63 protein-coding genes and 1 tRNA gene (1 of these 64 only partly in view) are annotated in these 54318 nt (G+C 70.2%); 15 read left to right on the top strand and 49 right to left on the bottom strand.

Annotation, left to right across the window (positions count from 1 at the left end; genetic code table 11):
* From rplQ to rpsL, 35 genes are all read right to left on the bottom strand, one after another.
* Positions 1-674 carry the 5' portion of a 50S ribosomal protein L17, sunset domain variant gene (rplQ, locus tag HMPREF2863_RS02015; RefSeq protein WP_067188392.1) on the bottom strand. Its footprint begins 64 nt before the window's first position, so 674 of the gene's 738 nt are visible here — the first part of the coding sequence; its start codon is at positions 672-674; its stop codon lies off the left edge, out of view.
* A gap of 68 nt (positions 675-742) precedes the next feature.
* Positions 743-1741: a DNA-directed RNA polymerase subunit alpha gene (locus HMPREF2863_RS02010; protein WP_070637778.1), complete on the bottom strand. Its 999-nt coding sequence runs from the start codon at positions 1739-1741 to the stop codon at positions 743-745.
* Positions 1742-1870: 129 nt separating this feature from the next.
* Complete coding sequence (gene rpsK / locus HMPREF2863_RS02005) at positions 1871-2272, bottom strand: 30S ribosomal protein S11 (RefSeq protein WP_067188395.1); 402 nt, start codon at positions 2270-2272, stop codon at positions 1871-1873.
* An 84-nt stretch (positions 2273-2356) separates the two neighbouring features.
* Positions 2357-2725 (bottom strand): 30S ribosomal protein S13, encoded by a 369-nt coding sequence (rpsM, locus tag HMPREF2863_RS02000; RefSeq protein WP_067188400.1) that lies wholly within the window; start codon positions 2723-2725, stop codon positions 2357-2359.
* Positions 2726-3010: 285 nt separating this feature from the next.
* Positions 3011-3124 (bottom strand): 50S ribosomal protein L36, encoded by a 114-nt coding sequence (gene rpmJ / locus HMPREF2863_RS11365; RefSeq protein ID WP_082739490.1) that lies wholly within the window; start codon positions 3122-3124, stop codon positions 3011-3013.
* A gap of 33 nt (positions 3125-3157) precedes the next feature.
* Entirely contained in the window at positions 3158-3379 is a 222-nt protein-coding gene (gene infA / locus HMPREF2863_RS01995; RefSeq protein ID WP_067188402.1) for a translation initiation factor IF-1, read from the bottom strand.
* Positions 3380-3676: 297 nt separating this feature from the next.
* A complete protein-coding gene (gene map / locus HMPREF2863_RS01990; RefSeq protein ID WP_102212885.1) occupies positions 3677-4519 on the bottom strand; it encodes a type I methionyl aminopeptidase in 843 nt (280 codons plus the stop codon).
* 4 nt (positions 4520-4523) lie between these two features.
* A complete protein-coding gene (locus HMPREF2863_RS01985) occupies positions 4524-5144 on the bottom strand; it encodes an adenylate kinase (protein ID WP_067188405.1) in 621 nt (206 codons plus the stop codon).
* A gap of 48 nt (positions 5145-5192) precedes the next feature.
* Entirely contained in the window at positions 5193-6500 is a 1308-nt protein-coding gene (gene secY / locus HMPREF2863_RS01980; RefSeq protein ID WP_067188407.1) for a preprotein translocase subunit SecY, read from the bottom strand.
* A 161-nt stretch (positions 6501-6661) separates the two neighbouring features.
* Positions 6662-7114, bottom strand: coding sequence for a 50S ribosomal protein L15 (gene rplO / locus HMPREF2863_RS01975; RefSeq protein ID WP_067188409.1), 453 nt, complete (start codon positions 7112-7114; stop codon positions 6662-6664).
* A complete protein-coding gene (gene rpmD, locus HMPREF2863_RS01970; RefSeq protein WP_067188411.1) occupies positions 7107-7331 on the bottom strand; it encodes a 50S ribosomal protein L30 in 225 nt (74 codons plus the stop codon). Before rpmD ends, rplO begins: the two co-directional genes overlap by 8 nt.
* Positions 7332-7334: 3 nt before the next feature.
* Positions 7335-8081, bottom strand: coding sequence for a 30S ribosomal protein S5 (gene rpsE / locus HMPREF2863_RS01965; protein WP_082739492.1), 747 nt, complete (start codon positions 8079-8081; stop codon positions 7335-7337).
* Complete coding sequence (rplR, locus tag HMPREF2863_RS01960) at positions 8078-8452, bottom strand: 50S ribosomal protein L18 (protein WP_067188413.1); 375 nt, start codon at positions 8450-8452, stop codon at positions 8078-8080. Before rplR ends, rpsE begins: the two co-directional genes overlap by 4 nt.
* The gene (gene rplF, locus HMPREF2863_RS01955) at positions 8452-8985 is read right to left on the bottom strand and encodes a 50S ribosomal protein L6 (RefSeq protein WP_070637561.1); all 534 of its coding nucleotides are present in this window, start codon (positions 8983-8985) and stop codon (positions 8452-8454) included. The genes rplR and rplF overlap by 1 nt, the downstream gene beginning before the upstream one ends.
* A gap of 30 nt (positions 8986-9015) precedes the next feature.
* Positions 9016-9414 (bottom strand): 30S ribosomal protein S8, encoded by a 399-nt coding sequence (rpsH, locus tag HMPREF2863_RS01950; RefSeq protein WP_067188419.1) that lies wholly within the window; start codon positions 9412-9414, stop codon positions 9016-9018.
* A 73-nt stretch (positions 9415-9487) separates the two neighbouring features.
* Positions 9488-10063 carry a 50S ribosomal protein L5 gene (rplE, locus tag HMPREF2863_RS01945; protein ID WP_070637559.1) on the bottom strand — a complete coding sequence of 192 codons (576 nt, stop codon included), beginning with the start codon at positions 10061-10063 and terminating at the stop codon, positions 9488-9490.
* Positions 10063-10404, bottom strand: coding sequence for a 50S ribosomal protein L24 (gene rplX, locus HMPREF2863_RS01940; RefSeq protein WP_067188427.1), 342 nt, complete (start codon positions 10402-10404; stop codon positions 10063-10065). Before rplX ends, rplE begins: the two co-directional genes overlap by 1 nt.
* Positions 10405-10407: 3 nt before the next feature.
* Positions 10408-10776: a 50S ribosomal protein L14 gene (gene rplN, locus HMPREF2863_RS01935; protein ID WP_067188429.1), complete on the bottom strand. Its 369-nt coding sequence runs from the start codon at positions 10774-10776 to the stop codon at positions 10408-10410.
* A gap of 337 nt (positions 10777-11113) precedes the next feature.
* Positions 11114-11395 carry a 30S ribosomal protein S17 gene (gene rpsQ / locus HMPREF2863_RS01930; RefSeq protein WP_067188431.1) on the bottom strand — a complete coding sequence of 94 codons (282 nt, stop codon included), beginning with the start codon at positions 11393-11395 and terminating at the stop codon, positions 11114-11116.
* The gene (gene rpmC, locus HMPREF2863_RS01925) at positions 11392-11664 is read right to left on the bottom strand and encodes a 50S ribosomal protein L29 (protein ID WP_067188433.1); all 273 of its coding nucleotides are present in this window, start codon (positions 11662-11664) and stop codon (positions 11392-11394) included. Before rpmC ends, rpsQ begins: the two co-directional genes overlap by 4 nt.
* Positions 11665-11668: 4 nt before the next feature.
* Positions 11669-12085 (bottom strand): 50S ribosomal protein L16, encoded by a 417-nt coding sequence (rplP, locus tag HMPREF2863_RS01920; protein WP_067188434.1) that lies wholly within the window; start codon positions 12083-12085, stop codon positions 11669-11671.
* Positions 12085-12882: a 30S ribosomal protein S3 gene (gene rpsC, locus HMPREF2863_RS01915; RefSeq protein ID WP_070637557.1), complete on the bottom strand. Its 798-nt coding sequence runs from the start codon at positions 12880-12882 to the stop codon at positions 12085-12087. The genes rplP and rpsC overlap by 1 nt, the downstream gene beginning before the upstream one ends.
* Positions 12883-12886: 4 nt before the next feature.
* Entirely contained in the window at positions 12887-13252 is a 366-nt protein-coding gene (gene rplV / locus HMPREF2863_RS01910; RefSeq protein WP_067188438.1) for a 50S ribosomal protein L22, read from the bottom strand.
* Between the two features lie 51 nt (positions 13253-13303).
* Positions 13304-13585: a 30S ribosomal protein S19 gene (gene rpsS, locus HMPREF2863_RS01905; RefSeq protein ID WP_067188440.1), complete on the bottom strand. Its 282-nt coding sequence runs from the start codon at positions 13583-13585 to the stop codon at positions 13304-13306.
* Between the two features lie 15 nt (positions 13586-13600).
* On the bottom strand, positions 13601-14440 hold the full coding sequence (rplB, locus tag HMPREF2863_RS01900) for a 50S ribosomal protein L2 (protein ID WP_067188442.1): 840 nt from the start codon (positions 14438-14440) through the stop codon (positions 13601-13603).
* A 36-nt stretch (positions 14441-14476) separates the two neighbouring features.
* Positions 14477-14785, bottom strand: a complete 309-nt coding sequence (rplW, locus tag HMPREF2863_RS01895; RefSeq protein ID WP_067188443.1) for a 50S ribosomal protein L23 — start codon at positions 14783-14785, stop codon at positions 14477-14479.
* Complete coding sequence (gene rplD, locus HMPREF2863_RS01890) at positions 14782-15414, bottom strand: 50S ribosomal protein L4 (RefSeq protein WP_067188445.1); 633 nt, start codon at positions 15412-15414, stop codon at positions 14782-14784. Before rplD ends, rplW begins: the two co-directional genes overlap by 4 nt.
* A gap of 5 nt (positions 15415-15419) precedes the next feature.
* Positions 15420-16070: a 50S ribosomal protein L3 gene (gene rplC, locus HMPREF2863_RS01885; RefSeq protein WP_067188447.1), complete on the bottom strand. Its 651-nt coding sequence runs from the start codon at positions 16068-16070 to the stop codon at positions 15420-15422.
* A 20-nt stretch (positions 16071-16090) separates the two neighbouring features.
* Complete coding sequence (gene rpsJ, locus HMPREF2863_RS01880; protein WP_002857463.1) at positions 16091-16399, bottom strand: 30S ribosomal protein S10; 309 nt, start codon at positions 16397-16399, stop codon at positions 16091-16093.
* 361 nt (positions 16400-16760) lie between these two features.
* On the bottom strand, positions 16761-17225 hold the full coding sequence (locus HMPREF2863_RS01875; protein ID WP_067188449.1) for a DUF3817 domain-containing protein: 465 nt from the start codon (positions 17223-17225) through the stop codon (positions 16761-16763).
* Positions 17222-17359: a hypothetical protein gene (locus HMPREF2863_RS11985; RefSeq protein WP_167635501.1), complete on the bottom strand. Its 138-nt coding sequence runs from the start codon at positions 17357-17359 to the stop codon at positions 17222-17224. The genes HMPREF2863_RS01875 and HMPREF2863_RS11985 overlap by 4 nt, the downstream gene beginning before the upstream one ends.
* A gap of 124 nt (positions 17360-17483) precedes the next feature.
* Positions 17484-18674 (bottom strand): elongation factor Tu, encoded by a 1191-nt coding sequence (tuf, locus tag HMPREF2863_RS01870; RefSeq protein WP_067188451.1) that lies wholly within the window; start codon positions 18672-18674, stop codon positions 17484-17486.
* Between the two features lie 290 nt (positions 18675-18964).
* Positions 18965-21079 carry an elongation factor G gene (gene fusA / locus HMPREF2863_RS01865; RefSeq protein ID WP_067188455.1) on the bottom strand — a complete coding sequence of 705 codons (2115 nt, stop codon included), beginning with the start codon at positions 21077-21079 and terminating at the stop codon, positions 18965-18967.
* A gap of 127 nt (positions 21080-21206) precedes the next feature.
* Positions 21207-21677: a 30S ribosomal protein S7 gene (rpsG, locus tag HMPREF2863_RS01860; RefSeq protein WP_067188458.1), complete on the bottom strand. Its 471-nt coding sequence runs from the start codon at positions 21675-21677 to the stop codon at positions 21207-21209.
* Positions 21677-22051, bottom strand: a complete 375-nt coding sequence (gene rpsL / locus HMPREF2863_RS01855) for a 30S ribosomal protein S12 (protein WP_067188459.1) — start codon at positions 22049-22051, stop codon at positions 21677-21679. Before rpsL ends, rpsG begins: the two co-directional genes overlap by 1 nt.
* Positions 22052-22372: 321 nt before the next feature.
* On the opposite strand from rpsL, the gene HMPREF2863_RS01850 reads away from it, so the two are divergent.
* Positions 22373-23548 (top strand): lipid II:glycine glycyltransferase FemX, encoded by a 1176-nt coding sequence (locus HMPREF2863_RS01850; RefSeq protein WP_245232123.1) that lies wholly within the window; start codon positions 22373-22375, stop codon positions 23546-23548.
* A 224-nt stretch (positions 23549-23772) separates the two neighbouring features.
* Here the strand turns inward: HMPREF2863_RS01850 and HMPREF2863_RS01845 are convergent, their stop codons facing one another.
* The 9 genes from HMPREF2863_RS01845 to HMPREF2863_RS01805 form a co-directional block, all read right to left on the bottom strand.
* Positions 23773-27663, bottom strand: a complete 3891-nt coding sequence (locus tag HMPREF2863_RS01845) for a DNA-directed RNA polymerase subunit beta' (RefSeq protein WP_067188463.1) — start codon at positions 27661-27663, stop codon at positions 23773-23775.
* Positions 27664-27743: 80 nt separating this feature from the next.
* The gene (gene rpoB / locus HMPREF2863_RS01840; RefSeq protein WP_070637555.1) at positions 27744-31250 is read right to left on the bottom strand and encodes a DNA-directed RNA polymerase subunit beta; all 3507 of its coding nucleotides are present in this window, start codon (positions 31248-31250) and stop codon (positions 27744-27746) included.
* Between the two features lie 391 nt (positions 31251-31641).
* A complete protein-coding gene (gene rplL, locus HMPREF2863_RS01835; protein WP_067188467.1) occupies positions 31642-32031 on the bottom strand; it encodes a 50S ribosomal protein L7/L12 in 390 nt (129 codons plus the stop codon).
* Positions 32032-32107: 76 nt separating this feature from the next.
* The gene (gene rplJ / locus HMPREF2863_RS01830; RefSeq protein WP_067188469.1) at positions 32108-32623 is read right to left on the bottom strand and encodes a 50S ribosomal protein L10; all 516 of its coding nucleotides are present in this window, start codon (positions 32621-32623) and stop codon (positions 32108-32110) included.
* 527 nt (positions 32624-33150) lie between these two features.
* Complete coding sequence (gene rplA / locus HMPREF2863_RS01825; protein ID WP_067188471.1) at positions 33151-33855, bottom strand: 50S ribosomal protein L1; 705 nt, start codon at positions 33853-33855, stop codon at positions 33151-33153.
* 100 nt (positions 33856-33955) lie between these two features.
* Positions 33956-34387, bottom strand: a complete 432-nt coding sequence (gene rplK / locus HMPREF2863_RS01820) for a 50S ribosomal protein L11 (protein ID WP_067188473.1) — start codon at positions 34385-34387, stop codon at positions 33956-33958.
* A gap of 138 nt (positions 34388-34525) precedes the next feature.
* Entirely contained in the window at positions 34526-35359 is an 834-nt protein-coding gene (nusG, locus tag HMPREF2863_RS01815) for a transcription termination/antitermination protein NusG (protein ID WP_067188475.1), read from the bottom strand.
* Positions 35360-35445: 86 nt separating this feature from the next.
* Positions 35446-35700 (bottom strand): preprotein translocase subunit SecE, encoded by a 255-nt coding sequence (gene secE / locus HMPREF2863_RS01810; protein ID WP_067188476.1) that lies wholly within the window; start codon positions 35698-35700, stop codon positions 35446-35448.
* A 74-nt stretch (positions 35701-35774) separates the two neighbouring features.
* Positions 35775-35847: transfer RNA gene (locus tag HMPREF2863_RS01805), tRNA-Trp, on the bottom strand.
* A gap of 185 nt (positions 35848-36032) precedes the next feature.
* Here HMPREF2863_RS01805 and HMPREF2863_RS01800 point away from each other — a divergent pair.
* Positions 36033-37241: a pyridoxal phosphate-dependent aminotransferase gene (locus tag HMPREF2863_RS01800; RefSeq protein ID WP_070637553.1), complete on the top strand. Its 1209-nt coding sequence runs from the start codon at positions 36033-36035 to the stop codon at positions 37239-37241.
* Positions 37242-37360: 119 nt separating this feature from the next.
* Here HMPREF2863_RS01800 and HMPREF2863_RS01795 read toward each other — a convergent pair whose 3' ends face one another.
* Complete coding sequence (locus HMPREF2863_RS01795; protein WP_070637551.1) at positions 37361-38077, bottom strand: response regulator; 717 nt, start codon at positions 38075-38077, stop codon at positions 37361-37363.
* A complete protein-coding gene (locus tag HMPREF2863_RS01790; protein WP_070637549.1) occupies positions 38074-39363 on the bottom strand; it encodes an ATP-binding protein in 1290 nt (429 codons plus the stop codon). Before HMPREF2863_RS01790 ends, HMPREF2863_RS01795 begins: the two co-directional genes overlap by 4 nt.
* Positions 39364-39460: 97 nt before the next feature.
* Between HMPREF2863_RS01790 and HMPREF2863_RS01785 the strand changes: the two genes are divergently transcribed.
* The 3 genes from HMPREF2863_RS01785 (at position 39461) to HMPREF2863_RS01775 (ending at position 42658) form a co-directional block, all read left to right on the top strand.
* Complete coding sequence (locus HMPREF2863_RS01785) at positions 39461-40591, top strand: PspC domain-containing protein (RefSeq protein WP_070637547.1); 1131 nt, start codon at positions 39461-39463, stop codon at positions 40589-40591.
* Between the two features lie 181 nt (positions 40592-40772).
* Complete coding sequence (locus tag HMPREF2863_RS01780; RefSeq protein ID WP_067188480.1) at positions 40773-41804, top strand: 6-phosphofructokinase; 1032 nt, start codon at positions 40773-40775, stop codon at positions 41802-41804.
* A gap of 8 nt (positions 41805-41812) precedes the next feature.
* Entirely contained in the window at positions 41813-42658 is an 846-nt protein-coding gene (locus HMPREF2863_RS01775) for a hypothetical protein (RefSeq protein WP_070637545.1), read from the top strand.
* A 68-nt stretch (positions 42659-42726) separates the two neighbouring features.
* Here the strand turns inward: HMPREF2863_RS01775 and HMPREF2863_RS01770 are convergent, their stop codons facing one another.
* The 3 genes from HMPREF2863_RS01770 to HMPREF2863_RS01760 all read right to left on the bottom strand — a co-directional run bounded on the left by HMPREF2863_RS01770 (position 42727) and on the right by HMPREF2863_RS01760 (position 45564).
* On the bottom strand, positions 42727-43896 hold the full coding sequence (locus HMPREF2863_RS01770; protein WP_083315156.1) for a CAF17-like 4Fe-4S cluster assembly/insertion protein YgfZ: 1170 nt from the start codon (positions 43894-43896) through the stop codon (positions 42727-42729).
* Entirely contained in the window at positions 43896-44543 is a 648-nt protein-coding gene (locus HMPREF2863_RS01765) for a nitrobindin family protein (protein ID WP_067188484.1), read from the bottom strand. Before HMPREF2863_RS01765 ends, HMPREF2863_RS01770 begins: the two co-directional genes overlap by 1 nt.
* Before the next feature lie 208 nt (positions 44544-44751).
* Entirely contained in the window at positions 44752-45564 is an 813-nt protein-coding gene (locus tag HMPREF2863_RS01760; RefSeq protein WP_246828799.1) for a hypothetical protein, read from the bottom strand.
* Positions 45565-45718: 154 nt separating this feature from the next.
* On the opposite strand from HMPREF2863_RS01760, the gene HMPREF2863_RS12410 reads away from it, so the two are divergent.
* The 10 genes from HMPREF2863_RS12410 to asd all read left to right on the top strand — a co-directional run bounded on the left by HMPREF2863_RS12410 (position 45719) and on the right by asd (position 54255).
* Entirely contained in the window at positions 45719-46393 is a 675-nt protein-coding gene (locus tag HMPREF2863_RS12410; RefSeq protein ID WP_070637541.1) for a winged helix-turn-helix transcriptional regulator, read from the top strand.
* Between the two features lie 21 nt (positions 46394-46414).
* Positions 46415-47332, top strand: a complete 918-nt coding sequence (gene mshD / locus HMPREF2863_RS01750; RefSeq protein ID WP_070637539.1) for a mycothiol synthase — start codon at positions 46415-46417, stop codon at positions 47330-47332.
* Between the two features lie 95 nt (positions 47333-47427).
* On the top strand, positions 47428-48438 hold the full coding sequence (locus HMPREF2863_RS01745) for an NUDIX hydrolase (protein WP_070637537.1): 1011 nt from the start codon (positions 47428-47430) through the stop codon (positions 48436-48438).
* A 135-nt stretch (positions 48439-48573) separates the two neighbouring features.
* Complete coding sequence (locus HMPREF2863_RS01740; protein WP_067188497.1) at positions 48574-48930, top strand: GNAT family N-acetyltransferase; 357 nt, start codon at positions 48574-48576, stop codon at positions 48928-48930.
* 180 nt (positions 48931-49110) lie between these two features.
* Entirely contained in the window at positions 49111-50859 is a 1749-nt protein-coding gene (locus tag HMPREF2863_RS01735; RefSeq protein ID WP_070637535.1) for a hypothetical protein, read from the top strand.
* Complete coding sequence (locus HMPREF2863_RS01730; protein WP_067188501.1) at positions 50856-51251, top strand: GntR family transcriptional regulator; 396 nt, start codon at positions 50856-50858, stop codon at positions 51249-51251. Before HMPREF2863_RS01735 ends, HMPREF2863_RS01730 begins: the two co-directional genes overlap by 4 nt.
* Positions 51252-51315: 64 nt before the next feature.
* Complete coding sequence (locus HMPREF2863_RS01725) at positions 51316-52137, top strand: thymidylate synthase (RefSeq protein ID WP_082739494.1); 822 nt, start codon at positions 51316-51318, stop codon at positions 52135-52137.
* 104 nt (positions 52138-52241) lie between these two features.
* Positions 52242-52766 carry a dihydrofolate reductase gene (locus HMPREF2863_RS01720; protein WP_083315176.1) on the top strand — a complete coding sequence of 175 codons (525 nt, stop codon included), beginning with the start codon at positions 52242-52244 and terminating at the stop codon, positions 52764-52766.
* 60 nt (positions 52767-52826) lie between these two features.
* On the top strand, positions 52827-53063 hold the full coding sequence (locus tag HMPREF2863_RS01715; RefSeq protein WP_067188506.1) for an NF038396 family protein: 237 nt from the start codon (positions 52827-52829) through the stop codon (positions 53061-53063).
* A 16-nt stretch (positions 53064-53079) separates the two neighbouring features.
* Positions 53080-54255: an aspartate-semialdehyde dehydrogenase gene (asd, locus tag HMPREF2863_RS01710; RefSeq protein WP_070637533.1), complete on the top strand. Its 1176-nt coding sequence runs from the start codon at positions 53080-53082 to the stop codon at positions 54253-54255.
* Positions 54256-54318 lie beyond the last annotated feature (63 nt).

Here is a 54318-nt window from a genome sequence, read left to right as displayed (position 1 = left end):
TCGACGGAGGCGAACCAGACCTCGGCGGTGGTCTGGTCGTACCAGCGAGAGCCGGGCACGTGGTACTTCATGGAGCCCGCATTGCCCTTGATGTCGGCACCCTCCGGCGCCGAGCCGTCCTCGTTGGCCGGGATCGGGCCGTTGCCGGTCGCGGCGGCCTCCTCGGCCGGGGCGGTCTCCTCGGCCGGGGCCTCGGCGGCGGCCTGGGCCTCGTCCACCTGCGGCTCCGCCGGGGCGGCATCCGCCGGGGCGGCGGCGGTGGCCTGCTCGGCCTCCTTCACGACGGCCTGCTTGGCGGACACCGGGTCCATGACCAGCTCGATGACGGCCATCGGGGCGTTGTCGCCGTTGCGGTTGCCGATCTTGGTGATGCGGGTGTAGCCGCCGTCGCGCTCGGCCATGGCCGGGGCGATCACGGTGAACAGCTCGTGCACCACGGTCTTGTTCGTACGGTTCTTCGCGGCGATGATGCCCTGGACCTTGCGACGGGCCGGCAGGTCACCCTTCTTGGCGAAGGTGATGAGGCGCTCGGCGAACGGGCGCAGACGCTTGGCGCGGGTGAGCGTCGTGGTGATCGACTTGTGCTCGAACAGCTGGGCCGACATGTTGGCCAGCATGATGCGCTCGTGGGCCGGGCTGCCGCCCAGGCGCGGACCCTTGGTGGGGGTAGGCATGGTGTTTCTCCTCAGGTGATCCCCGACCCCTCACGGGATCGGCGGACAGGTTTGGTGGTGCGTCGAGCTCAGTACTCGGAGAACGGATCGTCGTCCATCTGCTCGGCGTGGGCCTGCGGGTCGTAGCCGGCGGGCGAGTCCTTGAGGGACAGGCCGAGCTCGTAGAGCTTCTCCTTGACCTCGTCGATGGACTTCGCGCCGAAGTTCCGGATGTCCATCAGGTCGGCCTCGGAGCGGGCCACGAGCTCACCCACGGAGTGGATGCCCTCGCGCTTGAGGCAGTTGTAGGAGCGCACGGTGAGCTCCAGCTCCTCGATCGGCTGTGCCAGGTCCGCGGAGACGGCGGCGTCGGCCGGGGCCTCGCCCAGGTCGATGCCCTCGGCCTCGACGTTGAGCTCGTGGGCCAGGCCGAACAGCTCGACCAGCGTGGAGCCTGCGGAGGCCACGGCGTCACGCGGAAGCATGGACTCCTTGGTCTCCACGTCCAGGATCAGACGGTCGAAGTCCGTGCGCTGCTCCACACGGGTGGCCTCCACCTTGAAGGTGACCTTCAGCACCGGCGAGTAGATCGAGTCGATCGGCATGCGACCGATCTCGGAGTCGGCCAGCTTGTTCTGGGCCGCGGTCACGTAGCCGCGACCGCGCTCGATGGTCAGCTCCATCTCGAACTTGCCCTTCGCGTTCAGCGTCGCGATGTGCAGGGACGGGTTGTGGATCTCCACGCCGGCCGGCGCGGTGATGTCAGCGGCGGTGACGACGCCCGCACCCTGCTTGCGCAGGTAGGCGACGACCGGCTCGTCGTTCTCCGAGGAGACCGAGAGCTTCTTGATGTTGAGGATGACCTCGGTGACATCCTCCTTGGCACCGCTGATGGTGCTGAACTCGTGCAGCACACCGTCCACGCGGATGCTGGTCACGGCAGCACCGGGGATGGAGGACAGCAGAGTGCGGCGCAGGGAGTTGCCGAGGGTGTAGCCGAAGCCGGGCTCCAGCGGCTCGATGACGAACCGGGAACGACGATCGGAGACAACCTCTTCGGTCAGCGTGGGGCGCTGTGCAATGAGCACGGACATTTCCTTTCGGCGGGCGTCCGCCATATGACGCACGCAGGGGGTGGAAACGAGTTCTATGGGTGGGCAGGTCCGAGGACCTGTCCCCGCGCCCCTCAGGCGAGGGCCACGGGGACTCGACAGGTGTCAGACGCGACGGCGCTTGGCCGGGCGGGCGCCGTTGTGCGCCATCGGGGTGACGTCCTGGATGGAGCCCACCTCGAGGCCTGCGGCCTGCAGGGAGCGGATCGCGGTCTCACGACCGGAGCCCGGTCCCTTCACGAACACATCGACCTTGCGCATGCCGTGCTCCTGCGCACGCTTGGCGGCCTGCTCGGCGGCCATCTGCGCGGCGTAGGGGGTGGACTTGCGGGAGCCCTTGAAGCCGACCTCGCCGGAGGAGGCCCAGGCGATCACGGCGCCGGTGGTGTCGGTGATGGACACGATGGTGTTGTTGAACGTGCTCTTGATGTGGGCCTGGCCCACAGTGATGTTCTTGTTTGCCTTGCGACGCGGCTTGCGAACCGCTGCGCGAGTCTTCGGGGGCATGGATATCTCCTACGGGAAAGCTGGGGTGGATCTACCTGCAGCGCCTCGGCCCGTCCTGTGCGGCGGGGACCGTGGCGCCGGGGATCACTTCTTCTTGCCGGCGACCGTCTTCTTCGGACCCTTGCGGGTACGGGCGTTGGTCTTGGTGCGCTGGCCGCGCACGGGCAGGCCGCGACGGTGACGCAGGCCCTCGTAGGAGCCGATCTCGACCTTGCGGCGGATGTCGGCGGCGACCTCGCGGCGGAGGTCGCCCTCGACCTTGTAGGTGCCCTCGATGTGGTCGCGCAGCTTCACCAGCTGCTCGTCCGAGAGGTCCTTCACGCGGATGTTCGGGTCGACGCCCGTTGCCGCCAGGGTCTCCTCGGCGCGGGTCCTGCCCACACCGTAGATGTACGTGAGTGCGATGATCACGCGCTTCTCGCGCGGGATGTCAACGCCTGCAAGACGAGCCATATGGCCGCCCTCCTGTTCCTTCTGCAGCAGGGGTCTGCACCAGTGACGTCCCGCCCACGTGGCCTGGCGGCCTGCGCGGCCCGGTGCACGGCACCGGGGAAGTGTTCCGGTGTGGGTCCGTGCCGGCGGCCCCGCCGCGAGCGGTCTCCGGCCCCTGCGACCGGAGGTTGCGTCCGTGCCCCGCCCGCAGGCGGTGGACGCTGTCCTGATGTCTCGGCCCTGATGGCCGATGTGAATATGGGTGATGTGCACTCAGGCGGCGCCGCCCCGGACCGGGGCGGACGCTCAGCCCTGGCGCTGCTTGTGGCGCGGGTTCGAGCAGATCACCAGCACGCGGCCCTTACGGCGCACGACCTGGCAGTTGTCGCAAATCCGCTTCACGCTCGGCTGAACCTTCACGGTTCCTCCTCTTGCGCTCGCTTGTCGGACGGTTTACTTGTAGCGGTACACGATGCGACCCCGGTTGAGGTCGTACGGGCTAAGCTCGACCACGACCCGGTCCTCGGGGAGGATGCGGATGTAGTGCTGACGCATCTTGCCGGAGATCGTCGCGAGCACGATGTGCTCGTTCTGCAGGCGGACCCGGAACATTGCATTCGGCAATGCCTCGGTCACCGTGCCCTCGACCTCGATGACACCTTCCTTCTTAGCCATGTCCTCCACAATCGTTGGGCCCCGCCTCGCCAGGGCACAGGCCCTCGCGCGATGGGACAGGAATGGGTTCGACCCACCTCCACCTGGACAGGCAGAGGCACAGTCAGCGCCCCAGCTTACCCCATCTCCGGATTGATTCCAACCGCCGACGGCGTCGCGGAGCAATGCGCAGGTCGCCTCGTGCGCTCCCCGGTGAACCGGTGACGACGGTCGCTCGCCGGCCGAAGGCGCGGGGCCGTCGTCGGGGTCTGGATCAGGACCTCCCCGCAGGCCGAGCGCCGGCCGCGGGCGCCGGGATCACTCCCCCGGCGGCACCGGGGTGACGCCGAAGCGCGCGAGCTCGGAGGCACCACCGTCCGGCGCGGTGAGCACCCACACTCCCCCGCGATGCCGGCAGACGCTGTGCTCCCACTGGCTGGCCCGCCCGCCGTCCGTGGTGACGACCGTCCAGTCGTCCTCCAGAGTGACGGTCTCGATGCCGCCGCGCACGAGCATCGGCTCGATCGCCAAGGCCATGCCCGGCTGCACCTTGGGGCCGCGGTGCCCGGTGCGGTAGTTGAAGACGTCCGGCGGCATGTGCATCTTCGAGCCGATGCCGTGGCCGACGTAGTCCTCGAGGATGCCCAGCGGGGGCCCCGGCTGCCGGGTGACGAAGTCGTCGATCGCGTCGCCGACCTCGCCCACGTTGCTCGCCGTCGCCAGGGCGGCGATGCCCACCCACAGGGCCTCACGGGTGATCTCGGACAGCCGCTCGTCCTCCGGATCCGCCGTGCCGGCCTCCGAGGAGCCGAGGATCACCGTGCGCGCGGAGTCGGCGTGCCAGCCGTCCACGATCGCGCCGCCGTCGATCTTCACCACGTCGCCGGACTGCAGCACGCGCTCGCCCGGGATCCCGTGGACGACCTCCTCGTTCACCGACGTGCAGATCGTCGCCGGGAACCCGTGGTAGCCGAGGAAGTTGGACGTGGCGCCGTGCTCGTCCAGCACGGCACGGAACACCTGGTCCAGCTCTGCGGTGGTCACCCCGGGGGCCGCCGCGCCGACGGCGGCGTCGAGGGCGCGCGAGAGGACCACCCCCGCGCGCTGCATGGTCTGCAGCTCGGAGGTGGTCTTCAGCTCGAGGGAACGACGGGCGAACACCCGATCAGGCCTCCTCGGAGCCCTGGTCCACCACCGGCAGGGTGCCGGTGGCCGCACGCACGGAGTAGACGGCCTGCAGCAGGCGCTCGGTGACGTCGTCCACCTGGCCGGTGCCGTCCACGCGGGTGACGATGCCGCGGTCCTGGTAGCTCTCGATGACCGCCGCGGTCTCCTGGTGGTACAGGTCGAGACGGTGGGTGATGACGTCCTCGGTGTCGTCGGCGCGGCCCTCGATCTCAGCGCGCTTGAGCAGGCGAGCGACGAGCTCCTCGTCCGGGACGGTCAGCTCGACCACGACGGAGAGGGCGTGGCCCGAGTCCTTGAGCATGGAGTCCAGCGCCTCCACCTGCCCGGCGGTGCGCGGGTAGCCGTCCAGCAGGAAGCCGGAGGACGCGTCCGGCTGCGCGATGCGGTCGGCGACCATGCGGTTGGTCACCTCGTCCGGGACGAAGTCGCCGTTGTCGATGTACCGCTTGGCCTCCACGCCGAGCGGGGTCATCTCCTTCACGTTGTGGCGGAAGATGTCACCCGTGGAGATCGCCACGATCCCCAGCTTGTCGGCAATCCGGGCGGCCTGGGTGCCCTTGCCGGAGCCGGGAGGGCCCATGATCAGCATGCGAGTCATTTCTTGTTCCTCACTGTCGGGATCGGTGGAGGGGGTCGTGGGTCCGGTTCAGCGCAGCAGGCCCTCGTAGTGACGCTGCTCCATCTGGGCGTTGATCTGCTTCACGGTCTGCAGGCCGACGCCCACCATGATCAGGATCGAGGTGCCGCCGAACGGGAAGTTCTGGTTGGCGTTGATCAGCACGAAGGCGATCAGCGGGATCATCGCGACCACGCCCAGGTACAGGGCTCCCGGGAAGGTGATGCGGCTGATCACGTACTCAAGGTACCGCTCCGTGGGGCGGCCCGCACGGACGCCCGGGATGAAGCCGCCATAGCGCTTCATGTTGTCCGAGATCTCCTTCGGGTTGAAGGTGATGGACACGTAGAAGTACGTGAAGCCCACGATCATCAGCAGGTACAGGGCCATGTAGACCGGGTGGTCGCCACCGGTGAAGTACTCGGCCAGGAACGTGACCCAGGCCGGCGGGTTCGAGCCGTCCTGCGGGGTGTTGAACTGGACCAGGATGCCTGGGAGCGTCAGCACGGAGGACGCGAAGATCACGGGGATCACTCCGGCCATGTTCACCTTGATCGGGATGAACGTCGAGTGGCCGGAGAGGGTGCGGGAGCCGATCTGCCGCTTGGCGTACTGGACCGGGACGCGACGCTGGGACTCCTCCACGAAGACGACCGCGAGCATGGTCAGCAGACCGATGACCATGACGATCAGGAACGTGCGGACGCCCTGGGTCTGCCACACCTGGCCGATGCCGGACGGGAAGCCGGCGGCGATGGAGGCGAAGATCAGCAGGGACATGCCGTTGCCGACGCCGCGCTCCGTGATCTGCTCGCCCATCCACATCACCAGGACGGTGCCCGTGGTGAGGACCAGCACGACCATGAGGACCGTGACGATGGAGTCGTCCACGAGCAGCGGCAGCTGGCAGCTCAGCAGCGCGCCGGTGCGGGCCAGCGACGCCATGGTGGTCGACTGCAACAGGGCCAGCGCCAGGGTCAGGTAGCGCGTGTACTGGGTCAGCTTCGCCTGGCCCTGCGGGCCTTCCTGGTGGAGCTGCTCGAAGCGCGGGATCACCACGCGCAGCAGCTGCACGATGATCGACGCGGTGATGTAGGGCATGATGCCCAGCGCGAAGATGGAGACCTGCAGCAGCGCGCCGCCGGAGAACATGTTCACGAACGAGTACAGGCCACCGGAGGCGTTGCCCGCTGCCAGACACATCTGCACGTTGCCGTAGTCCACACCCGGCGACGGGATGAAGGCACCCAGTCGGTAGATGGCGATGATGCCGAGCGTGAACCAGATCTTGCGCTGCAGGTCTGGCGTCCGGAAGATCCGGCCGATGGCCTTGAACACGCGTCCTCCTGTGTGCGGTCGGTGTGGTGGTCCCCGCCTCTCGACGCGACGGGCTGTGGCACCGCCCACGCGGACCACCAGGGCAGTCTACACGGCGATGCAAGAGGCCCCCGGCCCCCAGGCGGACCTGGGGATCGGGGGCCTCTGTGCGACCGCGGGGGTCAGAGGGTCTCGGTGGACCCGCCCGCGGCAGCGATCTTCTCCACGGCCGAGGCGGAGAAGGCGTGGGCCTTCACCTGCACGGCGACGGAGATCTCACCGGAGCCGAGCACCTTGACGGGCTGGTTCTTGCGGACCAGACCCTTCTCGACGAGGGCCTCGACCGAGACCTCGCCGCCCTCCGGGAAGGCGGTGTTCAGCTTGTCCAGGTTCACGACCTGGTACTCGGTGCGGAACGGGTTCTTGAAGCCGCGCAGCTTCGGCAGACGCATCTGCAGCGGAAGCTGGCCGCCCTCGAAGCCCGGACGCACCTGGTAACGGGCCTTGGTGCCCTTGGTGCCACGGCCGGCGGTCTTGCCCTTGGAGGCCTCACCGCGGCCCACGCGGGTCTTCGCGGTCTTGGCGCCCGGGGCCGGACGCAGGTCGTGGATCCGGATGGCGTCGTTCTCAGCCATTGCTGACCTCCTCCACGGACACCAGGTGCGGCACGGTGTTCACCATGCCGACGGTCGCCGCGTCGGCCTTGCGGGTGACCTGGTGGCCGATCCGCTTCAGGCCCAGCGAGCGCAGGGTGTCGCGCTGGTTCTGCTTCACGCCCGAGACGCCGCGGGTCTGGGTGATGACCAGGGTGGCGTCCGAGGGCTGGATGTTCTTACGAGTGGGCTCAAACATGGCTCAGGCACCTGCCTTCTCGGTGCTCTTCTGGGCGCGGTCGGCCTCCATGGTGCGCAGCATGGCGTGGGGGGCGATCTCGTCCAGGGCCTTGCCGCGGCGGGCGGCCACGGCCTGGGGCTCCTCGAGCTTCTTGAGGGCGTCCACGGTGCCGCGAACGATGTTGATGACGTTCACGGAGCCCATGGACTTGGACAGCACGTCATGGATGCCGGCGCACTCCAGCACGGCGCGCACCGGGCCGCCGGCGATCACGCCGGTACCCGGGGAGGCCGGACGGAGCAGCACGACGCCGGCGGCGTCCTCACCCTGCACGAGGTGCGGGATGGTGGAGCCGACGCGCGGGACACGGAAGAACGACTTCTTGGCCTCCTCCACGCCCTTCTGGATCGCGGCGGGGACCTCCTTCGCCTTGCCGTAGCCCACACCGACCATGCCGTTGCCGTCGCCGACGACGACCAGGGCGGTGAAGCTGAAGCGACGGCCGCCCTTGACGACCTTCGCCACGCGGTTGATGGCGACGACGCGCTCGAGGAACGCGTCCTTGTCCTCGTCCTGGGCGCCACGACGGTTGCGGTCGTCGCGACGGCCGCCGCGGCGATCGTCACGGCCGCCGCGGCCGTTGTCACGACCACCACGACCGCCGGAACGCTCGGTGGACTGGCTGGCCGAGCCGGCAGCGGTCTCGGCGACAGCGGTCTCGGTGTTCTCGGTCACCTGGGTGTCCTTCTGGTTGTTGGTCTCGGTCACAGCTGCAGCCCACCCTCTCGGGCACCGTCGGCGACGGCGGCCACACGGCCGTGGTACTTGTTGCCACCGCGGTCGAACACGACGGTCTCGATCCCCGCAGCCTTCGCACGCTCGGCGACGAGCTCGCCCACGCGCTTGGCCTTGGCGGTCTTGTCGCCCTCGAATGCACGCAGGTCCGCCTCCATGGTGGAGGCCGAGGCCAGAGTGCGGCTCTGGGTGTCGTCGACGACCTGCACGAACATGTGGCGTGCAGAGCGGTTCACGACCAGGCGCGGACGGGCGGTGGTGCCGGAGATCCGCTTGCGGACACGGAGGTGGCGGCGGGTACGGGCGTTGAACTTGCCCTTGCCCTTCACCTTCAGAGTAGACATCACTTACCTGCCTTTCCGGCCTTGCGGCGGATCTGCTCGCCCGCGTAGCGGACGCCCTTGCCCTTGTACGGGTCCGGGCGGCGCAGCTTGCGGATGTTGGCGGCGGTCTCGCCGACCTTCTGCTTGTCGATACCGGAGACGGTGACCTTGTTGCCCTCGACGGCGAAGGAGATGCCCTCCGGGCACTTCACCGGAACCGGGTGGGAGTAGCCCAGGGCGAACTCCAGGTCCTGGCCCTTGGCCAGCACGCGGTAGCCGGTGCCGATGACCTCGAGCTGCTTGGAGAAGCCCTCCGTCACGCCCAGGATCATGTTGTTGATCAGGGTGCGGCAGAGGCCGTGCAGGGAACGGGACTCACGCTCGTCGTCCGGACGGGCCACGGTGACCTGTCCGTCCTCGAGGGTGGCCGTGATCGGGGAGGGCAGGGTGTGCTCCAGCTGGCCCTTCGGGCCCTTCACGGTGACGCGGGCGCCGTCGATGGTCACATCGACGCCGCTGGGAACGGTGATCGGCAGACGTCCGATTCGCGACATGTCAATACAGCCTTTCTTCGGTCTCGTCCGTCACCAGACGTAGGCGACGACTTCGCCGCCGACGCCCTTCTTGGCGGCCTGCCGGTCGGTCAGCAGACCGGAGGAGGTGGACAGGATGGCGATGCCCAGACCACCCAGCACGTGCGGGAGGTTGGTGGACTTCGCGTACACGCGCAGACCCGGCTTGGAGATGCGGCGCAGGCCGGCGATGGCACGCTCGCGCTGCGGTCCGAACTTCAGGTCGATGATCAGCTTCTTGCCGACCTCGGCCTCCTCCTCGCGCCAGTCGGCGATGTAGCCCTCGGCCTTGAGGATGTCGGCCACGCGGGTCTTCAGCTTGGACGACGGCATGGACACGGTGTCGTGGTAGGCCGAGTTCGCATTGCGCAGACGCGTCAGCATGTCTGCGACGGGATCGGTCATGGTCATGTGGGCTTCACGCCCTTTCTCGCCGCGGTTTCCCGCTCCGGTTCACCGGCACGGGACCTGTGGCGTAGAGGTCTTACTTTTCGGTCTTGAACGGGAAGCCCAGCGCCTTCAGCAGCGCGCGGCCCTCGTCGTCGGTCTTGGCAGAGGTCACCACGGTGATGTCCATGCCGCGCACGCGGTCGATCTTGTCCTGATCGATCTCGTGGAACACGGTCTGCTCGGACAGGCCGAAGGTGTAGTTGCCGTTGCCGTCGAACTGGCGGTCGGACAGGCCCCGGAAGTCACGGATGCGCGGGAGCGCGAAGGTGACGAGGCGGTCCAGGAACTCCCACATGCGGTCGCCACGGAGAGTGGCGTGCGTGCCGATCGGCATGCCCTCACGCAGCTTGAACTGCGCGATGGACTTGCGGGCCTTGGTGATCATCGGCTTCTGACCGGTGATCAGGGTCAGGTCGGCCACGGCGCCGTCGATGATCTTCGAGTCCTTGGCGGCCTCACCGACACCCATGTTGACGACGACCTTGACGACGCCCGGCACCTGCATGACGTTGCCGTAGGAGAACTCCTCCTGCAGGGCGGCGCGGATCTGATCGCGGTACTTGGTCTTCAGACGCGGGGTGACCTTGGTGGTCTGCTGAACCTCGGTCATCACAGCTCCTTCCCCGAGGCCTTGGCGAAGCGGACCTTCACGGTCGTGCTCACGCCGTCCTTCTCGACGGTCTCGAAGCGGTAGCCCACGCGGGTCGGCTTCTTGGTCTCCGGGTCCACCACGGCCACGTTCGAGATGTGGATCGGGGCCTCGACGACCTGCAGGCCGCCCTCGGTGGAGCCGTTGTTGTTCTGGCCGGCACGCAGGTGCTTGGTCACGCGGTTGACGCCCTCGACCAGCACGCGGTCGGTGGACGGGAACACGCGCAGGACCTTGCCCTGCATGCCCTTGTCCTTGCCGGCGATGACCTGGACCAGGTCATCCTTCTTGATCTTCGCCATGGGTCAGATCACCTCCGGAGCGAGCGACACGATCTTCATGAAGCGCTTGTCGCGCAGCTCACGGCCCACGGGGCCGAAGATACGAGTGCCGCGCGGCTCGTTCTCGTTCTTGAGGATGACGGCCGCGTTCTCGTCGAAGCGGATGTACGAGCCGTCCGGACGGCGAGACTGCTTGCGAGCCCGCACGACCACAGCCTTGACGACATCGCCCTTCTTGACGTTGCCGCCGGGGATGGCGTCCTTCACGGTGGCGACAATGGTGTCGCCGATGCCTGCGTAGCGGCGTCCCGAGCCACCGAGAACACGGATGGTCAGGATCTCCTTCGCACCGGTGTTGTCGGCGACCTTCAGCCGCGACTCCTGCTGAATCACTTATCTCTCCTAGCGTCGCGCCGGTTCTCACCCCCGGTGGGTGAGCCTTGCGGAACGGTCAAGCGGTGATCCCGGCGTGCTTACCCCTGCCCCTCTCGCGTTCGGGCCCACACCTCTCCCCCACCGCATCTTCAGACAGCGGCGCGGTTCGGGGCAGGCTGCGGAACGCAGGGCAAGGCCGAGGCGGTTCCGGGATCGGCGTGCGACTCCCTCGGCACGCAGGATGGATGGTCCTGCCAACAAAGGGCGCACGAACATGGAAGTCTACAGCAAAGGCCCGCCCCTGCCAACGGCAGCGGACGGGCCTTCGCCTGTCATTCGGCTCACGCCGAACGCGTCACTTGGCGCGCTCGACGATCTCCGCGAGACGGAAATGCTTCGACGCCGACAGCGGTCGGGTCTCGGCGAGGCGAACGCGGTCGCCGACACCGGCGGCGTTCTCCTCATCGTGCGCCTTCACACGCTTGGTGGTGCGCATGACCTTGCCGTACAGCGCGTGCTTCTTGCGGTCCTCGACCTCGACCACGATGGTCTTGTCCATCTTGTCCGAGACGACGATGCCGCGGACGGACTTGCGGTAGCCGCGCTCCTCGGAGGCGGCGGCGGTCTGCTCGCTCACTTGGCAGCCTCCTCGTTCTTCTCGTCAGCCTTGCCCGGCGCGACGACGTCCTCGCGGATGCCGAGCTCGCGCTCACGCAGGATGGTGTAGATGCGGGCGATGTCACGCTTGACGGCCTTCAGTCGGCTGGAGTTGTCCAGCTGACCGGTGGCGGCCTGGAAGCGCAGGTTGAACAGCTCCTCCTTGGAGGACTTCAGGGCCTCCTGGAGACGGCCGTTGTCCATGCCGTCCAGGGACTCGACGTTCAGATCCTTGGTTCCGATGGCCATGGGATCACTCACCACCCTCTCGACGGATGATTCGGGCCTTCAGCGGCAGCTTGTGGATCGCGAGGCGCAGCGCCTCACGGGCGACGTCCTCGGACACACCGGACAGCTCGAACAGCACGCGGCCCGGCTTCACGTTGGCCACCCACCACTCGGGCGAGCCCTTGCCGGAGCCCATACGGGTCTCGGCGGGCTTCTTGGTCAGCGGACGGTCCGGGTAGATGTTGATCCACACCTTGCCGCCACGCTTGATGTAACGGGTCATGGCGATACGCGCGGCCTCGATCTGACGGTTCGTCACATAGGCCGGCGTGAGCGCCTGGATGCCCCACTCACCGAAGGTCACGGCGGTGCCGCCCTTGGCGGTGCCGGTGCGCTTGGGGTGGTGCTGCTTGCGGTGCTTGACGCGACGGGGAATCAGCATCAGGCGTTTCCTCCTTCAGCGGGAGCGGCGGCCGGCGCGGTGTTCTCGCGGCGCGGAGCACGCTCAGCACGATCGTTGCGACGGCGACGCTCGCCACCGCGACGGTCGCCGCGGCCACGGCCGGACGGCTGAGCGGCCTCCTTGGCGGCCAGCTCCTTCGCGGTGAGATCGCCCTTGTAGATCCAGACCTTCACGCCGATGCGACCGAAGGTGGTCCGGGCCTCGAACTTGCCGTAGTCCACGTTCGCGCGGAGGGTGTGCAGCGGCACGCGGCCCTCGCGGTAGAACTCGGAACGGCTCATCTCGGCGCCGCCGAGGCGGCCGGAGCACTGGATCTTGATGCCCTTGGCGCCGGCACGCATGGCCGACTGGATGGCCTTCTTCATCGCGCGGCGGAAGGCCACGCGGGAAGACAGCTGCTCCGCCACGCCCTGGGCGACCAGCTGGGCATCGGTCTCGGGGTTCTTGACCTCGAGGATGTTCAGCTGGATCTGCTTGCCGGTGAGCTTCTCGAGCTCCCCGCGGATGCGGTCGGCCTCAGCGCCGCGACGACCGATCACGATGCCCGGACGAGCGGTGTGGATGTCCACCCGCACGCGGTCACGCGTGCGCTCGATCTCCACCTTGGAGATGCCGGCGCGCTCCATGCCGTTGGTCATCAGCTCGCGGATCTTGACGTCCTCCTTGAGGAAGTCCCTGTAGCGCTGACCGTCCTTGTGGGAGTCAGCGAACCAGTGCGAGACGTGGTCGGTGGTGACGCCGAGACGGAAACCGTTCGGGTTGATCTTGTTGCCCATTTACTCAGTTCCCACCCTTCTCGTCCTTGGTGGCGACCACCACGGTCACGTGGCTGGTGCGCTTGTCGATGCGGTAGGCGCGGCCCTGGGCACGCGGCTGGAACCGCTTCATGGTCGGGCCCTCGTCCACGTAGGCCTCGCTGATGTACAGCGAGTCCTCGTCGAACGCGAGGCCCTCACGGTCGGCCTTCACGCGGGCGTTGGCCACGGCGGAGGCGACGATCTTGTAGACCGGCTCCGAAGCGCCCTGACGGGCGAACTTCAGGATGGCCAGGGCCTCCACGGTGTCCTTGCCACGGACCAGGTCGACGACGCGCCGGGCCTTCATCGGCGTCACGCGCAGGTGGCGCGCCATTGCCTTGGCTTCCATTGCTTCTCTCTTTCGAATCTCTCGAAGGTCAAGCTCCACGAACCGTCAGGCTCAGCGGCGCTTGCCCTTCTTGTCGTCCTTCACGTGACCGCGGAACGTCCGCGTGGGGGCGAACTCTCCGAGCTTGTGACCCACCATGGACTCGGTGACGAACACCGGGATGTGCTTGCGGCCGTCGTGCACCGCGATGGTGTGGCCGAGCATGTCCGGGATGATCATCGACCGGCGAGACCAGGTCTTGATGACGTTCTTGGTGCCCTTCTCGTTCTCCGCCAGAACCTTCAGGTAGAGGTGCTGATCGACGAAGGGGCCCTTCTTCAGGCTGCGAGGCATGTCTTCTCAGCTCCCTTATCGCTTGTTCTTGCCGGAACGGCGACGACGCACGATGTACTTGTCGCTTTCCTTGTTGGGACGGCGGGTGCGGCCCTCGGGCTTGCCGTTCGGGTTGACCGGGTGACGGCCGCCGGAGGTCTTGCCCTCGCCACCGCCGTGCGGGTGGTCGACCGGGTTCATCACGACACCGCGGACGGTCGGGCGAACGCCCTTCCAGCGCATGCGGCCGGCCTTGCCCCAGTTGATGTTGGACTGCTCGGCGTTGCCCACCTCGCCGACGGTGGCGCGGCAGCGCACGTCGACGTTGCGGATCTCACCGGAGGGCAGGCGCAGCTGGGCGTACTTGCCCTCACGGGCGACCAGCTGGATCGCGGCGCCGGCCGAGCGGGCCAGCTTCGCGCCGCCGCCCGGACGCAGCTCCACGGCGTGGATCATGGTGCCCAGCGGGATGTTGCGCAGCGGGAGGTTGTTGCCCGCCTTGATGTCGGCGTTCGGGCCGGCCTCGACCACGGCGCCCTGACGCAGGTTGGCCGGGGCCAGGATGTAGCGCTTGGTGCCGTCGGCGTAGTGCAGCAGCGCGATGCGCGCGGTGCGGTTCGGGTCGTACTCGATGTGAGCGACCTTCGCCGGCACACCGTCCTTGTCGTGACGACGGAAGTCGATCAGACGGTACTGCCGCTTGTGGCCACCGCCCTTGTGACGGGTGGTGATGCGGCCGGTGTTGTTGCGTCCACCGGTCTTATGCAGCGGACGGAGAAGGGACTTCTCCGGCGTGGACCGGGTGATCTCTGCGAAGTCGGCCACCGACGAGCCACGCTGGCCCGGGGTGGTCGGCTTGTACTTACGGATAGCCATGTACCTGTTCCTCGATTAAGTGGTCTCCGCAACGCCTCAGGAGGCGAGCGGACCTCCGAAGATGTCGATCGTTCCGTCCTTCAGCGTGACGATGGCACGCTTGGTGGACTTGCGCTGGCCCCAGCCGAAGCGGGTCCGACGGCGCTTGCCCGGACGGTTCAGGGTGTTCACCGAGGCGACGGACACGTCGAAGATGCGCTCGACGGCCTGCTTGATCTCGGTCTTGTTGGAGCGCGGGTCCACGAGGAAGGTGTACTTGCCCTCGTCGATCAGACCGTAGCTCTTCTCCGACACGACGGGAGCGATGATCACGTCGCGGGGATCCTTGTTGATGGAGCCGCTCACTGGGCATCCTCCTTCTTGGCACCGGTGGCGCGCGCCACGAACGCCTCGTAGGCGGCCTGCGTGAACACGACGTCGTCGGAGACGAGCACGTCGTAGGTGTTCAGCTGGTCGGCGTACAGGGTGTGCACGGCGGGCAGGTTGCGGACGGACAGGGCGGCGACGTCGTCGGCGCGGTCGATGACGACCAGCATGTTCTTGCGGCCGGTGTTCAGCGACTCCAGGCCGGCCTTCGCCGCCTTGGTGGACGGGGTCTCGCCGGTGACGAGGGCCTCGATCACATGGATGCGACCGTGGCGGGCCCGGTCGGACAGGGCGCCGCGCAGAGCGGCGGCCTTCATCTTCTTCGGGGTCCGCTGCGAGTAGTCACGCGGGGTCGGGCCGTGGACGATGCCACCGCCGGTCATGTGCGGAGCGCGGATGGAGCCCTGGCGTGCACGGCCGGTGCCCTTCTGCTTGAACGGCTTGCGACCGGCGCCCGACACCTCACCGCGGTCCTTCGCCTTGTGGGTGCCCTGGCGGGCGGCGGCGAGCTGGGCCACGACGACCTGGTGCATCAGCGGGACGTTCGCCTGCACGTCGAAGATCTCGGCGGGCAGGTCGACCTTGACGGTCTTCACAGAGTTGGCCATGGGTCTCAGGCTCCCTTCGCGGCGCTGCGCACGAGCACGACCTGGCCCTTGGGGCCGGGGACAGCGCCCTTGATCAGCAGCAGGTTGTTGTCCACGTCGATGCCGTGGAGCGTGAGGTTGTGGGTGGTCTGGCGGACAGCGCCCAGGCGGCCCGGCATGCGCATGCCCTTGAAGACACGGCCCGGGGTGGCGGCGCCGCCGACGGAGCCCGGCTTGCGGTGGTTCTTGTGCTGACCGTGGGAGGCGCCCACACCGGCGAAGCCGTGGCGCTTCATGGCGCCGGCGAAGCCCTTGCCCTTGGTGGTGCCCACGACGTCCACCTTCTGGCCGGCCTCGAAGACCTCGACGGACAGGTCCTGGCCGAGCTCGTACTCGGCGGCGTCGGCGGTGCGCAGCTCCACCAGGTGGCGGCGCGGAGTCACGCCTGCCTTCTCGAAGTGACCGGCCAGCGGCTTGGTCACGCGGCGGGGGTCGATCTGGCCGTAGGCGATCTGGACGGCGGTGTAGCCGTCGGTCTCCTCGTTGCGCAGCTGGGTGACCACGTTGGACTCGGACTGGACCACGGTGACGGGGATGAGCTTGCCGTTCTCGTCCCAGACCTGGGTCATGCCGAGCTTCGTGCCCAGCAGGCCCTTGACGTTACGGGTGTTGGTCATAGTCTCTCAGCACCTCCCTCTCAGAGCTTGATCTCGATGTTGACGTCCGCGGGCAGGTCCAGTCGCATGAGCGAGTCGACGGCCTTCGGAGTCGGGTCGATGATGTCGATCAGCCGCTTGTGGGTGCGCATCTCGAAGTGCTCACGGCTGTCCTTGTACTTGTGCGGAGAACGGATAACGCAGTACACGTTCTTCTCCGTCGGCAGCGGCACGGGGCCGACCACCGTTGCGCCTGCGCGCGTGACCGTGTCAACGATCTTGCGGGCCGAGACGTCGATGACCTCGTGGTCGTACGACTTCAGCCGGATGCGGATCTTCTGTCCCGCCATGGCGTCACGCCTCTCTCGTCGAGTAGCTGTTCCTGTCCCTGTGCGCAGGACACGTCCGTCCTGCATCTTGTCCTCGACCCGTCCGGGGTGAATCCGGCTGAGCCGGGTTCCTCGCCCTCGTCGGGCTCCGGTCCACGCGGTCGGGCGTGTCGCTCTCTCCGGGAGAGCAGACGCGCCGGCGTCGGACTGGAGGGATTGTGCATCTGGGCTCCGCAGCCGGCCACGAGACACATGGGCGGCGGCGCCTGGAGCGCTTGAGCAACTTATCCAGTATGACAGAGAACGGCACCGTCCGCCAACCGGCGCATCGGTGCCGTCCTGTGATCCTGGACGCGCCGGCCCAGAACGCCGGTGCGGGCAGTCAGTTCCCCCATTCGGTGGGCGGGCCCGCCATCAGCAGCGCCACGAACACCACCGCCACCACGACGAGGGCGATCAGCACGCTCACGACCGGCCTGGCGAGCACCGCGCGCAGCAGCCGGTCCGCAGCGGAGTCCCGCCCGGGCTCGTCGAGCACACGCCAGCGGTCCGCCGGCTCGCCCCGCCGTCCCATCGCGCGTTCGAAAGGCACGGTCATGAAGGGAATGACCGCCGATCCCAGCGCCACCAGTCCTCGCCCGGCAGACCAGCGCGAATCGATCCAGACGGCGACCACCACCACCACATAGCAGAGGAAGACGAAGCCGTGGACACCGCCGCCCACAGGCATGAGCGCCTCGGTGACGCCGGTGTACTTGAGGGCCATCGCCAGGATCAGCAGCGCCCAGGTGACCATCTCCGCCGCGGCGGTGATCCCGAACAGTCGACGTGGAGCGGCGGCGGTCACCGCTCGATCTCCCCTCCGCGGTTCGCACGACGGATGCGCCGGGCGCGCTCGATCTCCGGCTTGAAGTGTCGGTAGAGGCCGAGGCCGACGGCCACGACCGCCGCGAGGACCAGCAGGGTGATGAGGAGTTCCATGCCCACCAGCGTACCGGTGCCCGTCGCCGCCCCGAGCACACGAGAAGGCCCCCCGCCTCCGAAGAGGCGAGGGGCCGTCGTCGCTGTGATCGGCTCAGGGAGCCGACCGGCTGCGATCAGACGATCACTTGGTGATCTTGGTCACGCGGCCGGAGCCCACGGTGCGGCCACCCTCACGGATGGCGAAGCCGAGGCCCTCCTCCATGGCGATCGGCTGGATGAGCTCGACCGACATCTCGGTGGTGTCGCCCGGCATGACCATCTCGGTGCCCTCCGGCAGGGTGATGACGCCGGTGACATCGGTGGTGCGGAAGTAGAACTGCGGGCGGTAGTTCGAGTAGAACGGGTTGTGGCGGCCGCCCTCATCCTTGGACAGGATGTAGACGTTGGCCTCGAAGTTGGTGTGCGGGGTGATCGAGCCCGGGGCCACGACGACCTGGCCGCGCTCGACGTCGTCACGCTTCAGGCCGCGCAGCAGCAGACCGCAGTTCTCGCCGGCCCAGGCCTCGTCGAGCTGCTTGTGGAACATCTCGATGCCGGTGACGGTGGTCTTCTGCAGGTCGCGGATGCCCACGATCTCGACCTCGGAGTTGATGGCGAGGGTGCCGCGCTCGGCACGGCCGGTCACCACGGTGCCGCGGCCGGTGATGGTGAAGACGTCCTCGATCGGCATCAGGAACGGCTTGTCGCGGTCGCGGACCGGATCCGGGATGTACTCGTCGACGGCGGCCATCAGGTCCTGCACGGACTTGACCCACTTCTCGTCGCCCTCGAGGGCCTTGAGAGCGGAGACGCGCACGACCGGAGCCTCGTCGCCGTCGAACTCCTGGGAGGACAGCAGCTCGCGGACCTCCATCTCGACGAGCTCGAGGAGCTCCTCGTCCTCGACCATGTCGGACTTGTTCAGGGCCACGAGCAGAGCCGGCACACCGACCTGGCGGGCCAGGAGGACGTGCTCACGGGTCTGGGCCATCGGGCCGTCGGTGGCGGCGACCACGAGGATGGCACCGTCCATCTGGGCAGCGCCGGTGATCATGTTCTTGATGTAGTCGGCGTGGCCCGGGGCGTCCACGTGGGCGTAGTGACGCTTCTCGGTCTGGTACTCCACGTGGGAGATGTTGATGGTGATGCCGCGCTGGCGCTCCTCCGGAGCGGAGTCGATGGTGGCGAAGTCACGGGCCTCGTTCAGGTCCGGGTACTGGTCGTACAGAACCTTCGAGATCGCCGCGGTCAGGGTGGTCTTGCCGTGGTCGACGTGGCCGATGGTGCCGATGTTGACGTGCGGCTTCGTGCGCTCGAACTTTGCCTTTGCCACAGTTCCTCCTAGAACGTGTTCATCATCGCGAAGACTTGAAGATTTCATGCAGCGTCGCAGGGCGTGCTGACAACTCTCCCGAGTCTACGCGTCGATGTGGTGTTGGGAAAATCCCGGCGGATGTGAGGACCAGTCCGGTTCCAGGCCAGCAGTGCCGCCTGAAGCGGACCGGACCTGACCCGTCCTGTGCGGGAGCCGCGCCGCCGGGGTGGTGCGGCTCCCGTGCTTCCCCGCGGCCGCAGCGCGTGCGGCCGCGGGGAGCAAGTCGGTTTCCGACGTGTGACCTGGGGTCACTCGCCCTGGGACTTCTCGATGATCTCGTCGGCGACGGCCTTCGGGACCTCGGAGTAGGAGTGGAAGGTCATCGAGAAGACCGCGCGACCCTGGGTGCGGGAGCGCAGATCGCCGATGTAGCCGAACATCTCCGACAGCGGCACGAGGGCCTTGACGACCTTCACGCCGGTGGCGTCCTCCATGGACTGGATCTGGCCACGGCGGGAGTTCAGGTCGCCGATGACGTCGCCCATGAACTCCTCCGGAGTGCGGACCTCAACGGCCATCAGCGGCTCGAGGAGGACCGGGTTCGCCTTGCGCACGCCCTCCTTGAAGGCCTGCGAGCCGGCGATCTTGAACGCCATCTCCGAGGAGTCGACGTCGTGGTAGGCGCCGTCGAGGAGGGTCGCCTTCACGCCGACCATCGGGTAGCCGGCCAGCACGCCGAACTGCATGGCGTCCTGGATGCCCGCGTCCACCGACGGGATGTACTCGCGCGGCACACGGCCGCCGGTCACGGCGTTCTCGAACTCGTAGACCTCGCCGTCGGCGGTGTCCAGGGGCTCGAACTTGAGCTGGACCTTCGCGAACTGGCCGGAGCCGCCGGTCTGCTTCTTGTGGGTGTAGTCGACCTTCTCGACGGTGCGCTTGATGGTCTCGCGGTACGCGACCTGCGGCTTGCCCACGTTGGCCTCGACCTTGAACTCGCGCTTCATGCGGTCCACGAACACGTCGAGGTGCAGCTCGCCCATGCCGCCGATCTCGGTCTGGCCGGTCTCCTCGTTGAGGTTGACGCGGAAGGTCGGATCCTCGGCGACGAGCTTCTGGATGGCGGCGGAGAGCTTCTCCTGGTCGCCCTTCGACTTCGGCTCGATGGCCACGGCGATCACCGGCTCCGGGAACGACATGGACTCGAGGATGATCGGGTGGTCCGGGTTGCAGAGGGTGTCGCCGGTGGTGGTGTCCTTCAGGCCGATCACCGCGTAGATGTGGCCGGCGACGACCTCCTCCACCGGGTTCTCCTTGTTGGCGTGCATCTGGAAGAGCTTGCCGATGCGCTCCTTCTTGCCCTTGGTGGCGTTGAGGATCTGCGCACCGGTCGCCAGACGGCCGGAGTACACGCGGATGAAGGTGAGGGTGCCGAAGAACGGGTGCGAGGCGATCTTGAAGGCCAGGGCCGAGAACGGCTCCTCCTTGGACGGCTCGCGGGTGAGCTCCTCGTCCTCGTCGTTGACGGCGTGGCCCTTCACGGCACCGGCGTCGAGCGGGTTCGGCAGGTAGGCGACCACGGCGTCGAGCATCGGCTGCACGCCGCGGTTCTTGAACGCGGAGCCGCAGAACACCGGGTAGGCCTCGGCGTTCACGGTGAGCTTGCGCACACCGGCGACGATCTCCTCTTCGGTGAGCTCCTCGCCCTCGAGGTACTTCTCCATGAGCTCCTCGTCGGCCTCGGCGACGGCCTCGAGCAGCTGGTTGCGGTACTCCTCGGCCTTCTCCTGCAGGTCGGCCGGGATCTCCTCGGTCACGTACTCGGCGCCCATGGTCACGTCGCCCTTGGCGTCGCCGGGCCACACGAAGGCCTTCATGGAGATCAGGTCGACCACGCCGACGAAGTCGTTCTCGGCGCCGATCGGCAGCTGCATCACGAGCGGCTTGGCACCGAGGCGGGAGACGATGGTGTCCACGGTGAAGTAGAAGTCGGCACCCAGCTTGTCCATCTTGTTGACGAAGCAGATGCGCGGCACTTCGTACTTGTCGGCCTGGCGCCACACGGTCTCGGACTGCGGCTCCACGCCCTCCTTGGCGTCGAACACGGCGACGGCGCCGTCGAGCACGCGCAGGGAGCGCTCCACCTCGACGGTGAAGTCCACGTGGCCGGGGGTGTCGATGATGTTGATCTGGGTGTTCTTCCAGAAGCAGGTCACCGCGGCGGAGGTGATGGTGATGCCGCGCTCCTTCTCCTGCTCCATCCAGTCGGTGGTCGACGCACCGTCGTGGGTCTCGCCGAGCTTGTGGTTCACACCCGTGTAGAAGAGGATGCGCTCGGTGGTGGTGGTCTTGCCGGCATCGATGTGCGCCATGATGCCGATGTTGCGGACCTTGTTCAGGTCGGTCAGCACGTCCTGTGCCACGGTGTCTCCCTTGTGTCGGGTGGGGTGGGGGCTCGTCAGAGTGGTACGGAGAAGGCCGCGGGGATCACTCCCCGGCGGCGGAGGGCCCGGAGCGCGGAGGACACCTCCCCGCCCCGGGCCGACGACGTCACCAGCGGTAGTGGGCGAAGGCCTTGTTGGCCTCGGCCATCTTGTGGCTGTCCTCACGGCGCTTCACGGCGCCGCCGAGGCCGTTCGACGCATCGAGGATCTCATTCATCAGCCGCTCGGTCATGGTCTTCTCGCGGCGGGCCTTGGAGAAGCCGACCAGCCAGCGGAGGGCCAGGGCGGTGGAGCGGCCCGGCTTGACCTCGACCGGGACCTGGTACGTGGCACCGCCGACGCGGCGGGAGCGCACCTCCAGGGCCGGCTTGATGTTGTCCATGGCCTTCTTCAGGGTGGCCACCGGATCGTTGCCGGTCTTCTGACGGGTGCCCTCGAGGGCACCGTAGACGATGCGCTCGGCGGTGGACTTCTTGCCGTCGACCAGCACCTTGTTGATCAGCTGGGTGACCAGCGGGGAGCCGTAGACGGGATCGACGACGAGGGGGCGCTTCGGCGCGGGACCCTTACGAGGCATTACTTCTTCTCCTTCTTGGCGCCGTAACGGGAGCGGGCCTGACCGCGGTTCTTGACGCCCTGGGTGTCGAGCGCGCCGCGCACGATCTTGTAGCGCACGCCGGGCAGGTCCTTCACACGACCGCCGCGGACGAGCACGATCGAGTGCTCCTGCAGGTTGTGACCCTCGCCCGGGATGTACGCGGTGACCTCGATGCCGCCGCTGAGGCGGACACGGGCGACCTTGCGCAGCGCCGAGTTCGGCTTCTTCGGGGTCGTGGTGTACACGCGGGTGCACACGCCACGACGCATGGGGTTGCCCTGCAGCGCAGGGGCCTTCGTATTGACGATCTTCGGTGAGCGGCCCTTGCGGACCAGCTGCTGAATCGTAGGCACTCTTCAGCCTTCCTGTGTTTCGGTGATCGCTGACGTGATCTGCCGAGCCGGCAGGCCAGAGGGCCTCGGGTTCGGCGGCTGCTCGTTCCTCGTTCTGCCTCTCCTGTGGGGCTCCATGAGCAAACGTCCGCAGGCGTGCAAAAGTGTGGCATTCGTTGCGCAACTTCCCCGCAACCCGGACCGCGTCCATACTGCCACACGAAAAACAATCGGATCGAGAATACCATGCGCGCCCACACGCGCCAACACGGGGTGCGAGAGGACACATCGGCCGGGCCGCGATCCCGGGCGCTCCCCGCGCCCCCGCCGTAGACTGGCCGCGTGACACCCGAACCTGATGCAGCACAGACGACCCCGTCCGCCCCGTCCGGTCCTTTGACCGTGCGCGGCATCGACGAGGCTCAGCACACCGCCTTCCTCGCCCGCCACCCGGAGGCCTCCTTCCTCCAGAACCCGCGCTGGGCCAACGTGAAGACGGACTGGCGCGGCCAGTCCGTGGGCATCTTCCGCGGCACCGAGCTCGTGGGCGCGGCCCTCGTGCTCGCCCGCCCCCTGCCGGTGCCGGCCCGCGTGCCCGTGCTGGGCAAGGCCTTCCTCGCCTACATCGCCGAGGGACCGGTCCTCGACGAGGGCGTACGCCTCGTGGACGCGCTCACCCCGCTGGTGCAGCTGCTGAAGTCCCAGGGCGCCTTCCTGGTCCGCGTGGGCCCGCCCGGCGTGGTCCGCACCTGGGAGGCGGACACCGTCCGCAAGTCCCTCACGGACCCGCAGTACACGGTGCTCACCGACCTGCCCTGCGAGGTCACTCCCGGCGCCCTCGAGCTGCAGGACGAGCTCCGTGCCGCCGGCTGGCAGGCCCCCGAGGTCCTCGAGGGCTTCTCCGCGGGCCAGCCGATGTTCCAGGCCCGCATCCCGCTGAAGGACCTGGACGTGGACGGCGTGCTCACCCGCATGTCCGGCTCCTCCCGCAAGCGCACCCGCCGCTCCACCCGCAACGACCTGGACGTCGTCACCGCCGGCGTCGAGCGCCTCGGCGAGTGGGAGGCCCTGCAGGACGAGACCGCCGAGCGCGACAAGTTCACCGGCCGACCCAAGGAGTACTTCCAGCGCGTGATCGAGCAGCTGGGCGGCTCTGAGATCGCCGACGTCACCTACTACATCGCCGAGTACGAAGGGGAGCCGGTCGCCGCGGCCTTCCACTTCCGCCAGGGCCACATCTGCTACCGCCCCTACTCCGCCTCCTCCCAGAAGGAGCGCAAGCGGGACGCCCCCCGCCTGTTGCAGCTCACCCAGATCGAGGCCGGCATCGCCGACGGCTGCCACTGGCTGGACCTGGGCGGCGTGCCCGGCTCCGTGGACCACGAGAACCGGATCACCGGCCTCACCGAGTTCAAGACGACGCAGGGCGCCAACATCGTGCAGACCCACGGAGAGTGGGACTTCCCGGTCAACAGGCTCCTCGCCAAGGCGTTCACCCTGTACATGTCGCGTCGCTGACGCGTCCGCTCCCGGGAGCCCACGGCCCGGCGCCCTCCGCACGGAGGGGCCGGGCCGTCGTCGTTCCCTATGCCGTCCCGGCGCGGCACGACGACGGCACCCGCCTCCGCCCGCCGGTCCGCCCCGTCCCCGGCGGGCACGGCGGAGGGCCCGCCCCTCCCCCGCCTTGCGGGAGCGGGACGGGCCCTCAGCTCAGCCGACCGGACCGACGGGTCCGGACCGGGTCAGGCGCGGAAGTCGCCGCCGCGGCCGTAGTCGTCCAGGGTCATGGCGTGGAAGTCGCCGCCCATGGACTGGTCCAGGCCCGGGTAGTCGAAGTCCGCGAAGCCGGAGGGCGAGGTGAACAGGTTCGCCTTCGCCTCCTCGGTCGGCTCCACCACGGTCTGGGTGTAGCGGTCCAGGCCGGTGCCGGCCGGGATCAGCTTGCCGATGATCACGTTCTCCTTCAGGCCCAGCAGCGGGTCCTCCTTGCCCTCCATGGCGGCCTGCGTGAGCACGCGGGTCGTCTCCTGGAAGGACGCGGCGGACAGCCACGAGTCGGTCGCCAGCGAGGCCTTGGTGATGCCCATGAGCTCGTCACGGCCGGAGGCCGGCTGACGGCCCTCGGACACGGCGGCGCGGTTGGCGGCCACGAAGCGGACGCGGTCGGTCAGCTCGCCCGGCAGCAGGTCGGTCTCACCGGACTCGATCACAGTGATGCGACGCAGCATCTGGCGGACGATGACCTCCACGTGCTTGTCGTGGATGCCCACACCCTGGGACTGGTACACGTTCTGCACCTCGTCCACGAGGAAGCGCTGGGCAGCTCGGGGGCCGAGCACGCGCAGCACCTGCTTCGGGTCCACCGCACCGGCCACCAGCTGGGTGCCCACGGCCACGTGCTCGCCGTCCTCCACCAGCAGGCGCGCACGGCGCAGCACCGGGTAGGCGATCTCCTCGGAGCCGTCGTCCGGAGTCAGGATCAGGCGGATCGAGGTCTCGTCGTCCTCGACGGTCACACGGCCGGCGACCTCGGAGATCGGGGCCATGCCCTTCGGCGTGCGGGCCTCGAACAGCTCCTGGATACGCGGCAGACCCTGCGTGATGTCGTCCGCGGACGCCACACCGCCGGTGTGGAAGGTACGCATGGTCAGCTGGGTGCCCGGCTCACCGATCGACTGGGCGGCGATGATGCCCACCGCCTCGCCGATGTCCACCATCTGGCCGGTGGCCATGGAGCGGCCGTAGCACTTCGCGCAGGTGCCCACGGCGGACTCGCAGGTGAGCACGGAGCGCACCTTGATCTCGGTCACGCCGGCGGCCACGAGCTCGCCGATCAGGACGTCGCCCACGTCGGCGCCGCCCTTCGCCACCACCGTGCCGTCGACCTCCACATCGGTCGCCAGGGTGCGGGCGAACGCCGAGTTCTCCACCGTCTCGTGCTGCCGCAGCTCGCCGTTGGCGTCGGCCACGGCGATGGTCACAGCCAGGCCGCGCTCGGTGCCGCAGTCCTCCTCGCGGACGATGACGTCCTGGGAGACGTCCACGAGACGTCGGGTCAGGTACCCCGAGTTCGCGGTCTTCAGCGCGGTGTCCGCGAGGCCCTTGCGGGCGCCGTGGGTCGCGATGAAGTACTCGAGCACGGACAGGCCCTCGCGGTAGGAGGACTTGATCGGACGCGGGATGATCTCGCCCTGCGGGTTCGCCACCAGGCCGCGGATGCCCGCGATCTGGCGCACCTGGAGCCAGTTGCCTCGTGCACCGGAGGTCACCATGCGGTTGATGGTGTTCAGCGTCGGCAGGCCGGCACGCATGGCCTCGGCGACCTCGTCGGTCGCCTTGTTCCAGATGTCGATCAGCTCGGAGCGACGCTCGTCGTCCGCGATGAGGCCCTTGTCGTACTGGGCCTGCACACGGCGGGCCTGCTCCTCGTAGCCCTCCATGATGGCGGCCTTGTCCATGTCCGAGGTGATGTCGGAGATGGCCACGGTGACTCCCGACCAGGTGCCCCAGTAGAAGCCGGCGTCTTTGAGGTTGTCCAGCGTCTGGGCGGTGACGGCCATCGGGTAGCGCTCGGCCAGGTCGTTGACCAGCTTGCCGAGGGTGCCCTTGGTGGCCTGGGTGTCCAGCCACGGGTAGTCGGCCGGCAGCAGGTCGTTGAAGATGACCTTGCCCAGGGTCGTCTCGATCAGGGCGGGCTCACCCTCGTTCCACTCCTCGGGAGCGGACACGGCGGCCGAGGGCACGAAGCCCTCCACCGCGATCCTGGCCGGGGCGTTCAGGTGCAGCTCGCCGGCGTCGAAGGCCATGATGGCCTCGGCGACCGAGGAGAACTCGCGGCCGGCGCCGACCTCGTCCTCGCGGACGGTGGTCAGGTGGTTCAGGCCGATGATCATGTCCTGTGCGGGGACGGCCACGGCGCGGCCGTCCGACGGCTTCAGGATGTTGTGGCTCGAGAGCATGAGCAGTCGGGCCTCGGCCTGGGCCTCCGGCGACAGCGGCAGGTGGACCGCCATCTGGTCGCCGTCGAAGTCCGCGTTGAACGCCGAGCAGACCAGCGGGTGCAGCTGGAGGGCCTTGCCCTCGACGAGCTGCGGTTCGAAGGCCTGGATGCCCAGACGGTGCAGGGTGGGTGCGCGGTTCAGCAGCACCGGGTGCTCGGTGATGACCTCTTCGAGCACGTCCCACACCTGGGGGCGGAAACGCTCCACCATGCGCTTGGCGGACTTGATGTTCTGCGCGTGGTTCAGGTCCACGAGGCGCTTCATCACGAACGGCTTGAACAGCTCCAGCGCCATCTGCTTCGGCAGGCCGCACTGGTGCAGCTTCAGCTGCGGGCCGACCACGATGACCGAACGGCCCGAGTAGTCGACGCGCTTGCCGAGCAGGTTCTGGCGGAAGCGGCCCTGCTTGCCCTTGAGCATGTCGGACAGCGACTTCAGCGGGCGGTTGCCCGGACCGGTGACCGGGCGGCCGCGACGGCCGTTGTCGAACAGGGAGTCCACGGACTCCTGGAGCATGCGCTTCTCGTTGTTCACGATGATCTCGGGGGCACCGAGGTCGAGCAGGCGCTTCAGGCGGTTGTTGCGGTTGATCACGCGACGGTAGAGGTCGTTGAGGTCGGAGGTCGCGAAGCGGCCGCCGTCCAGCTGGACCATCGGGCGCAGCTCCGGCGGGATCACCGGGACCGCGTCGAGGACCATGCCCTCCGGGGAGTTGTCCGTGGTCAGGAACGCGTTGACGACCTTCAGACGCTTCAGGGCGCGGGTCTTGCGCTGGCCCTTGCCGGTCTTGATGGTCTCGCGCAGCATCTCGGCCTCGGCCTCGAGGTCGAAGGTCTCCAGGCGCTTCTGGATGGCCTCCGCGCCCATGGCACCGGTGAAGTACTGGCCGTACTTGTCGCGCATGGCGCGGTAGAGACCCTCATCGCCCTCGAGGTCGGCGACCTTGAGGTTCTTGAAGCGGTCCCAGACCTGCTCCTTGCGGTCCAGCTCCGCGTCCGCACGCTTGCGGATCTGCGCCATGGTCTTGTCCGCGGCGTCGCGGGCCTTCTTCTTCTCCGCGGCCTTGGCGCCCTCGGACTCCAGCTTGGCCAGGTCCTTCTCCAGGTCACCGGCGATCGCGGCGATGTCCGCGTCGCGCTGCTCGGCCAGGACACGGGTCTCCTGGTCATGCTCGGCCTGCAGGTTCGGCAGGTCCTTGTGGCGGGCCTCCTCGTCCACAGAGGTGATCATGTAGGCCGCGAAGTAGATGACCTTCTCGAGGTCCTTCGGGGCCAGGTCCAGCAGGTAGCCCAGGCGCGAGGGCACGCCCTTGAAGTACCAGATGTGGGTCACGGGGGCGGCGAGCTCGATGTGGCCCATGCGGTCGCGGCGCACCTTGGAGCGGGTCACCTCGACGCCGCAGCGCTCGCAGACGATGCCCTTGAAGCGCACGCGCTTGTACTTGCCGCAGGCGCACTCCCAGTCACGGGTCGGGCCGAAGATGCGCTCGCAGAAGAGCCCGTCCTTCTCCGGCTTGAGGGTGCGGTAGTTGATGGTCTCCGGCTTCTTCACCTCGCCGTAGGACCAGCGGCGGATGTCCTCCGCCGTGGCCAGGCCGATGCGCATCAGGCCGAAAGAGTTGTCAGTGGACATGCTGTGAACGGTCATGTTCCGGTGAACTCCTCAGTTCAGTGGTTCTCAGGTGACGTCTTGTGGGTGCGGGAGCGAGGGGCTCAGACTTCCTCGACCGAGCTCGGCTCGGCGTGGGACAGGTCGATGCCCAGCTCCTCGGCGGCCCGGAAGCTCTCGTCATCCGAGTCACGCATCTCGACGGTCTGCCCGTCCGCGGAGAGGACCTCCACGTTGAGGCACAGGGACTGCATCTCCTTGATGAGGACCTTGAAGGACTCCGGAACGCCCGGCTCCGGGATGTTCTCGCCCTTCACGATGGCCTCGTACACCTTCACACGCCCGTGGATGTCGTCGGACTTGATGGTCAGCAGCTCCTGGAGGGTGAACGCGGCGCCGTACGCCTCGAGCGCCCACACCTCCATCTCGCCGAAGCGCTGGCCACCGAACTGGGCCTTTCCGCCGAGCGGCTGCTGGGTGATCATCGAGTACGGGCCGGTGGAGCGCGCGTGGATCTTGTCGTCCACGAGGTGGTGCAGCTTCAGCATGTACATGTAGCCGACGGAGATCGGGTCCGGGAACGGCTCGCCGGTGCGGCCGTCGAACAGCCGGGCCTTGCCGTCGGTGCCCATCAGGCGCTCGCCGTCGGGGGTCACGTTGACATGGCCCAGCAGGCCCTCGATCTCGTAGGCCTCGGCACCGTCGAACACCGGGGTGGCGACGTTGACCGGTCCGGACTGCCGCGGGAAGTTCGGCAGGTCCTTGATCCACTCGGGCTCACCCTGGATGTCCCAGCCGCGGGAGGCGGCCCAGCCCAGGTGCAGCTCCATGACCTGGCCGAGGTTCATTCGGCCCGGCACGCCCAGCGGGTTCAGGATGACGTCCACCGGGGTGCCGTCGGCGAGGAACGGCATGTCCTCCACCGGCAGGATCTTGGAGATGACGCCCTTGTTGCCGTGACGGCCGGCCATCTTGTCTCCGTCGGTGATCTTGCGCTTCTGCGCGACGTAGACGCGGACCAGCTGGTTCACGCCCGGAGGCAGGTCGTCGTCCTCGTCGCGGTCGAAGATGCGCACGCCGATGACGGTGCCGGACTCGCCGTGGGGCACCTTCAGCGAGGTGTCGCGCACCTCGCGGGACTTCTCGCCGAAGATGGCGCGCAGCAGGCGCTCCTCCGGGGTCAGCTCGGTCTCGCCCTTCGGGGTGACGCGGCCGACGAGGATGTCGCCGGCCTCCACCTCGGCGCCGATGTGGATGATGCCGCGCTCGTCGAGCTGGGACAGCACCTCGTCGGACACGTTCGGGATGTCGCGGGTGATCTCCTCGGCGCCCAGCTTGGTATCACGGGCGTCGACCTCGTACTCCTCGATGTGGATCGAGGTCAGCACGTCGTCGGAGACCATGCGCTGGGACAGGATGATGGCGTCCTCGTAGTTGAGGCCCTCCCACGGCATGAACGCCACGAGCAGGTTCTTGCCCAGGGCGAGCTCGCCGTTGTCGGTGGCGGGGCCGTCGGCGATGATGCTCAGCGGCTCCACGCGGTCGCCCTCGGACACACGCACGCGCTGGTTGTACGCGTTGCCCTGGTTCGAGCGGGCGAACTTCATGATCGGGTAGTGCGTGGTGGTGCCGTCGTCGTTCATGACGGTCACCAGGTCGGCGGCCACCTCGGTCACGACGCCGGCCGCGGTGGCCGTCACGGAGTCGCCGGCGTCCACGGCCACGTACTTCTCCATGCCGGTGCCCACGTACGGCGCCTCGGACTGCAGCAGCGGCACGGCCTGGCGCTGCATGTTGGCGCCCATGAGCGCGCGGTTGGCGTCGTCGTGCTCGAGGAAGGGGATGAGGGCGGTCGCGGCCGACACCATCTGGCGCGGGGAGACGTCCATGTAGTCGATGTCGTCCACAGCGGACAGCACCGGCTCGCCGCCGCCGCCGCGCTGACGGCAGAGGACCAGGTCCTCGACGAAGCGGCCGTCCTCGCCCACCGGCGCGTTCGCCTGCGCGATCTGGCAGCCGAGCTCGTCGTCCGCGGTCAGGTAGTCGACCTTGTCGGTGACCCTGCCGTCCTCGACGCGACGGTACGGGGTCTCGATGAAGCCGAAGGAGTTGATGCGACCGAAGGTCGCGAGCGAGCCGATGAGGCCGATGTTCGGCCCCTCAGGGGTCTCGATCGGGCACATGCGGCCGTAGTGCGACGGGTGGACGTCGCGGACCTCCATGCCGGCACGGTCGCGCGAGAGGCCGCCCGGGCCGAGCGCGGACAGGCGACGCTTGTGCGTCAGGCCCGCCAGCGGGTTGTTCTGGTCCATGAACTGGGACAGCTGGGAGGTGCCGAAGAACTCCTTGATCGACGCCACGACCGGGCGGATGTTGATCAGGGTCTGCGGGGTGATCGCCTCGACGTCCTGGGTGGTCATGCGCTCACGCACGACGCGCTCCATGCGGGACAGGCCGGTGCGGATCTGGTTCTCGATCAGCTCGCCCACGGCGCGGATGCGGCGGTTGCCGAAGTGGTCGATGTCGTCGATCTCGACGCGCACGTCCACGTCCTCGCCGTCGTGGGTGCCCTTGATGGTGGACTCGCCGGCGTGCAGGGCGCAGATGAAGTGCACCATCTGGGCCACGTCGTCCTCGGTCAGCACGGTGGAGTGCGGATCGGACAGCGGCACGTCCACGCCCAGCTTGCGGTTGAGCTTGTAGCGGCCCACCTTCGCCAGGTCGTAGCGCTTCGGGGTGAAGTACAGGTTGTTCAGCAGGGTCTGGGCGGCATCCACGGCGGCCGGCTCTCCCGGGCGCAGCTTGCGGTAGATGTCGAGCAGGGCCTCGTCCTGGTCCGCGGTGCCGTCCTTCTCCAGGGTGGCGCGGATGGAGTCGTACTGGCCGAACTCCTCGAGGATGCGGGACTCGGTCCAGCCCATGGCCTTGAGCAGCACGGTCACCGGCTGCTTGCGCTTGCGGTCCAGGCGGACGCCCACCTGGTCGCGCTTGTCCACCTCGAGCTCGAACCAGGCGCCGCGCGAGGGGATGATCTTGGCGGAGAAGATCTCCTTGTCCGAGGTCTTGTCCGGGGTGCGCTCGAAATAGGCGCCCGGGGAGCGGACCAGCTGGGACACGACGACGCGCTCGGTGCCGTTGATGATGAAGGTGCCGTTCTTGGTCATGAGCGGGAAGTCGCCCATGAAGACGGTCTGCTGCTTGATCTCGCCGGTCGTGTTGTTCATGAACTCGGCCTTGACGTACAGCGGCGCGGCGTAGGTGGCGTCGCGCTCCTTGCACTCCTCCTCCGGCATCTTCGCGTCCGCGAACTCCGGATCGGAGAACGACAGGGACATGGTCTCCTGGAAGTCCTCGATCGGGGAGATCTCTTCGAAGATGTCCGTGAGGCCGGAGGTCACCGGCACGGAGTGGTCGCCGGCGGCCTGGGCCTGCTCGGCGCGCGCGGCCCAGCGCTCGTTGCCGACGAGGCGGTCGAAGGAGTCGGTCTGCAGCGCCAGCAGATCGGGCACGTCCAGCGGCTCGGCGATCTTGGCGAAGGAGATGCGACCGGCGGAGGCGCCGGAACGCGGGGAGACGGAAGCGGTTTCGTTGGAGGTGCTCGAGGCGACCACGTAGGATCCTTCCACAGGCTTTCGGGGGTCCGTGTTCGGCTCTCCCAGGACGGCCCAGATGCCGTGTGCGGGCCCACCGCCATATGAAGGCCACGCTCGTCCGCGCCGTCGGCCCTGAATCGACGGTCTGTCGTCAGGGCGCGCGGAAGCAGGGAGATGCAAAGATCCAGAGTATCGCTCCATACCACGGTTGTCCACCGGGCCCGCGTCACCTCGGCTCCGCGTGGCGGGCAGGGAGCCTGCCCGCCTCCCCCGCGGCCCTTCCCGACGACGGATGCTCGCCTTCCCCGGGGTCGTCGCCATCCACCCCCGGACACGACGCGACCCCCGTTCCGCAGCAGCGGAACGGGGGTCGGGTGCGAAGCTCAGATGCGGCGCGAGGCCGCGATCATCACTTGAGGGTGACGGTGGCGCCGGCGCCCTCGAGCTGCTCCTTGGCCTTGTCGGCGGTCTCCTTGTTGACGCCCTCGAGGACCGGCTTCGGGGCGCCGTCCACCAGGTCCTTGGCCTCCTTCAGGCCGAGGGAGGTGAGGGCGCGCACCTCCTTGATGACGCCGATCTTCTTGTCGCCGGCGGCCTCGAGGATGACGTCGAACTCGTCCTTCTCCTCGGCGGCGGCGGCCTCGCCGCCGGCAGCGGCACCGCCGGCGGCGGCAACGGCGACCGGGGCGGCAGCGGTGACGTCGAACTTCTCCTCGAACGCCTTGATGAACTCGGAGAGCTCGATGAGGGTCAGCTCCTCGAAGGCGGCGAGCAGCTCGTCGGTGGTCAGCTTGGCCATGATGGCTCCTTTACGTGTTTGCTACGTGAAGTAGGTGTGGATGAGGGCCGCGCGGCCCATCGGGTGGGTAGGACGCTCAGGCGTCCTGCTTGGCGCGCAGCGCCTCGACCGTGCGGACGGACTTCGACAGCGGGGCCTGGAACAGGGCGGCGGCCTTGTTCATGGAGCCCTTCATGGCGCCGGCGAACTTGGACAGCAGCACCTCGCGGGACTCGAGGTCCGCGATCTTCTTGATGCCGGCCTCGTCCAGAGGCTGGCCGTCCATGTAGCCGCCCTTGAGCACGAGCTTGTCGTTGTCCTTGGCGAAGTCACGCAGAGCCTTCGCGACGTTGACCGGGTCACCGGTCACGAAGGCGATCGCGGTCGGACCGGTCAGGTGGGACTCGAGCCCCTCCACGCCGGCCTCCTTGGCCGCGATCTCAGTGAGCGTGTTCTTCGCCACGGCGTAGGTCGCGTCCTGACGGAGGGCGTCGCGAAGCTGCTTGAGCTCGCCCACCGTCAGGCCACGGTACTCCGTCAGCACAGCGGCGCTGGACTCACGGAACAGGTCCGCGAGCTCGGCCACCGCCGTCTTCTTTGCAGACGTCGCCATGGCACTCCTCTCAATGGGATCTTCATTCGGAACCGCGCGATCCCCACAAAGAGAAACGCCCCGTGCAGGTGCACGGGGCGCGGCGGGACGGCGGGCTCCACGAAGGAGTCCATGTGTCAGCGCGTGGCTCACGTTTCACCTGCGCAGGTCGCCTCCGCTCGGAGGACCTTCGGCGGCTCTCCTGCCCGAGGGCATGGAGCACCGCAACCGGCGGTCTTCGGTTCGACCATCGTATCCCATGCGCGCCCCGCGCGCCAAACCGCCCTGCGCGCGCCGCGCGCCCCGCGCGCCAAACCACCTGCGCGCGCCTCACACGTCGAGCCAGAAGAATCGGCCCCTTCCCCGCGCGGCGAAGCAGCCGTTCCTTCTGGTTCGGCGCACAGGGTCCCGACCATGGTTCGGCGTACAGGGTCCCGTGCGTGGTTCGGCGCACAGGGCCCCCGGACACGGCAACGGCCGGCCGCCTCCGCAGGAAGGCGACCGGCCGTCGTCGTGGACGGTCAGGCGACCGTGTGATCAGGCGAGGATCAGCCCTCGGCCTCGGCCTTGGTGGCGCTCGGGTCCATCGGGACGCCCGGGCCGAAGGTGGTGGCCACGGTCGCCTTGGTGATGTAGCGGCCCTTGGAGGAGGCCGGCTTCAGACGGAGGATCTCCTCCAGGGCTGCGGCGTAGTTCTCGGTCAGCGCCTTCGCGTCGAACGAGGTCTTGCCGATGATGAAGTGCAGGTTCGAGTGCTTGTCGACGCGGAAGTCGATCTTGCCGCCCTTGATGTCGGTCACGGCCTTGGCCACGTCCGGGGTCACGGTGCCGGTCTTCGGGTTCGGCATCAGGTTGCGCGGACCCAGGACCTTGCCGAGACGGCCGACCTTGCCCATGAGCTCCGGGGAGGCCACGGCGGCGTCGAAGTCGACCCAGCCGCCCTGGACCTTGGCGATGAGGTCGTCGTCGCCGACGAAGTCGGCGCCGGCCGCACGGGCGGCCTCGGCGCGCTCACCGGTGGCGAACACGACCACGCGGGCGGTCTTGCCGGTGCCGTTCGGCAGCGACACCGAGCCGCGCACCATCTGGTCGGCCTTGCGCGGGTCGACCGAGAGGCGCATGGCGACCTCGACGGTGGCGTCGGTCTTCGACGGGTTGGTCTCCTTGGCCAGGGCGATCGCCTCGGCCGGGGAGTACAGGCGATCCTCGATCGCGGCCTTGGCGGCCTTGTATGCCTTGCTGCGCTGTGCCATCTGCGTTTTCTCCTTGTGCAGTTGTGGTCTGCGGACCGCGCTCGGTCCTGCCACGTGGAAAGAGTGGGGTGGACGCCCGTCAGGACGTCCCGTGGAGGTGTCAGCCCTCGACGGTGATGCCCATGGAGCGGGCGGTGCCGGCGATGATCTTCGCGGCGGCCTGGACGTCGTTGGCGTTCAGGTCCGCCATCTTGGTCTGCGCGATCTCCTCGCACTGGGCCTGGGTCAGCTTGCCCACCTTGTCGGTGTGCGGGGTGCCGGAGCCCTTGGAGACGCCCGCGGCCTTCTTGATCAGCTCGGCGGCCGGCGGGGTCTTGGTGATGAAGGTGAAGGAGCGGTCCTCGTAGACCGTGATCTCCACCGGGACCACGTTGCCGCGCTGCGACTCGGTGGCGGCGTTGTAGGCCTTGCAGAACTCCATGATGTTCACGCCGTGCTGGCCGAGGGCCGGGCCGATCGGCGGGGCCGGGTTGGCAGCTCCGGCCTGGATCTGGAGCTTGATCAGGCCGGCGACCTTCTTCTTGGGAGCCATGTGTCGGATCCTTCTCTCACTGGTGGACCCGCAGCACAGGAGCGTACTGCGGGCGGTGGCCGCCGTGGCGCGGCGGCCGGTTCCCTGACGCCACCGGCAGGCGGCCGGCGGCGAGGGGACGACTGTGTTGTCTGCCCGTCAGAGGATCTTGGTGACCTGGCTGAAGGACAGGGTGACCGGGGTCTCGCGCTCGAAGATGGAGACGAGGACCACCAGCTGCTGGGCCTCCGGCTTGATCTCGGAGATCGTGGCCGGGAGGGTCTCGAACGGACCGTCGTTGACGGTGACCGACTCGCCGACCTCGAAGTCGACGTGGATGGCCTGGGCCTCAGCGCCGGACTCCCCAGCGGCGGCGGGGGCCGGGCGGCCCTCCTTCTCCGCGGCCTTGGCCGCCTCCTGGATGACCGACGGGGCCAGCATGTCGAAGACCTCGTCGAGGGACAGCGGCTGCGGGTGGTACGCGTCGTTGCCCACGAAGCCGGTGACGCCCGGGGTGTGGCGGACGACGCCCCACGAGGCGTCGGTCAGGTCCATGCGGACGAGCACGTAGCCCGGAATGCGCACACGGGAGACGATCTTCCGCGTGGTGTTCTTGATCTCCACGACCTCCTCCATGGGGACCTCGATCTCGTAGATCAGGTCCTCCATGTCCTGGGTCTGGATGCGGGTCTCGAGGTTGGTCTTGACGCGCTTCTCGTAGCCCGCGTAGGTGTGCACCACGTACCAGTCGCCGGGCTGGCGGCGCAGACGGGTGCGGAGCTCCTCGGCCGGGTCGACCTCGGGCTCGTCCTCCTCGGCGGGGGCCTGCTGGGCCTCCGGCTCCTGGGCCGGCGCGGCGGTCTCCTCGGCAGCGGGCGCCTCGGTCTCGGCGGTCTCCGCGGTCACGTCCGCGGTGATCTCCTCAGCCTGGGCGGGCGCCTCGGAGGCGGCGGCGTCCTCGGTGGCCTGGGGATCGAGTTCCTGCTCGGACACGGGTTCCTGCTTTCTGCTCACGGGGTACAGAGGCTGCGGACGGTGGAACGCAGCGGCGGCCTCTCCGACTCGGCCGCTCCCTCGGGTCAGAAGCCGCCGAAGGTGAAGCGTGCCGCCGTGCCGAAGAGCCAGTCCAGCCCCATGACCAGGAGGATCATGATCGCCACGAAGGCGAGCACGACGCCGGTCATGCGCAGAAGCTCCTCGCGGGTGGGGGTGACCACCTTGCGGAGCTCATCCATCACCTGGCGCAGGAAGAGGCCGATGCGAGCGAAGAGGCCACGCTTCTTGCGGGCGTCTGCGGGGCGGCTGCCGCCGCCGCTCACTGCCGTCTCAGACACGTGGCCTCACTCAGTCGGATCGCCGTTACGTTCTTGCCGTCATCTCGAGCAGCCGGAACGGCTGCGTCGATGCGCAGGGCAGACAGGACTCGAACCTGCAACCTGCGGTTTTGGAGACCGCTGCGCTACCAATTGCGCCACTACCCTAGGGACCGATCCGGGTTCTCCGGCCGCTCACCGGAGGACCGCGTCGCGGTGCCGAGTGAACAGCGTACGCCATAGAGGCTCTGGAAGTCGAACCAGCCGGCCCTCCGGACTAGTCTGGAGGCGGGTCGCGCGCCCGACGCGGGACCCGCCCGGCCGCCCGCACTCCCGAGAGTCAAGAGGAAACCATGGCACCCGCACCCGCCCGCCGCGTCTCAGAGCGCATCGGCTCCATCGCCCCGTCCGCCACCCTGGCCGTCGATGCCCGCGCGAAGGAGCTCAAGGCCACCGGCCGCCCCGTGATCGGCTTCGGCGCCGGCGAGCCGGACTTCCCGACCCCGGGCTACATCGTCGAGGCCGCCGTGGCCGCCGCGCAGGACCCGAAGAACCACCGCTACACCGCAGCCGCGGGCCTGCCCGAGCTGCGTGAGGCCGTGGCCGCCAAGACCGCCCGCGACTCGGGCGTGGCCCTGGACTCCCAGCACGTGCTGATCACCAACGGCGGCAAGCAGGCCGTGTACAACACCTTCGCCTCCCTGCTGGACCCGGGAGACGAGGTCATCGTCCCCACCCCGTTCTGGACCACCTATCCGGAGGCCGTCCGCCTGGCCGGCGGCGTCCCCGTGGAGGTCTTCGCCGGCCCGGAGCAGGGCTACAAGGTCACCGTGGACCAGCTCGAGGAGGCCGTCACCGCCAAGACCAAGGTCCTGCTCTTCGTCTCCCCGTCCAACCCGACCGGCGCCGTCTACTCCCCCGAGGAGACCGAGGCCGTGGGCCGCTGGGCGCTGGATCGCGGCCTGTGGGTCGTCACGGACGAGATCTACGAGCACCTCACCTACGACGGCGTGCCGTTCACCTCGATCGTGAAGGCCGTCCCGGAGCTCGCCGAGCAGGCCGTGATCCTCAACGGCGTGGCCAAGACCTACGCGATGACCGGCTGGCGCGTCGGCTGGATGGCCGGCCCGCTGGACGTCATCAAGGCCGCCACCAACCTGCAGTCCCACGCGACGTCGAACGTCTCCAACGTCTCGCAGCGTGCCGCCCTGGCCGCCGTCTCCGGCCCACTGGACGCCGTCGATGAGATGAAGGTCGCCTTCGACCGCCGCCGCAAGGCCATGGTGCAGGCCATGAACGCCGTCCCGGGCTTCGAGTGCCCGACCCCGGAGGGCGCCTTCTACGCCTACGTGGACGTCCGCGGCGCCCTCGGCCGCGAGATCCGCGGCGTCACCCCCGCGACCTCCGCCGAGCTGGCCGCCCTGATCCTCAACGAGGCCGAGGTGGCCGTGGTCCCGGGCGAGGCGTTCGGTCCCTCCGGCTACCTGCGCCTGTCCTACGCGCTGGGCGACGACGACCTCGCCGAGGGTGCCGAACGCATCCGCGCCCTGCTCTCCGAGTGAGCCCCGCGCCCGGTCAGGGCGCATGCAGGAGGCGGCCGGCCGTCGTCGTGGAGGAGATCCCCTCGACGACGACGGCCGGTCGCCTTCCGTCTGCCCGGCCCCTCCCGGACCGGACCGGCTCACGCGTAGCCGCGGCGGGCGGCCCAGCGGGTGAGCTCGTGGCGGTTGGACAGCTGCAGCTTGCGGAGCACGGAGGAGACGTGGGACTCCACCGTGCGGTCCGAGATGAACAGCTCCGCGCCCGCCTCCCGATACGTGAAGCCCCGGGCGATCAGGCGCATGACGTCGCGTTCGCGGGCCGAGAGCCGGTCCAGTTCCTCGTCCTGTGCGTCCCGGTCCGTCGGGACCGGGGAGGCGTCCGGGGCACCGGAGGGGCGGACCGCCGTCGTGTCCGGGGCCGCCGTGCCGCGGAACGCGTCCAGGACGAAGCCGGCCAGGCGCGGGGAGAACACGGCGTCCCCCTCGGCCACGCGGACGGCGGCGTCCACCACGTCGGCCCCGGAGGCGGACTTGGTGATGTAGCCGCGGGCGCCGGCGCGGATGACGGCCACGACGTCCTCGGCGGCGTCGGACACGGACAGGGCGAGCAGACGCCGCTCCGGGTCCCGTTCGAGGACGCGGCGGGCGACCTCCGCTCCCCCGCCGCCGGCGCCGCCGGGCAGGTGCACGTCCAGCAGCACCACGTCCGGGGCCGTCTCCAGCACGACGGCCACGGCCTGGTCGACGTCCCCGGCCTCGCCGACGATCTCGACGCGGGCCGGGTCCAGGTCCGCGCGCAGGCCGGCCCGGAAGATGGCGTGATCGTCCACGATCACGGCGGTCACCGGTTCACTCATGCGCCCTCCTCTCGCGGGTCGGTGCCTCTGACGCCGTCCTCCGGACGGGCGACGGCCGGGGCGTCGAGGTGCAGGTGGACCTCGGTGCCGCCGGCAGAGGAGCGGATGCGCACCGTTCCCCCGGCCCGTTCCATCCTGCCCCGCAGGGACTCGCGGACGCCGTGGCGGTCAGCCGGCAGCTGATCCGGGTCGAAGCCGGGGCCACGGTCCCGGACGAACACGTCCACGCCCTCGATCGCCCCCTGGTCGTCCTCGAGGACCTCGGCGTACACCTGGGCGTCCCCGGCGTGGCGGGCGGCGTTGGCCATGGCCTCGCGGGCGGCCGCCACGAGCGGGTCCAGCCACTCGCCCTCGGTCTCGCCCACGGCGACGACCTCGATGCGGCGGCCGTGGGCGTCCTCGACCTCCCCGGCCACCCGGCGCAGCGCCTCGGAGAGCGCGTCCGGCGCCTGGGAGGGGTCGTCGAAGAGGTAGGAGCGCAGCTCGCGCTCCTGGGCCCGGGCCACGCGGGCGACCGTCTCCGGGTCGGAGGCGCGGCGCTGGATCAGGGCCAGGGACTGCAGCACGGAGTCGTGCAGGTGGGCGGCGATCTCCGCACGCTCGGTCTGCACGGCGAGCGCGGTGCGCTCCCGCTCCCGGCGGGCGACCAGGCCGAGCACGAAGGGCGCCGCCACGAGGGCCAGGCCGGCGAGCAGGGCGACGGCCAGCAGCAGCCCGAGCCACAGCGTGCCCGGGCCTGCCGTGTCCACGGCGAGCGCCAGGACGGAGACGAGCACCAGGGCGGTGCCGAGGGCGATGCGCAGCCAGGTGCCGCGGCTGCGGCCCGGGGATGCGGCGGTGTCCGCCTGCATCCAGGCCACGCCGAGGCCGATCACCAGGATGCCGACCGGGGCCGCGGTCTGCCAGTCCACGTCGGCCCCCAGGGCCTGCACCACCACCAGGACGGCCACGCAGACGACGGCGGCGCCGAGCACCGCGGGCCAGCCGACCTCGCGGACGCGGGCGAGGCCGGTCTCGAGGCGGCGGCGCAGCTCGGGGTCGTCGTCCGCCGTCCCGTCCGCTCGCTCCTGCGGGAGGAACAGCCAGAGCCAGGTGTACAGGGCCAGGCCCACGCCGCCGGTCAGGGCCAGGACCACCATGCCCAGGCGCACCCAGGCCACGGGCAGCTCGAGGTGCCGGGCCAGGCCTGCGCAGACACCGGCCACGGGGTGGTCGCCGTGGTGCCGCAGCAGCGGCGGGCGCACACGCGGCGCGGGGCCGCCCTGCGGCGGGGTGGGGTGCTGCATGCCCCCATCCTGCCCGCTGGGCCCCGGAGCGCACATCCGGGACGGGTTCCGGGATTCCCCGGATGTGTCCGGCCCCGCCCCGCGGGAGGATGGAGCCATGTCCTCCCACCAGCACTTCCACGCCGATCCGACCGCAGACCCGTCCGCCGCAGGCGCGGGCGGCGATACCGGCCCCGCCGACGGCCTGGCCGCCCTGCCTTCCTGGCTGCGCGGCCCGGTGCGCTCCTGGGGCGTGAGCCGGTCCGAGGAGTCCTGGGTCTCCGGCGCCCTCGGCGGCGTCGCGGCCCGGTACGGTCTGGACCCGCTGCTGGTGCGCGGCGTCTTCGCGGCCGTCTGCCTGCTCTCGGCCGGCCTGGCGCTGCTGGCGTATGCCGTGGCGTGGACGGTGCTGCCGGGACCGGACGGACGTGTGCTCTGGGCACAGCTGCGCCGCGGCGACTTCTCCGGCTCGGGCGTGGGCGTGGCCGTGGTGGGCGGCGTCGGCCTGGTGTCCCTGGTCTCCGGTGCGGGCCTCACGGCCACGCTCGTCTTCAGCGGTGGCCTGGCGGGGCTGACGGTCCTGGCCGGCACGGCGCTGCTCGTCTGGTGGCTCCTCACCCGCTGCTGGGAGCCGAAGACGCCCGGCGCGTCCGAACGTCAGCGCTTCACCGGCCGCGACGGCCGTCCCTCGGCAGGGTTCCGGGCGGCGGACGCCGCAGGCGCGCCGTCCTCCCCCAGCTGGTACATGGACGCCCGCCGCCGGTCTGGGCAGGAGGAGTCCGCCCCGGACGAGGCCGGCTTCCGCTCCTCGTGGATCGACCCGGAGACCGGCCAGTGGCGGGACCGCCCGCACTCCCGCGATCTGCGCGCCGCCGAACGCGTTGCCGAGATGGAGCGCCAGGCCGCCGCGGAGCGTGCCTCCGCCGGCCGCGGCGCCGCGGCCGCCCGTGCCGAGCGTCCGGCGCTGGGCGCGATCGCCCAGACCGTGACGCTCGTGGCCGCCGGCGTCGTCTGCCTGGCCGCGCTGGTCGGCTCCGTGGTGTTCGGCTTCTCCGGCGTCGGCACGGTGCTCGGGCCGGCCGGTGCCACGATCGTCGGCGGCGCCGCCGCCCTCGTGGTCCTCGCCCCGGTGCTGCTGCTCGCCGCCCTGCGCGGACGCCGCGGCGGCCTCGTGTCCGCCGCCAGCGTCTTCGCCGTCGGCATGGTCGTCATCGGCGTCGTCGCCAACCTGAGCATCGTCCTGCCCTGACCGGTCCGCCGGCCACCCGGTGCCAGCGCTCTCGTCCCCGGCACCGCCGGTGGACCGCTGACAGCACCCGGCACGGCGTCGATAGTCTGGAGCCGCAGGCCGCGGATCCCCTCCGCAGGGGGCGCCGCCGGACCTGCGGCTTCCGTCATGTCCCCCTTCCTGCCGTCGAAAGGACTCCTCCATGCGCGTCGGACTGCTCACCTCCGGTGGCGACTGCCCTGGCCTGAACGCCGTCATCCGTGCCGCTGTGCTCAACGGCATCAAGACCTACGACTTCGAGATGGTCGGCATCCGCAACGGCTGGGCCGGCCTGATCGACAAGGACGTGGTGGAGCTGCCCCGCCAGGCGGTCCGGGGCCTGTCCGGCACCGGCGGCACCATCATCGGCACCTCCCGCACCCACCCGTACGACACGGCCGGCGGCGGTCCGGAGAACATGAAGCGGAACCTGGAGGAGATGGGCATCGACGCGGTCGTGGCCATCGGCGGCGAGGGCACCCTGGCAGGCGCCAACCGCCTGGCGAAGGACGGCCTGCCGATCGTCGGGGTGCCGAAGACCATCGACAACGACCTGATGGCCACGGACTACACGTTCGGCTTCGACACCGCGGTGCAGATCGCCACGGACGCCATGGACCGCCTGCGCACCACCGGCGAGTCCCACCACCGCTGCATGGTGGCCGAGGTCATGGGCCGCCACGTCGGCTGGATCGCCCTGCACTCGGGCATGGCCTCCGGTGCGCACGCGATCCTCATCCCGGAGGTCCGCACCCCGATGTCCCAGGTGGCCGAGTGGGTGAAGCAGGTGCACGACAAGGGCCGCTCCCCGCTCGTGGTGGTGGCCGAGGGCTTCGTGCCGGAGGGCCAGGACGACCCGCTGGCCGCCGCCGGCAACGCGAAGGACGGCCGCCCGCGCCTGGGCGGCATCGGCGACTGGGTGGCCCGCGAGCTCGAGGAGGCCACCGGCGTGGAGTCCCGCGCCACCGTCCTCGGCCACATCCAGCGCGGCGGCGACCCGTCCGCCACGGACCGTGTGCTCTCCACCCGCTTCGGCATGCAGGCCATGAAGCTCGTGGCCGAGCACCGCTGGGGCCAGATGGTGGCCGCCAACGGCACCGAGATCATCTCCGTGCCCATGTCCGCCGCCCTGTCCGGCCTGAAGAAGGTGCCGCTCGCCCGCTACGAGGAGGCCAGGGTCCTCTTCGGCCGCTGAGCGGGACCATGGCACTGCAGGAGCACACCCTCGCCCTGGTCGGCCTCGCCTGGGCCCGTGCGCTCGGGCTTCCCGACGACGGGCTCGGCACCCTGGGCGTCTCACCTGCCACCGGTGCGGCCTCGCCAGGCCCGGCCTCGGGCGTCCCGTCCGCCGTCCCCTCGGCACGGGCGGCGGGGGCGCCGGGCTGCGCCCGGCGCGTGGAGGTCGTCCTCGACGACGGGGCCGTGCTGCCCGGCCAGGGCGAGCGCGTGGCGACCGTCCTCCGCCTGGGCGAGGCGGCCGTCGTCGTCGGCCCGCAGTGGTTCGTGACGGCCTGCCGGGACCTGGACGACGAGGTGCTGGCGCTCGAGTCCACCCTGCTGCGGATCGGCGCGGCGCACGGGGTGCGTTCGTGCGGCGAGCACACCCTCTACTACGCGGACGAGGCGCCGGAGGTGGACCCCGCGCAGTCGATCGCGGTGTCCTTCGACTCCGCCCACGCTCTGGAGGTCGGGGCGCTCTGCCCCGCGGACGACGTCACGGCCGCCGCGCTGCCGCAGTGGGACCACACGGCCGCCCTCGTCCCGGTCGTCGAGGACGGCCGGAGCGGCGGTGCGGCCTGCGCGGCCGCCGGCTACGACGTGTTCTCCGGGATCGTGGCGCGCCTGGGCGTGCTCACCGTGCCGCACCTGCGCGGCAGGGGGCTGGGCACCTATGCCGCCGCGTCGGCGATGGAGTCGGCCTGGCTGGACGGGCTGGTGCCCTCGGCGAGGGTGCCGGAGGGACACACCATGGCCCACCACATCGCCGTGGCGGTGGGCATGGAGCCGCTGGGGACGCAGACGTCCGTCACCTGGGGGCCGGGCGCCTGACGCGCGGGGCCTGAGCCTGTGGTCGGCGCGGCACAGCCGGAACACCGTGCCGGCCTCACGGCCTGCGGTCAGCGGCGGCGCACGTCAGGACGGCCGACGACCTGCCCGGCGTCCGGGGCCACGAGGACCTCCTGCGACGCGGCGACGTGCCCGGCGCCGCCCTCGGAGTCGTCGCGGACGATCAGCTGGGCGTCCACCGGAACCGAGCGCTTCACCAGGGCCAGGCCGAGGTGGCCGGCCTCGTGGTGCTGGCCCACGGAGGTCAGCACGCCCACCGGGCGGGCGGCGGCGCGGGCCTCCTCGGTGTCCGGCTCGGGCCGCACGATCACCGGCGCCCCGGGGGCCGGGAAGGCATGGCCGGAGCCGTCCATCAGCAGCTGCACGAGACGGCGCGGCGGACGCCCGAGGTTGTGCACCCGGGCAATGGTCTCCTGACCGCGGTAGCACCCCTTCTCCAGGTGCACGGCCGTGCGCAGCAGGTCCAGCTCGTGCGGCAGCGCCTTGGCGTCCGTGTCCACGGACGGGCGGGGGCGGCCTGCGGCGATGCGCAGGGCCTCGGCGGCCGACGTGCCGGCCAGGGACCAGCCTGCCAGCTCCCCCTCGCCGAGGCGGGCGGCGGTGGCGAGGAGGTCGTCCAGGGTCACGAGGTACTCGCGCCAGGACCAGTCCTCGCCGGGATGGTCGGGGCCGGAGTAGGCCCAGCCGCCCGGGGCGACCTCAGGCCAGGGGTCGATCCACACGGTGCGGTCCTCCCAGCCCGGAACGGCCGCGGTGGCGCCCACGACGGCGACGGTGCCGGTGTGGCGGCGCAGCGTGACCTCGTGGGCGAAGCGCATGCGCGTCAGCCAGTCCAGCAGCGCCTGCTCGTCCGCCCTGTCCAGGATGAGCCAGCAGGCGGCGCCGTCCTCGAGCAGGTGGACGCCGTGCTCGATGCGGCCGTTGGCATCCAGGAAGAGGGCCTCCGTGCTGGTGCCGGGCCGCGCCTGGGACAGGTGCTGGGTGGTCAGGGTGTGCAGCCACTCCAGCCGGTCGGGCCCGGAGACGGACAGGACGGCGCGGTGGGACAGGTCCACCAGTGCCCTGCCGCGGTCCAGCGCGCGCTGTTCGCGCAGCGGGGCGCCGTAGTGCGCGGCGACGCCGGCGTCGGGCCCCTCGCCCTCGACGGCACCGGTGGCGGGGCCCTCCGCCGCGGACAGCGGGGGCTGCAGGAGCGGGCTGCGATACGCGGGGGCGGACATCAGCGTGGACGCTTCGCGTGCGGGGACAGGCGACCCTCGGAGCGGTCCGGCATGCGGTCGAGGATCGCGGAGGCGTGGGCCTCGAGGTCGTGCTCCTCGGCGGCCGCGGTGTCCCAGCGCCAGAAGAGCTGGTTGTTCACGAGGCCCGCCATGCGGGTGGCGCGGTGGTAGTCGCCGGCGGCCGAGCCGCGCAGCACCGCGTCCGTGGCGAGCTGCAGCTGCGGGCCCTTGATGCGGCCGTAGTACAGCTCGGACATGGAGCCGGGGTGCGTGATGGTGGCGGTCAGGCCGAAGGCCTCGTCCTCGCCGCGCAGGGACTCGACGTCCTCGGCGGAACGGTAGGCGGGGACCACGTCGGCCGGGACCATGCCGGGGCCGACGTCGCCGTCGCGGCGGGGGCGGTCCACCTGCCAGAACCCGGACTCGACGGTCAGCGGGCGCAGCAGGGTGCCGTCCTCCTCGCAGATCCAGGACTCGGCGCGGTACTCCAAGAACGGCAGGCCGTACTCCGTGAAGTCGACGCGCTGGTAGAAGATCTCGGTCCCCTCGGCGCCGTCGCCGAGGCGCCCCTGCCCCTCCCAGGAGCCGATGAGCCAGGAGAGCGGAGCGAGTTCGGGGGTGAGGTCGTACGGGAGCTCGGTGGCCATGGAGACGTCGGTCTCGCGTTCAGGTCACCGTGCGGCCGGATCCCGGCCGCACGGGGACCTCAGCGCTGGCCCTTGAAGAGGCCGCCGATGACCAGGGCGGCCACGCCGGCCATGCCCAGGGAGGCGAGGCCCACCAGGCCCAGGAAGAAGATCTCGAGTGCAAGAAGGTTGTCCATGGCGGCCAGTCTAGCCGCCCTCGTTGCCTCGATCAGCCCAGGAGCGCGAGGATGACGTGGCCGATGACGCCGGCAGCGCCGACGGGTGCCATCGCCAGGGCGAAGCCGGCCCGCCGCGGACGCAGGGTGGTGGCCACGGGACGGTCCTCGGGACGCGGCTTCGCAGACGGCGCGGTGGCCGCGGTGAGCGCGACCAGGGTGCTGGAGGCCAGTGCCGCGACGGCCGCGATCGCAAGCTTGCGCGGCTCGGCGTCCAGGACCAGGCCCGACGCCACGGCGATCAGCACGGACAGCGGGATGAGCACGGCCGCCAGGGTGCCCGGACGGCCCTGCATCCAGGGTGTCAGGCCGAGCAGGGACACCAGGGCGACGGTGGCGCCGATGCTGAGCAGCAGGATGGGGGCGAGCGGCATGGCGTTCCACTGGGCCAGCGCGGCCCAGCCGGAGGTCATCACCACGATCATAACGCCGCCCATGGTGGCCACGGTGGACTCGAGGCGCAGCGGCCGTCCGGTCCCGCGGAAGAGCTGGACCATGAACGCCGCGATCACGCCCCAGCCCGCCACGACGGCCATCGGCTGGAAGAGGCCGAGCGCGCCCTTCTCCGGCTCGCCGAGGCCGACGTGGCCCCAGAGCAGGGTGAGGCCCAGGCTCACGAGGCCGACGACCGCCAAGGTGACGGACAGGGAGATCCGGGCCGGGGACCCGAGCTGACGGGGCCATCCCCAGGCGATCACGAGGATCACCACGACGGCGACGGCGGAGACCGCGAGGGGTCCCACGAACGCGGCCGCGCTGAGCACGACCGCCGCGAGGGCGGCGGCCAGGGCCATCGACAGTCTCATCACAGCCCCCATCCTGCCAGGTCGCGGGGCCACCGCCGAGCGTCACGCCAGTGGACACGGTGGGCACCGCCGCTGCGGGCGGACGTACAGTGTCACCGGACATTCGGCATGCGGTGTCCGCGAACCGGTGTCCAGGAGCGAAGGGAGTGCGGCCGTGGCGCATGTGGTGCTGCTCACCGATGCGGAAGACGGACTCGGCGACCTCACCGAGCACCTGGACCTGCTCGGCCACACCGTCACCGCGCGTCCCCGCCGCGCCTCGGCCGCCGCAGGCGTCCCCGCGGCGGACGCCGTCTTCGTGGACGCCCGTACGGACCTGTCCGGCGCCCGCACCGTCTGCACGGACCTCGCGGCGCTGGCCGCCCACCTGCCCGTGGTGGCCGTGTTCCACGACGCCGGCCTGAGCGCCGTCTCCGCCCGCTGGCAGGTCGCCGACATCCTGCTCACCACCGCCGGCCCGGCGGAGGTGGAGGCACGCCTGCGCCTGGCCACCGCGCGCAGCGGGCCGCAGGGAGGGCACGAGCCGGACGAGATCCGCGCCGCGGACCTGGTGGTGGACGCCGCCGGCTACACCGCCCGCGTCCACGGGCAGCCGCTGAACCTCACCTACAAGGAGTTCGAGCTGCTGAAGTTCCTGGCCCAGCATCCGGGCCGCGTCTTCAGCCGCGAGCAGCTGCTGCAGGAGGTCTGGGGCTGCGACTACTTCGGCGGCACCCGCACCGTGGACGTGCACGTCCGCCGCCTGCGCGCCAAGCTCGGCCCGGACCACGAGCAACTGATCAGCACGGTGCGCAACGTCGGCTACCGCTTCGACGCCCGCACCGCCTGAACCGCACGTAGTGTGGAGGGCATGACCGACCCCTCCGTGCCCGACGTCCGTGTCCTGACCGACCCCGGCCACGTGCCCGCCGCCGCGGTGCTCGCCCTGGCCGACGCGGCCCGCGCCGCCGACGGGCATCCCCCGCTGTCCGACCAGACCCGCGTGCACGTGCAGCGCGGCACCGCGCTGGCCGTGCTCCTGACCGGACCCGACGAGGCACCGGACGGCGCCGCCGTCCTGGCCCCCGAAGGCGAGGGCGCGGTCCTGGAGCTGGTCGTGCACCCCGACGCCCGCCGCCGCGGCGTGGCGACGGCGCTGGCCGGGGAGGCGGCCGACGTCGTGGAGCAGAGGGGACTGCAGGAGGCGGTGAGCGTCTGGGCCCACGGGATGCTGCCGGGGGCGGCCGAGCTGGCCGCCGCCCACGGGCTGACTCCGGTGCGCGAGCTGCGCCGGATGGCCGTGGACTCGTCCGTCCTCGCTCCGCTGACCGCCCCGGAGCTGCCGGAGGGCGTGCGGCTGCGCCCCTACGTCCCCGGCACGGACGACGCCGCCTGGCTCGAGCTCAACGCCGCCGCCTTCGCGGACCATCCGGAGCAGGGCTCGCTGACGCAGGCCGACCTGGAGGACCGCCGCAGCGAGGACTGGTTCGACGCCGCCGGCTTCCTGCTGGCCGAGCGCGAGGCGGACGGCACCCTGCTCGGCTACCACTGGACCAAGGCCGAGGGCGACGGCACGGTCGGCGAGGTCTACGCCGTCGGCGTCTCCCCGGACGCGCAGGGCCTGGGCCTGGGCCGCGCACTCACCGTGGCGGGCCTGGTCCACATGCGGGACGGCGGCGCCCGGCGCGTGGACCTCTACGTGGACGCGGACAACACCGCCGCCGTCCGCCTCTACGAGAAGCTCGGCTTCGTGCTCGACGCCGCGGACGCGCAGTACCGGCGCGTCTGAGCGCCTCTCGCCACTATCCTTGAGCCGACGGTTCCGTGGCCCAGGCCGTCGTAGGATTCCACGCCCGGGACCGCCCGCAGACCGAACGGAGCACCATGCCGACGTCGCAGACCGCCCTCACCGCCGCGCGCGCCACCGTGGGACACCACGTTCCCGCGCCCCGGGCCGAGGTGCTGGCCGCCGGTGTCCTGCCCTGGCGGACCGGCCCGAGCGGCCTCGAGGTCATGGTCATCCACCGCCCCCGCTACGACGACTGGTCCTGGCCGAAGGGCAAGCTCGACCCCGGGGAGACGCTGCCGGAGTGCGCCGTCCGCGAGGTCCGAGAGGAGACCGGCCTGCGCGTGGCCCTGGGCATCCCGCTGGCCGTGACCCGCTACGAGGTCAAGAACCGCGGCGGCAAGCCCGGAACCCGCCCCAAGGAGGTCTGGTACTGGGCCGCCGAAGCCGGCCGGCAGAAGGGCCAGGCCGACGGAGACGAGGTGGACGAGCTGCGCTGGGTCTCCCCTGCAGCCGCGCGCCGTCTGCTCACCAACGCCACGGACCGTCAGCCGCTGGACGCCCTCGAGGCAGCCTACGGCGAGCGCCGCCTGCGCACCGTCCCCCTGGTGCTGCTCCGGCATGCCAAGGCCAAGCCCCGCTCCTCCTGGTCCCGCGCCGAGGAGGACCGGCCGCTCGCCGCCACCGGCCGCCGTCAGGCGCTGGCCGACCGGCGGCTCCTGACCGCCTGGGCCCCGGAGAAGCTGTTCTCCTCCCCGTGGCGCCGCTGCGTGGAGACGCTCGCACCGCTGGTGAAGGACACCCGCCTGCCCGTGAAGTACAAGGCCTCCCTCACGGAGGCCGGCGCCAAGGACAACCCGAAGAAGACCCGGCGCGTGATGCGTGGCCTGCTGGAGAAGCGCCGCGCCCTGGTGGTGTGTTCGCACCGACCCGTGCTGCCGGAGCTGCTGCAGGAGATCGAGGCGATCACCGCGCACCCGGACGTGCTCAAGGCCCTGCCCGCCGAGGACCCGTACCTGCGCCCCGGCGGCGTGCTGGTGGCGCACCAGGGCCTGAACCAGGGCGGCCGCGTGGTGGCACTGGAGTGCTACGACCCGGCGGACGGTTGACGGGACACCGTCCGGCGTGGTGGCCGCCGGCGGACGGTTGACGGGGCCGCGGCGCCTCCGGGCGGCCCGGCGTGGTGGCCGCCGGCGTGCCGCCGACCGTTGAGTCGCGCGTCACACCCGGACTAGGCTTCCCGCATGGACACCGTGAACCGCCCCGAACTGATCGTCCACGACCGCCTGAAGCTGACGCGCGACCCGGACCGCGGCCGCTTCGAGCTGCGCCAGGACGACACCTTCATCGGCTTCGAGGGCTACACCGTGGACGAGATCCCCGCCGAAGACGACGCCCAGGGCCAGGCCCGCACCGTGGTGCGTCTGCAGCACACGATCATCGACGAGGCCTACGGCCGGAAGGGCTACGCCCGCGCCCTGGTGACGATGGTCCTGCAACGGCTGGCGGCCGAGGGCGAACAGATCGTCCCGGAGTGCACCTACGTGCAGCAGTACCTGGCGCGCTACCCGGAGTTCCGCGAGCTCGTCTACGAGGGCTGAGCGCTTCGGCTGCCTCCGACGTTTCCCGACGACGGCCGCGCACCTTGGCTGTGTGCGCGGCCATCGTCGTGTCCGGACCGTGACGCCCCGCCCCCTTCCGTATGTATCAATGTGTTGATACGTTGATACATAACAAGGTGGCGTCGACGGGGCGCCGCAGACCGGAGGGAGTGACCGACCATGCAGCTGTTCCTGCTGACCTCGCTGTTCGGGGTCGCCGTGTCGATCGCCGTCGTCTACGCGGTGATCCGCCTGTTCACCAACAGCGCGCAGCGCGACCCGCTCCAGGCCGCCCGCTCCCACGGCATGGTGACGGCGCTCATCGCCCTGTTCGCCGCCACCGGCTCAGGACTGACGAGCCTGGTGTTCGTCGAGGATCCGCCCTGGGCCGCGGGAGCATCCGACGCCCCTGCCGGCCCAGGCGCCTTCCCGGTGTCCGCGGTGCCGTTCGACGTCGGCTTCAACGCCCTGGCCCCCGTCCTCTGGCTGCCAGTGGTCTACTGGATCGCCCAGCGCACCTGGCCGACCCCGGTCGCCCCCACCCGCAGCGCACGCCTCACCGCTCGGTCCTGGCGGGAGTACCTCCCACCCCGTCTGACGATCGTCACCGGCGTGGTCGCACTGGTCTCCGTGGCCGCCGCCCTGATGCTCCTGCCCACCGACGGCCGGCCGCTGACGACGGCCGACACGGGCGTCAGCGGCCCGGACGGGATGTCCGAGACCTTCGTGCGGGACCCGGGTGTGCGCAGCGGCGCGCTGGTGACCCCGTGGCTGCTCGGATTCGTGCTCCTGGCCTGCCTCTGCGGCGCACTGGCGGTCGCCGCCGTCGTCCGCCGGCGCTCCCTCTCAGGGCTCACCCCGGCCCAGGACGACGCCGTCCGGCACGTGGCCGTCAACCGCATCCTGCGCACTCTGACCGTCGTCCTTCTCTCCGTGCCCGTCGCCGTGGACAACGCCTTCGGGTCCCAGGAGCCGAACCGGATGGGGCCCTTCACCGTCTGGTCGCTGGCCGCGGTCTTCGCTGTGGCCCTGGCGATGCTCGTGTGGACCTCGCCCCAGGTGAGGGTGCTCCGTCAGGACGCGGCGCACCACGTGTACGAGGACGCCACCGGGGAATGGGTGGAGGTCCCCCGCGGCCCCGGCACCCTGAGCGATGTCATCCAGCTGCGCCACACGGCCGCCGCGGTCGTCCTCCCGCTCGCCGCGCTGACGACGGTGGCGATGTTCGTGCTGCTGATGCCGGCGCACCTGGAGCTCTCCGCCGTCGGGTCTCCCGTCGCCTCCGTGCTGGCCGCATTCGCTCCCCTGTCCGTCCTCTGGGTCGGCTACCTGCTGGCCGAGTTCGTGCTGCGCATGAAGCACACCGACCGCACCGCCACCGCCCGCACCCGCGGCGTCCGCGCCTCCACCTGGCGCGTCGTGCTCTTCGGCGTCGTCGCCACGGCCGGTCTCGTGGCCGTCGGCTGGGCCGTCCGGGAGGAACGCGCCCTCGCCCGCGTCGGCGTCGACGCAGTCCCGCTGGCCGTTGCCATGCTGTCCGCCCTCCTGGTGATCGGGATGCTCACCGCGATCGGCGTGCGGGTCTGCCTCCGCCGCCACCCGCTGACCCGCACCTCCGCGCTCATGGACCGCCGCATGCGCCGCCGCACCGCGGACCGCATGGTCGGCATCGGCACCACCGGCATGCTGATGGTCCTCGCCACCGCTGTCGGCCAGCTGGTGATGTCCATGTCCGTCGCCCCGCTGCTGTACCTCCTCGCCGTCATCCCCGCCCTGCTCCCCAGCACCTCCCTGGTCCGTCCGATCGGCGACGCCCAGGACCCGGCCGACGGCTCGGACGGACCAGAGGACGGAGGCCACCGGCCGTCGTCGGGAAGGCCCGAGGCGACCGGAGGGCCGGTGGCCGCGGGAGCGAAGGCGCGCCGATGAGCCACCCCGTCTCCCCACAGCCGCCGGCCGGCCCGGCCGAGATCGCCATCGACCTGGAGTCCGCGACGCCGCCCTACGAGCAGGTGCGTCGGCAGATCTCGGTGGCCGCCTCCTCCGGGGCACTGCCGCCGGGCACCCGGCTGCCCTCGGTGCGCGCCCTGGCCGCGGACCTGGGCATCGCCCCCGGCACCGTGGCCCGCGCCTACAAAGAGCTCGAGGCCGCCGGCGTGGTGGTCACCGCAGGACGCCGCGGCACCGTGATCGCCGAGGACGCGCCCGCCACCGAGGCGGCGGCCGTGGTGGCCGCGCTGCGCCAGGCCTCCGCCCTGGCCCGCGGCGCCGGCTGGGACCGGAGCCGCTGGGAGCGGGAGGCCGGGCGCGCCTGGGGCTGAAGGCCTCCAGGGTTCCCGGAACCGCCGGAATCAGCCGATTCTGCGGACTCGCTACGATGGTCCGGTGACCATTCCGACCCCCTACGAGGACCTGCTCGCCGAGGTGCTGGCAGACGGCGCCCTTAAGGGCGACCGCACCGGCACCGGCACACACAGCGTGTTCGGCCGGCAGCTGCGCTTCGACCTGGCCGACTCCTTCCCGCTGATCACCACCAAGCGCGTCCACTTCAAGTCCGTGGCGCTCGAGCTGCTGTGGTTCCTCCGCGGCGACTCCAACGTCCGTTGGCTGCAGGAGCGCGGCGTGCGGATCTGGAACGAGTGGGCGGACGAGAACGGTGACCTCGGCCCGGTCTACGGCGTCCAGTGGCGCTCCTGGCCCACGCCGGACGGTGGGAGCATCGACCAGATCGCGAAGGTCGTGGAGTCGCTGCGGACGAACCCGGACTCACGCCGGCACATCGTCACCGCCTGGAACCCCGCCGAGGTGGAGGACATGGCCCTGCCCCCGTGCCACGCGCTCTTCCAGTTCTACGTGGAGCCGGCGCAGGACGGCGGCCCCGGACGGCTGTCCTGCCAGCTCTACCAGCGCTCGGCGGACCTCTTCCTCGGGGTCCCGTTCAACATCGCCTCCTACGCCCTGCTCACCGTGATGATGGCGGAGCAGACCGGCCTGCGCCCCGGCGAGTTCGTGTGGACCGGAGGCGACTGCCATATCTACGCCAACCATGTGGACCAGGTCCGCGAGCAGCTGAGCCGCGAGCCCTACCCGTACCCGCGGCTGCGCCTGACCCGCCGCCCCGAGTCGATCTTCGACTACGCCTACGAGGACATCGAGCTCGTCGACTACCGCCACCACCCGACCATCACGGCGCCGATCGCCGTCTGAGCCGCCCTCCCCGAGACCCGCAGGACCACAGGAGCATCCGCAGCACCGTGAACGACGCCGCCCACCACCGCCCCTCCCCCGCCGGCAGCCCCAGCCGCATCGGCATGATCTGGGCCCAGAGCCCGGACCGCGTCATCGGCCTCGACGGGGGCATGCCGTGGCACCTGCCGGAGGACCTGAAGCACTTCAAGGACCGCACCCTGGGCCACCCCGTGGTCATGGGCCGCCGCACCTGGGAGTCCTTCCCGGAGCGCTTCCGGCCGCTGCCGGACCGCACGAACATCGTGGTCTCCCGCACCTTGGACGCGGACGAGGCCGCCGGGGACGCCGTGCGCGCCACCGGCGCCGTGGTGGCCGCAGACTTCGGGGCGGGTCTGCACGCGGCCTCCGAGGCCGACGGCCTGGACCTGGTCTGGGTCATCGGCGGCGCCACCCTGTACGAACAGGCCCTGGACGTGGCCACCCTCGCCGAGGTCACCGTGATCGACACGGACGTCTCCGGCGATGCCCATGCCCCCGCCCTGGACGCCCGCTGGAGACTCACGCAGGCCGACCCGTCCCCGGACGGCTGGCACACCTCCGCCGAGGGCCTGCGCTACCGCTTCGAGCGCTGGGAGCGCCCGGCCTGAGCCGGACGTCGCGTCTGCTCTCCGCATTCCGTCCGTGCACCCCGTCGAGAAGGAGCATCCATGAGCCCCACCCCGACCTCCCAGAACGACCCCAAGCCGTTCTTCGACAAGGACATGCTGTCCTTCCTCGCGCTGATCGCCTTCCCGATCCTGGCGCTCGTCTCCGCCGTCTTCGGCCTGATCCTCGTGGTCCAGGGCCACATCCTCGGCGGCCTGGTGTTCCTGCTGGTCCTCACCCAGGCCTTCGCCATCGGCGGTCTTATCGTGTGGACGCGCCGACGCCGCCCGCGGGACTGACGGATACGGTGGAGGCATGACCGTCCACGCACAGACCGCCGCAGCCCCCGCCGATGCCGCCGCCCTGCCCGCCGTGGGCCTGGTGGGCTGGCGCGGCATGGTGGGATCCGTCCTCATGCAACGCATGGCCGAGGAGGGCGACTTCGCCCGCATCCACCCGGTCTTCTTCTCCACGTCGAACGCCGGCGGCACCGCCCCGGCCTTCGCCGGCATGGACGGCGACCCGGGCACCCTCAAGGACGCCTATGACGTCGAGGCGCTCAAGACCCTGCCGATCATCGTCAGCACCCAGGGCGGCGACTACACCAAGGCCGTGCACGGCACGCTCCGCGCCGCCGGCTGGGACGGCCTCTGGATCGACGCGGCCTCCACCCTCCGCATGGAGGACGACGCGGTGATCGTCCTGGACCCGGTGAACCGTTCCGTGGTCGACGCCGCCCTGGAGGCGGGCACCAAGGACTTCGTGGGCGGCAACTGCACCGTCTCCTGCATGCTCATGGGCCTGGGCGGCCTGTTCACCGCCGGCCTCGTGGAGTGGGGCACGGCCATGACCTACCAGGCGGCCTCCGGCGGGGGCGCCCGCCACATGCGCGAGCTGCTGAACCAGTTCGGCGCCCTGCACGGCGAGGTCGCCGGAGAGCTGGAGGACCCGGCCTCCGCGATCCTCGAGATCGACCGGAAGGTGATCGAGCTGCAGCGCTCCGGCCGCCTGGACGCCAGCCAGTTCGGTGTCCCGCTCGGCGGCTCGCTCATTCCCTGGATCGACTCGGACCTGGGCAACGGCACCTCCCGCGAGGAGCTCAAGGCCTACGACGAGACCAACAAGGTCCTCGGCCGCACCGGCGCGGATCGCATCCCCTTCGACTCCCTCTGCGTGCGCGTGGGCGCCATGCGCTCGCACTCCCAGGCCCTCACCCTGAAGCTCACGAAGGACGTCCCGCTGGACGAGGTCGAGCAGATCATCGCCGAGGGCACCGAGTGGGCCAGCGTCGTCCCGAACGACAAGGAGTCCACCGTGGCCGAGCTGACCCCGGTCGCGGCCACCGGCACGCTCCGGATCCCCGTGGGACGCCTCCGCAAGCTCACCATGGGCCCCGAGTACCTGTCCGCCTTCACCGTGGGCGACCAGCTCCTGTGGGGTGCCGCCGAGCCGCTGCGCCGCATGCTGATGATCGCCACCGGCAACCTCTGACGCTCCCCGCACCGGAGCGTCCATCCGAAGGGACGACGACGGCCGGTCACCTTCCGCGGAAGG

The organism is Micrococcus sp. HMSC067E09 (genome assembly GCF_001812555.1).
GTDB classification, from domain to species: Bacteria; Actinomycetota; Actinomycetes; order Actinomycetales; family Micrococcaceae; genus Micrococcus; species Micrococcus lylae.
This window is presented reverse-complemented; position numbering and strand designations above follow the sequence as displayed.

Coding starts and splice junctions, on each gene's coding strand:
- rpsK (WP_067188395.1), bottom strand. CDS start 2,272: ATGCCCCCGAAGACTCGCGCAGCGGTTCGCAAGCCGCGTCGCAAGGCA.
- rpsM (WP_067188400.1), bottom strand. CDS start 2,725: ATGGCTCGTCTTGCAGGCGTTGACATCCCGCGCGAGAAGCGCGTGATC.
- infA (WP_067188402.1), bottom strand. CDS start 3,379: ATGGCTAAGAAGGAAGGTGTCATCGAGGTCGAGGGCACGGTGACCGAG.
- HMPREF2863_RS01985 (WP_067188405.1), bottom strand. CDS start 5,144: ATGACTCGCATGCTGATCATGGGCCCTCCCGGCTCCGGCAAGGGCACC.
- rplO (WP_067188409.1), bottom strand. CDS start 7,114: ATGGCTGAGAACGACGCCATCCGGATCCACGACCTGCGTCCGGCCCCG.
- rpmD (WP_067188411.1), bottom strand. CDS start 7,331: ATGTTTGAGCCCACTCGTAAGAACATCCAGCCCTCGGACGCCACCCTG.
- rplR (WP_067188413.1), bottom strand. CDS start 8,452: ATGTCTACTCTGAAGGTGAAGGGCAAGGGCAAGTTCAACGCCCGTACC.
- rplF (WP_070637561.1), bottom strand. CDS start 8,985: ATGTCGCGAATCGGACGTCTGCCGATCACCGTTCCCAGCGGCGTCGAT.
- rpsH (WP_067188419.1), bottom strand. CDS start 9,414: ATGACCATGACCGATCCCGTCGCAGACATGCTGACGCGTCTGCGCAAT.
- rplE (WP_070637559.1), bottom strand. CDS start 10,063: ATGACCGAGGTTCAGCAGACCACCAAGGTCACCCCGCGTCTGAAGACC.
- rplX (WP_067188427.1), bottom strand. CDS start 10,404: ATGGCGAAGATCAAGAAGGATGACCTGGTCCAGGTCATCGCCGGCAAG.
- rpmC (WP_067188433.1), bottom strand. CDS start 11,664: ATGGCCATCGGAACCAAGGATCTGAACGTCGAGTCCCTGGACGGCATG.
- rplP (WP_067188434.1), bottom strand. CDS start 12,085: ATGCTGATTCCCCGTCGCGTCAAGCACCGCAAGCAGCACCACCCCAAG.
- rpsC (WP_070637557.1), bottom strand. CDS start 12,882: ATGGGCAACAAGATCAACCCGAACGGTTTCCGTCTCGGCGTCACCACC.
- rplV (WP_067188438.1), bottom strand. CDS start 13,252: ATGGAAGCCAAGGCAATGGCGCGCCACCTGCGCGTGACGCCGATGAAG.
- rpsS (WP_067188440.1), bottom strand. CDS start 13,585: ATGCCTCGCAGCCTGAAGAAGGGCCCCTTCGTCGATCAGCACCTCTAC.
- rplB (WP_067188442.1), bottom strand. CDS start 14,440: ATGGCTATCCGTAAGTACAAGCCGACCACCCCGGGCCAGCGTGGCTCG.
- rplD (WP_067188445.1), bottom strand. CDS start 15,414: ATGGCCAACTCTGTGAAGACCGTCAAGGTCGACCTGCCCGCCGAGATC.
- rplC (WP_067188447.1), bottom strand. CDS start 16,070: ATGACCAACACCCGTAACGTCAAGGGCCTGCTGGGCACGAAGCTCGGC.
- rpsJ (WP_002857463.1), bottom strand. CDS start 16,399: ATGGCGGGACAGAAGATCCGCATCCGGCTGAAGTCGTACGACCACGAG.
- HMPREF2863_RS11985 (WP_167635501.1), bottom strand. CDS start 17,359: ATGGAACTCCTCATCACCCTGCTGGTCCTCGCGGCGGTCGTGGCCGTC.
- rpsG (WP_067188458.1), bottom strand. CDS start 21,677: ATGCCTCGTAAGGGTCCCGCGCCGAAGCGCCCCCTCGTCGTCGATCCC.
- HMPREF2863_RS01845 (WP_067188463.1), bottom strand. CDS start 27,663: ATGTCCACTGACAACTCTTTCGGCCTGATGCGCATCGGCCTGGCCACG.
- rplL (WP_067188467.1), bottom strand. CDS start 32,031: ATGGCCAAGCTGACCACCGACGAGCTGCTCGCCGCCTTCGAGGAGCTG.
- rplJ (WP_067188469.1), bottom strand. CDS start 32,623: ATGGCGACGTCTGCAAAGAAGACGGCGGTGGCCGAGCTCGCGGACCTG.
- rplA (WP_067188471.1), bottom strand. CDS start 33,855: ATGGCACAGCGCAGCAAGGCATACAAGGCCGCCAAGGCCGCGATCGAG.
- rplK (WP_067188473.1), bottom strand. CDS start 34,387: ATGGCTCCCAAGAAGAAGGTCGCCGGCCTGATCAAGCTCCAGATCCAG.
- HMPREF2863_RS01800 (WP_070637553.1), top strand. CDS start 36,033: ATGGCACCCGCACCCGCCCGCCGCGTCTCAGAGCGCATCGGCTCCATC.
- HMPREF2863_RS01795 (WP_070637551.1), bottom strand. CDS start 38,077: ATGAGTGAACCGGTGACCGCCGTGATCGTGGACGATCACGCCATCTTC.
- HMPREF2863_RS01790 (WP_070637549.1), bottom strand. CDS start 39,363: ATGCAGCACCCCACCCCGCCGCAGGGCGGCCCCGCGCCGCGTGTGCGC.
- HMPREF2863_RS01785 (WP_070637547.1), top strand. CDS start 39,461: ATGTCCTCCCACCAGCACTTCCACGCCGATCCGACCGCAGACCCGTCC.
- HMPREF2863_RS01780 (WP_067188480.1), top strand. CDS start 40,773: ATGCGCGTCGGACTGCTCACCTCCGGTGGCGACTGCCCTGGCCTGAAC.
- HMPREF2863_RS01775 (WP_070637545.1), top strand. CDS start 41,813: ATGGCACTGCAGGAGCACACCCTCGCCCTGGTCGGCCTCGCCTGGGCC.
- HMPREF2863_RS01770 (WP_083315156.1), bottom strand. CDS start 43,896: ATGTCCGCCCCCGCGTATCGCAGCCCGCTCCTGCAGCCCCCGCTGTCC.
- HMPREF2863_RS01765 (WP_067188484.1), bottom strand. CDS start 44,543: ATGGCCACCGAGCTCCCGTACGACCTCACCCCCGAACTCGCTCCGCTC.
- HMPREF2863_RS01760 (WP_246828799.1), bottom strand. CDS start 45,564: ATGAGACTGTCGATGGCCCTGGCCGCCGCCCTCGCGGCGGTCGTGCTC.
- mshD (WP_070637539.1), top strand. CDS start 46,415: ATGACCGACCCCTCCGTGCCCGACGTCCGTGTCCTGACCGACCCCGGC.
- HMPREF2863_RS01745 (WP_070637537.1), top strand. CDS start 47,428: ATGCCGACGTCGCAGACCGCCCTCACCGCCGCGCGCGCCACCGTGGGA.
- HMPREF2863_RS01740 (WP_067188497.1), top strand. CDS start 48,574: ATGGACACCGTGAACCGCCCCGAACTGATCGTCCACGACCGCCTGAAG.
- HMPREF2863_RS01735 (WP_070637535.1), top strand. CDS start 49,111: ATGCAGCTGTTCCTGCTGACCTCGCTGTTCGGGGTCGCCGTGTCGATC.
- HMPREF2863_RS01730 (WP_067188501.1), top strand. CDS start 50,856: ATGAGCCACCCCGTCTCCCCACAGCCGCCGGCCGGCCCGGCCGAGATC.
- HMPREF2863_RS01720 (WP_083315176.1), top strand. CDS start 52,242: ATGATCTGGGCCCAGAGCCCGGACCGCGTCATCGGCCTCGACGGGGGC.
- HMPREF2863_RS01715 (WP_067188506.1), top strand. CDS start 52,827: ATGAGCCCCACCCCGACCTCCCAGAACGACCCCAAGCCGTTCTTCGAC.
- asd (WP_070637533.1), top strand. CDS start 53,080: ATGACCGTCCACGCACAGACCGCCGCAGCCCCCGCCGATGCCGCCGCC.